This is a genomic window from Microcoleus sp. CAWBG27, assembly GCF_020883145.1.
In the GTDB taxonomy this organism is placed as follows: Bacteria; Cyanobacteriota; Cyanobacteriia; order Cyanobacteriales; family Microcoleaceae; genus Microcoleus.
Map to the genome: position 1 here is coordinate 1 of NZ_JAHREU010000048.1, position 57,671 is coordinate 57,671.

The window sequence follows — 57,671 nt, forward strand, 5'->3', positions numbered from 1 at the left end:
ACAATCGAATTAAGTTGATTAAGCGACAAGCCTATGGCTTTATGAACTTTGATAACTTTCGAGCAAGGCTATTAGCTTGCTTTTCTGATTAGGTTTGCTTATCACCTTGACTCCAGAAGAGCCGTTGTTCGTTAGCATTTGAATCTGCTTCTACAAATAAACATCTTAAGCTAACTCGTTTCTCTTGACTAAATATTTGTGCACACTTAAGAGCTATTAATGGTGATCCATCAGTATTTGCAAATTTATTGGGATATTTTTTGACCCAAAAATTTGAGCTGTTTACAAAATCTTCAATCCCAATACCTTCGTTGTATCTACCAGTTCCGGCAAAACCATCAACATAATTAATATATTTAGATTGGTAGGATTTATTACCACCTAAATTATAACAGTGTGCTTGTATGTATCTTAGTAGTATCCGATGCTTAGATGCTGACCAATCTCTTTTACGATTAAAGAAGTTTCCTGAATAGTCGCTTTTTTCTGGAAATAGAGCTAGAGATAGTTGATCGCCTTCCATTTTTTACACCAGCGGTATTATAGATTGTGTTTAAATTTATTTGGTAAACCAAGTCTAGCATAAAAAAGAGTTCTGTTAACATTAAAAAATGTAATCCTATTTTAATTTTTCCTGCAACCACCATAACCTCCGCCCCCCGGAGTCTCAATGACAAACACATCCCCCGATCGCATTTCCACACTCGCCGTACTCCCCAATTCCTCCACATTTCCATCAAATCTTTCAACATAATTTCGCCCAACTTTTCCGGCTTCACCTCCTTGCAAACCGCAGGGAGAAACCACCCGCCGCCCCGATAAAATTCCCGCCGTCATCGCTTCCAGAAACCGCATCCGTCGCACCACTCCATTTCCGCCGCGATGATTTCCATTTCCCCCGCTATTAGCCCGGATTGCAAAACTTTCTAACAACACCGGAAACCGCCATTCCAACACTTCAGGATCGGTTAAACGCGAATTAGTCATGTGAGTTTGCACCGCATCTGTGCCGTCGAAATTTGCACCAGCACCCGAACCGCCACAAATTGTTTCATAATATTGATAGCGCCGATCGCCAAATGTGAAATTATTCATGGTGCCCTGAGAAGCTGCGATCGCACCTAGCGCACAATACAAAGCATCCGTAATATTCTGCGACGTTTCCACATTTCCCGCCACAACCGCCGCCGGATAACGCGGATTCAGCATACAGCCAGCGGGATTGATGATTTCGAGAGGCTTCAAACAACCCGCATTCAGAGGGATATCGTCATCTACCAACGTGCGGAAAACATACAACACAGCCGCTTTACACACCGCAGCGGGAGCATTAAAATTGTTGAATTGTTGGGAAGAAGTGCCAGTGAAATCGATTTTCGCACTGCGCGCCGACTTATTAATTGTAATAGCTACCTTAATTTCTCCGCCGCTATCCATCGGATAAGTAAATTCGCCATCACTCAAAACCTCAATTACTCGGCGCACAGATTCTTCAGCATTATCTTGCACAAAACCCATATAAGCTTGCACGGTTTCCAAGCCGTAATGTTCTACCATCTTGACAAGTTCTGCTAAACCGCGATTGTTGGCTGCAATTTGGGCTTGCAAATCTGCGATATTTTGTGCAGCATTGCGAACCGGAAAATCCCCGCTTGTCAGAAGTTGTAGTAATTCTTGTTCTCGAAATTTGCCTTCGCACACTAACTGGAAATTGTCAAATAATACGCCTTCTTCAGTTACAATTATACTGTTGGGAGGCATGGAACCGGGAGTGATGCCGCCGATGTCGGCGTGGTGTCCCCGCGACGCCACATAAAATAAAGGAAGCAAGGAAGACTTATCAAATACTGGAGTAATTACGGTGATATCTGGTAAGTGCGTGCCGCCATTGTAGGGATTGTTAGAAACATAAACATCGCCCGGTTTAATTTCATGAGCTTGTGCTAAGATTAAAGCTGAAACACTTTCGCTCATGGAACCGAGATGCACGGGAATGTGCGGCGCGTTGGCAACTAATTGCCCGTTTCCATCGAAGATTGCACAGGAAAAGTCCAGGCGTTCTTTAATATTAACAGAAGAACTTGTATTTTGTAAGGTCACGCCCATTTGTTCGGCGATCGCGCGAAACAAGTTATTAAAAATTTCTAGCAAAACAGGATCTGATTTAACCGCAGATGGATGGGTGTTAACTGCATTTATCGGCGCGGCGGATCTGCGGTTCAAAATTAAGTCATTGTTTGCTGTAATTTCGCCTTCCCAACCCGGTTCTATGATATTAGTTCCAGTTGCTTCGACAATCATCGCCGGGCCCGTAATGCAATCGCCCGATCGCAAATCGTCTCTCTGATAAACAGGCGTTTCCCGCCATTCACCAGCAACATACATTTGCACCGTGGAAATTGGGGGGACAGGCAAGATGCCCGTGTCACAAGATGGGGAAGTTGTATAATTATCCAGTACATTCATTGTCTCTACAACTTCCACCGAAACCGCTTCTACAATTAGCGATTTTTCCGGCATAATAAAACTGTAGCGCTGTCGGTGTGCTGCTTCAAAATCAGCCTGCATCTCCTCAACACTCCCAGCAAAATTCACCATCAAAACCGAATCGCTGCCCTCATATTTAAGATGCAGCTTCCTAATAATTAAAACCTCTTTCTCTTCCTCTGCGCCCTCTGCGCCTCTGCGGTTCAATTCCCTCTTTCCCTCCGCCTCCAATTGCGCTAAAAGAGCGCGCAAGTCCGCAATTAATTCAGCACTTAATAATTGCTCGATCGCCCTTTCGCGCATAGCCCGCACATCAGCCAAACCCATACCGTAGGCGGATAATACCCCCGCGTAGGGATGAATGAACACCCGTTTCATGCCCAAACAATCGGCGATCGCACAAGCGTGTTGGCCGCCCGCACCACCGAAACAGCACAAGGTATACTCGGAAACGTCGTAACCGCGCTGAAGCGAGATTTTTTTGACCGCATTAGCCATCTTTTCCACCGCGATCGCCAAAAAACCCTCGGCCACCTGTTCCGGTGTCCTCTCGCCCCCAATTTCCCCCGCTAACTGGGCAAATTTTTGCTTAACTACCTCAGGCGCGATCGGCAAATCTCCCGTCAATCCAAACACTTTCGGGAAAAAATCAGGTTGAATTTTGCCCAACATCACATTACAATCAGTCACCGTCAAAGGGCCGCCCTTCCGATAGCAAGCAGGGCCTGGGTTTGCGCCCGCAGACTCCGGCCCGACGCGGTAGCGTGCGCCGTCAAAAAATACGATCGAACCGCCACCGGCTGCTACAGTGTGAATTGCCATCACGGGCGATCGCAATCTTACCCCAGCAATTTCCGTCTCAAATTCGCGTTCGTATTCGCCGTTAAAATGGGCAACATCTGTCGAAGTTCCGCCCATATCAAAGGTGATGATTTTGTCGAAACCAGCCTTTTTACTCGTTTGAACTGCACCGACAATTCCCCCAGCCGGGCCGGATAAAATACTGTTTTTTCCTTGAAATTGGGCGGCATCAACTAAGCCGCCGTTTGACTGCATAAACATTAATTGAGGGAATTGGGCATTGGGAATTGGGCATTGGGAATTGGTAGATTTGTCGGGGTTTAATTCTCTAGTAATTTGGTCAACATATCGTCTGAGAATGGGAGATAAATAAGCATCTACAACCGCAGTATCTCCCCGCGAAACTAATTTCATTAAAGGGCTGACTTCGTGAGATACTGATATTTGAGTAAAACCAATTTCTCTGGCTATTTGAGCAACTTGTTTTTCGTGTTCCGAATAGCGGTAGCCGTGCATAAAGACGATCGCACAACTGCGAATTCCGTCATCGTAGGCTTGCTGCAAAGCCGGGATAAACTCAGGATTGACAGCAATTAACTCTTTACCTCGGGCGCTGTAACGTTCTGCAACCTCAATAACGCGATCGTACAACATCTCGGGCAGCACAATGTGGCGGGCGAAAATATTCGGGCGATTTTGATAGCCAATTCTCAGCGCATCGCCGAAACCTTTAGTAATTAACAGAATAGTGCGATCGCCCTTACGTTCCAGTAAAGCATTTGTCGCCACCGTCGTACCCATTTTAATCGCTGCAATCTGGGCCGCCGGTATCGATTCCCCCGCCCCAATCCCCAAAATATCGCGAATTCCTTGCACTGCTGCGTCAGTGTAGCGATCGGAATTTTCCGACAGCAGCTTGTGAATAACTAGCTTACCGTCAGGCTTTTGGGCTACTATATCGGTAAAAGTACCACCGCGATCGATCCAAAATTGCCACGAAGTGCGATCGGGAAAAACAGTATTCATATCTTTTTCCTAAATCTTGTTATTTGAATAAATTAAAATTATTCAACCAAATCATCTAAAAGTCAATTCATAAAAATCATAACTTCAGACTCATAAAAATTCGATATTTTTCTCTCTCTCCTTCTTCTTTCTTCCTTCGCGCCCTTAGCGTCTTCGCGGTTCGTTGAAAACCAGTTTTTGCACCAATGTCAACCGGCGGGGATTTTGGGTGGGTGGGGGCGGGTTTATTTAACCTGTCTGTATCATTTAATGCTGTTGGTGAACCCGCCCCTACAGCTAATTTAAAATGGTACAAAATATGAGTCAACTGTCAACTACTATAAATATCGAATAGCCTCAATCAAGCCCCCACAAACACCCGTCAAAAAATCCAAATCCAAAGTCTCAATCTTATCACTCGGTTGATGATAGTGCGGATTCCGCATATTAGCCGTATCCGTCACCATAATCGCCGGATAACCATTATCCCAAAAAGGAGCATGATCGCTGCGGCGAGTATCCGGCACAATCAAACCTCGATTCGGCACCGGCAACCACTCGCAATCTTGACCGACTTTGCGGATGTTTCTGCTCAAAGTAATCATATCGCGAACAGTCCGCAAGTTCCCAATTAAAGCAATAAAATTGCCAATATTCGGATAAAAATATTTGAGTCCCGCCGGATAGCTTTGAGAGTTCGGAGTGCGATCGCAATAACCCAACATTTCCAAAGAAATCATCAACCGAATTGACTGTTGCCGTTGCTTGTATTTAGCTGCATGATGCCTGCTTCCCCAACAACCAGATTCTTCCATATCGAACGCAACCAACTGTACTGGATATTTTAGCGGTTGAAGTGCGATCGCCCTTGCGAGTTCCAGCAAAACAGCAACACCCGTAGCATTATCATCAGCCCCATCCGTATCAGGTACAGTATCGTAATGAGCACCTATAATAATCGGCAAATTTTCTTGCTTCCCCCCCTTAGCAAGGGGGGGATTGAGGGGGGGTAAATCCAAGATAAAATTGTAATAAATTCGCCCGCGCACCGCAAAATCGTCGGTTTCTACAGTACCCCACTGTCCCAACTGTTCGCGAATGTATTGCTGAACATAGAAGTACCCTGCGGATGCCAAGTAAGGATTGCGATCGCGTACAATTTGAATTAGGTGGCCGTGCAGGCGTTCTTTTAGATCCATTTCCGATCGGAGATACAAAGACTACATTAAGATTATATTCTCTTTTATTTGGAAAATTTGAGGAAGACAAGCAAAATGCCCTACAGCGATTTCACCTTAGAAAGAGTCACGCGAACCTTTGAGTTGACAACTTCAGCAAGAGTCGATTTATTCGGAGACATACCTGAATTAGAATGCAGCGCCATGTTGACCGAAATTCTCCGCTATAATGTACCTTTGGCCGTTGCTAGCAACAGCGAAAAAGCGCGATCGGAAATGATTATCTCCCCAATTTTAATCGACCTCAGAAGATTGTCAAGAGAACGTATCAACTTGTTTTCTGGAATAGAGTTCGACGTGGATAGCGCCAGAGGATTAAATGGAATTTGCGACTTTATTATTAGCGATTCACCCGAAATATTATTTGTGAGTGCTCCTATAATTACCTTAGTCGAAGCAAAAAAAGAAAATATTACTGCGGGCTTGGGACAATGCGTAGCCGAAATGTTTGCAGCCAGGATATTTAACGAACGTGCAGGCAATGAAGTTTCAACAATTTACGGAGTAGTGACGACTGGGAGTATTTGGAAATTCATGAAGTTAGATGGAAGTATAATTAGTATCGATTTGACTGAATATTACCTCAAAGATGTGAATAAAATTTTGGGGATTTTAGCAATGGGACTGGTTTCGCGATCGATTGACGCTTGAGGGCGATCGGCTGTAAAATTAACTCATATTAAACAAACACAAGTATACACATATAAAATCATGCTCAAAGAAGTTAGGATAGAGAATTACAAATCGATTCACAAGCTGAAACTGGAGTTAGGACGAGTCACTGTATTGATTGGTGAAAACGGCTGCGGTAAGAGTAATATCCTAGAGGCGATCGCCCTGGCTTCTGCGGCAGCTAATGATAAACTGGATAACGAGTTTCTTGCTGCACGGGGGATTCGGGTGACAGAACCTCAATTTATGCGATCGGCTTTTGAAAAAGATAATCTTACTAAAGATATCAGCATTGAATTAAGACAGAATGATCGAGAACAATTTAGTTGTATTTTACAAAATGATAATTCTCCCTATTCTCAGTGGGTTAGTAAAAACTTTTTTGGTGATTCTGAAACTTCGGTAAAGAATGCTGTAATGCTGCTTCTTCAAAAACATGGGGGAATAGACAAATTTACATCTGTCTTAGAAGAAAAAATAGAGTTGTCAGAACAAGAATGGTTAAGTTTCAAAAAAGATGCCGAATCATTCATTCCAATACTTGATTTAAATAAATTTATCATTTACTCTCCCGAAAACCAAGCCTTACGAACTTTTGAAAAAGAAGGACAAATTCAACCGTTAGGAATTAATGGAGAAGGCTTGTTTAAACTTATAAATGTCTTGAATGCAGACAACCCAGATAAACTAAATCAAATTAAAGAAAAGCTGCGATTGATAGATTGGTTTAAAGATTTTGAAATTCCTCAAAATCTATCAGCGATGCAAACTTCTCTCCAAATCACAGATAGGTACTTAGATACAGATTTAAATTACTTTGACCAAAGAAGTTCTAATGAAGGCTTTTTGTTTTTACTTTTTTACTTTACCTTGTTCATCAGCGAACTCACACCTAAATTCTTTGCAATTGATAACATTGACGCTTCTCTTAACCCCAGATTATGCCGCCGATTAATCGAAGAATTAGTCGAACTAGCAAAAAAGAACGATAAACAAGTCATCTTGACAACTCACAACCCAGCAGTTTTGGATGGTTTGGATTTAGATGATGACGAACAGCGGCTGTTTGTGATTTCCCGCAACCAATTAGGTTATACTAAAGCTAGACGTATTCTCAACCCCGAACCTTTGGATGGACAAGAACCTGTTGATTTGTCAGAGGCATTTTTGAGAGGCTATATCGGCGGACTTCCTAAGAATTTTTAATATGATTATTTTTGGATTAATTACAGAGGGACTTACTGACAAAATTGTAATTGAGAAGATTTTAGCTGGATTTTTTAATAGTCCAAATATAGAGGTAGAACCTCTTCAGCCAAAAAGAAATAAAGACAATCAGAATAAGTCCCAATCCGGCGGTTGGACTCTAGTGTTTGATTATTGTCATTCAAAAAAGTTTCAAGAATCATTTCGTTTTTTTGACTATATCATTATTCAAATAGATACTGATGTCTTGGTGGATTCAGAAAATTCTAATTATAATATTCCCAGTCGAGATGACAATGGTGATGAGTTGACTCCTCAGCAGTTGATTGAAAAAGTTATTGAGAAATTCAGAGATGCGATTGGTGAGGATTTTTACAACACGAATCAACAGAAAATCCTGTTTGCAATCTCTGTACATTCTATTGAGTGTTGGTTGCTCCCAATGTATTATACAGATAAGAAGAAAGCAAAAATCAAAAACTGTCTCAAGACGTTAAATGATCGGCTTTCCAAGAAACACAGGTTTACAATTGACAAGAATGCTAAAAATCCTGAATATTATCGAGAGATTGTCAAACAATATGCCAATCATAAATTTTTGATGCAGCATTATCAAGACAATCCCAGTCTAAAAAATTTTATAGAAGAGATTGAGAGTAGAAACATTCAAATTGTTGAAGAGGATGACTGGTAACTATCCAGATTTTCATATCGTATAATAGAAAATGATTTAAAAGTTAACTAATTCTCCCCATAGGAATACTCAATCGTATAAAATACAGGATACGACAGTGCCTTTTCCCTACCCAACTCCCTAAACTTCCGACTCCAATTCTGTAGCCCGAACTTGCACGGGAAATTCAACTTTATTTAAGTCCGACGACTCTAATAACTGCACTTCCTCCTCAGAATTTGCTGCACCATTCCGGCCTTTTCCCAATTTCTGGGCCAAAGTATCCCGCTGATTGATTAAATAAATACTCACCAAAGTCAGCCCGACTCCCATCGATTGCAGCGGATTCAATACTTCGCCCAACAACAAATTCCCGAACAGCAAAGCAAAAATCGGAGTCAGAAACGTTAGAGAACTTAAACTCGTCAAACTGCCACTTGAAGCAAAATAAAAGAACAAACCGTAGGCGATCGCACTTCCGAACACAGTAGAATAACCTAAAGCCATCCAACCCGACAAATCGATATTCACAAACTGCCCCGACTCAGTAGCCGCCGAAATCGCCAACAACGGCAAACCACCTAAAATCATGTGCCAGCCCGTCGCCACCACCGGATCGACATAACGGCAAACCCAGCGCACCAAAACCGTACCCACAGCCATCGACAAAGCCGCCAACAGCATCAACCATTCCCCGCCCTGAAATACACTTTCGATACCCGCAGAAACCTGCACGGTTTCAGGATGAAACAGCCCCAAAATAAAGCCATCCGGCAACCCAATCAAACTGATGCCGATAACGCCAATTACCAATCCCAACCAGCCCCAAAAACCTATTTTTTCTTGAAACAGCCACAAACACAAAATCGCCACGGCTAGCGGTTGAGAATCAATCATCACTGAACCCAAACCCGCACCGGTTCTCGCCAAACCTTCGGCTAAAAAGCCTTGAAACAAAGTGCCGTCAACTAATGCAAACAGCGAAATCCACAGCCAAGCTTTCCAACCCTGCGGCTGCTGTTTTCCCATCAATGCTGCCGCCAGCAACACCAACACGCCCGCAGGTACTAAACGCACGAAGGCCACAAACAGCGGTGTCGTGTGCGGCATCACCCCTTTCATCGCTACCATCGCGGTTCCCCACAGGAAAAACGGCGCAATGAGCAACAGCGGGGCAAAGGGCAGTTTAGAATCGGTAAGTTTTAGCTGCATGGCGGAGGCTCCAAATAATTGATGAGAGTGGCGCTCTCGGGAATGATGTAGATTTGTTAAGCAATTTTTACAATTATATATCGAAGGTGGGTTAAGTGCGATCGCGCGCGCGTTGCCAGAAACCGGGTTTTTCACCCAGATATTTGCCTCAAACCCTGAATCTCTGCAAAAAACCCGGTTTCTTGAGTCTCATCGCGCTGCCAGAAACCGGGTTTTTCACCCAGATATTTGCCTCAAACCCTGAATCTCTGCAAAAAACCCGGTTTCTTGAGTCTCATCGCGCGGCCAGAAACCGGGTTTTTCACCTAGATATTTGCCTCAAACCCTGAATCTCTGCAAAAAACCCGGTTTCTTGAGTCTCTTCCTTCTTCCTTCTTTCTTCAGATAAGGCACACTATAAGTTAGCTACACAAGTTCGTAAAACTGCCCATGATTTGGCCATTCAAGCCCCGCTACCGCAAACAAATCGCCCGTATCGAAGTCACCGGAGGTATTGCCGGAGAAACCCGCAAACGAGTTCTAGAAGCGCTCAAAACCGTTGAAGAGCGCAAATTTCCCGCCTTGCTGCTGCGGATAGACAGCCCCGGCGGCACTGTCGGCGATTCCCAAGAAATTTACAGCGCCCTCAAGCGTTTGGGCGAAAAAATCAAAATAGTCGCTAGTTTTGGCAATATTTCAGCTTCCGGTGGAGTTTACATCGGCATGGGAGCTCAACATATTGTTGCCAATCCCGGTACAATTACCGGCAGCATTGGCGTGATTATCCGGGGTAACAATCTAGAAGGGCTGCTAGAAAAAGTCGGCGTTTCTTTTCAAGTGATTAAATCCGGGCCTTATAAAGATATCTTGGCATTCGATCGACAATTGACCGAGCCCGAACAGCAAATTCTGCAAGACTTGATCGACAGCAGCTACCAGCAATTCGTGGAAACCGTCGCCGAAGCCCGGAAACTCCCCGTTGAAAACGTCAAAAGTTTTGCCGACGGTCGGGTTTTTACCGGCCAGCAAGCCTTAGAATTGGGTTTGGTCGATCGACTCGGAACAGAAGAGGACGCTCGCCGCTGGACTGCCGAACTCGCAGGCCTCGATCCCGAAAAAACCGAATGCTGCACTCTAGAAAAACAAAAACCTTTCCTAAATCGCGTCTTGGGGAGTAGTCTGGATACATCCGGGCTTTCGGCTTACAAGAATTTGCTGGAATTCGAGCTGTCTACTAGCGGTTTACCGTTGTGGCTGTATCGCCCGTGATTAAATAGTCAGTTGGCAGTTGGCAGTAGTCACTTGGCAGTGGTAATTAGTAATTGGTAATTGCAACTAACAACTAACAACTGACAACTAGCAACTGACAACTAGCAACTGACAACTGATAAAAAATGGAGAATATTTGCGTGGATTGGCAAGTGCGGGCGATTCGCGGGGCAACAACTGCCAGCGATAATTCGGTAGAAGCAATTCGAGAAGCGGTGAGAGAACTGTTAGATGAATTAGAAACAAGAAATAATTTAGATCCGGAATTAATAATTAGTGTTACGTTTTCTGTTACCCGCGATTTGGATGCTGTCTTTCCGGCTGCGATCGCCCGCGAACGCTCCCGGTGGTGTAATGTACCTTTGTTGGACGTGCAGCAAATGCACGTGAAGGGTGCTTTAGAACGCTGCATCCGCTTTTTAATTCACGTCAATTGGCCCGCACACCGCGAAATTTATCATCCTTATTTGCGTGGAGCTCAAAATTTGCGGCCCGATTGGAATTTAGCCGTTGCGGTTGCTGCGGAAAAATAATAAAATCACTTTTTGATTCATTCAAGAGTAAACCCACCATGGCTGGTGGGTTTATTTTTAACTGAGTTATATCAAATCCGTTAACATCGTCCTGTATATATCTCTCTCTTCCCTTTCTCTGTGTTCTCTGTGTTCTCTGCGGTTAAATCATTCCGATCCAACCGGAAACGATATTAGAAGAGGCAAATCTTTTGTGCCCTCCTTAGTAGAGGAGTAGAGGAGAATGTTTTATGAACAGAACAAATCTATTATCTCGGATTTCGACCGATCCGAATATATGTTTTGGCAAGCCCAGTATACGGGGACATCGCATCAGGGTTTCCCTGATTTTAGATTGCCTAGCTAGCGGAGCAACTATCGAATCAATTATTCAGCAGTATCCAAGTATAGAGCGAGATGATATTCTGGCTTGTATTGCCTACGGTGCTGAGGTAATCGATCAAAATAGCGAACATCAACATTTAGCAAGTCTCAAGCCAGATCGAGTGATTTATGCCGACTTTTCAGAAATGGCAAATGATACAGAATATCAAGCAGAAGCTTTGGCAATTTGTCAAGAATTTGAGGCGGTTGAGAGTAATTTGGGTCATGGCAGTTGCGATCGGCTGATTTGAAATAGGCTTCTCCAGCCGATATAGCGGTTATCAGAAAGATTCGCGGACGTTGTTGGGATGCGAGCCCTCTGAGTTTACTGGTTTTGCAAACTGTCTGTTATACCTCATCTTTTTGAGAAAGGCTATATATTTATTTTAGCTTACCTTTTCTGGTGGGGATTGGCTTAGATAAAAAACATAAAAAAACCGGCTTCTCGAAGAAACCGGATTTTTTGTCAATCAGTGGCTTTCTTGTGATGCAGCCTAATCCCTAAAAAGATGTCATATATAAAACTCCAAAAGTCCTTTTTACCTTCCAATATTCCCAGACTTTGAGGAGAACCCTTTTCATCTAACAGCGGCTTCACAGCTTCGTAGGCTGGCTTGTAATTGTACCAAGGAATTGAAGGCCACAAGTGATGGATCAAATGATAGTTCTGTCCCAAAATTAAAATATTCAGAATTGGACTAGGATATACTCTGGCATTTTTCCAGCGATCGCGCTCGTGAAACGGACGGTGCGGCAAATAATCAAAAAATAACCCCAAGGCTAATCCCACTACCAAAGCAGGAGAAAACCAAAAGTTCAGCACATAACCTAAATGGTCGTATTGAATTGAGAGATAAACCACTCCGATCACAAACAAACGGCTGAAAAACCATTCCCAAAGTTCGTATTTCCGCCACAGTTTGCGCTTAAAGAAGAAAATCTCGTGGTAAAAAAACCTCGCAGCAATTAACCACAGAGGCCCACCAGTAGAAACGTAATGGTCTGGATCGTTATCTGGGTCATTAACGTGGGCGTGATGCTGCATATGTACCCGCGTAAATACCGGGAAAGCAAAGCCCAACATCAGCGCGCTACCGTGTCCCAAAATAGCGTTAATTGTACGATCGCGGTGCGCCGCATAGTGAGACGCATCGTGAATCACGGTTCCAGCCATGTGCAACGCCAGCACGTTCAGGGAAAAACAACACCAATCCGGCCAGTCTCCGTACCAGTAACCCACAAAGGAAATCGCGATCGTCGCTAATGCACTCAAAAACAACAGCAGCGTCGGATTGAAGTCACCCGGAGGACTCAGAAACTCTTTCGGCACTGTCAGCGGCCGTCCTGCCTCCGACATCTTTGTTAACACTCCTTAATATTTCACACTTGCGTAGTATAAGATACAAGTCTGCCAATAGTAAAGTTTCGTGAAAAAACAGAGTCCGATCGCCCGACACTAGCCTCTGCACAACAAGCCAAGTATTGCTGCTGTGAAACGATCCCAATCCTCGATTAGCCGCATAGCAAAGCAGCCCAATTCTAATAAATGGGTATATCTGTATTTATGTCAACCCTGGGAGCGGAAATAATTTCACAAAAGCCGATCGCCAAGAAAAGATTACCGATCGGTAAAAAGTCAGATATTCTATATATTGGTCAATGCCTGCTGTTTTGACGACTATCAAAATTTTTAAGACTTGAGACTAGCGTCATTGCTTGTACTGAAAGATGAAAAGTTAGCCGAAATTTAAAGAAGAAATCCTCCAGCCACCCCATCTCAATTCATGCAACTGCCAAAAGCCCTACGCCGAACCAAAATTGTAGCCACCATTGGCCCAGCAACATCCGACCCAGAAGTGCTCCGCAACCTCATAGAAGCTGGTGCCACAACTTTGCGGCTCAACTTTTCCCACGGAACAGAAGATGACCACCAGCGCAGCATTCGCTTAATCAGACAAACGTCCTTTGAACTCAACCAGCCGGTCGCCATCCTCCAAGACCTTCAAGGCCCAAAAATTCGTTTGGGGCGCTTTGAAACAGGCTCTATAGTTGTCAAAAACGGCGATCCATTCATTTTAACCAGCCGCCCGGTACCTGGAACCGAGCTGATTTCCTCCGTCACCTACGAACCCCTAGCAGACGAAGTTCCAGAGGGCGCAGTGATTCTACTAGACGACGGGAAAGTCGAAATGCGCGTCGAAAAAGTAGACCGCAATTCCCGCGAATTGTACTGTCGCGTCGTTGTCGGCGGCCCGCTTTCCAACAACAAAGGCGTGAATTTTCCGGGCGTATACCTGTCAATTAAAGCGCTCACGGATAAAGACCGCAAAGATTTAATGTTCGGCCTCGACCAAGGTGTCGATTGGGTAGCCCTCAGCTTCGTGCGGAATCCCCAGGATATGCTGGAAATTAAAGAACTGATTGCCAGTGCGGGCAAGCAAGTACCGGTAATTGCTAAGATCGAAAAGCACGAGGCGATCGAACAAATGGAACAAATTCTCGCCCTTTGCAACGGCGTGATGGTCGCCCGGGGCGATTTGGGCGTGGAACTGCCCGCCGAAGACGTGCCGATTTTGCAAAAGCGCTTGATTGCGACTTCCAACCGCATGGGGATTCCGGTGATTACCGCTACCCAGATGCTCGACAGCATGGTCAGCAATCCCCGTCCTACCCGCGCCGAGATTTCCGACGTAGCCAACGCCATTCTCGACGGAACCGATGCGGTAATGCTTTCCAATGAAACCGCTGTCGGCAAATTTGCCGTCGAAGCGGTGGCGACGATGGCGAGAATTGCCGTCCGCATCGAGAGGGAAGGAATTAGGGGCAATATTAGAAATGTAGAAGATGTTGGTCGATCGATCACCAACGGCATCAGCCAAGCAGTCAGCCAAATCTCCGAACAGTTAAACGCAGCGGCCATCATGACGCTGACCAAAACCGGCGCTACAGCCCGCAACGTCTCGAAGTTCCGACCCAAAACACCGATTTTGGCCGTTACTCCCCACGTAGACGTAGCCCGACAACTGCAATTAGTCTGGGGAGTCAAACCATTACTGGTGCTGGATTTACCCTCAACAGGCCAGACATTTCAATCTGCCATTAATGTCGCCCAAGAAAAAGAGTTCCTGTGCGACGGAGATTTAGTAGTGATGACTGCCGGTACTCAGCAAGGGGTTGCCGGCTCGACGGATTTGATCAAAATTGAGGTAGTCACAGCCGTTTTAGGTAAAGGTACCGGTGTCGGTTTGGGATCTGTGAGCGGCATGGCCAGAGTTGCTCGTACTGCTGCGGATGTAGCCAATTTCCACGCAGGAGACATTTTAGTAGTAGAACGCACCAGCGCCGAGTTTGTGGAGATGATTCGCAAAGCAGCCGGTGTGGTAACGGAGGAGGAAAGTTTGACTTCTCACGCGGCGATTATCGGTTTGCGTTTGGGCGTGCCGGTGATGGTGGGTGTGGAGAATGCCATGCGGGTAATTCGGGACGGTACGATGCTGACGCTGGATATGCAGCGGGGATTGGTTTATTCCGGTGCCCGAGGTGGCTCAACAGACGGAGAACTTGCCGTTTAAGAAGTTCTGAGTTTTGGGTTGTGGAGTTTTTCAGGAAATTCTACAGCTCATTGCTTTTTTGTTGAATTTGTGCTATAATTCATAATCGTCTTGCCGATGTAGCTCAGTGGTAGAGTAATCGATTCGTAATCGATCGGTCGCGGGTTCAAATCCCGCCATCGGCTTTGGGTTTCAGAATTTTTGCGAAACTAAAGCAATAAATTTAACCATTAATTAGGTTTGTAGTAAGGACTTTAGTCCTGATTAATTCCTTGTGTAATTGATTGACTAAACCAATTTTGGCGACCAAAGTTATTAAAAACACGGAAATTTGCCCCAATAAAATACGATCGCCCATAATATCAATTGCGGTTGTATGGGAATGATTTACCGCAGAGAACGCAGAGGACACAGAGTCCGAGAAGAGAGAGATGAATAATTCTGATGGTAATGGAATTGATATGACTCAATCAAGTATTAATCGCGATCGCACTTGGCATGACTGTAGTTTTGATAAAACTTTACAGAAACTCGACAAAAATGTCTTTCAACAGTTGACAGTTGACAGTTGACAGTTGAGAGCGACCTCTACCTATAAGTCCGAGGATTAAAACAGTGAATAATTTTGTTTTATTTCCCCCTCGAAGGAGGAGGCTTTAAACCCATTCTTCTTGGTAAAAATACCGTAGAATCAAACTGAAAATGGCAGCCAGTAATGTCTGTAAAAATACCGTTGTTAGTTGTCATCAGGAAGAAGAATCGCTTCGGCTTCGCTGAGGATAAAAATAAGCAAGAAGCAAGAAGCAAAAAAGAAAGGACTAAAGTCCTCACTACAAACCTCATGAACCGTTTGTAGTGAGGACTTTAGTCCTTCTTCAATTTAATTCGGAGGGCGGGGGATGCGAAAACTTAGGGGACTGAGGATTTGATTCAGGGCGCGCAATTGTTCGGCGGTGCCCAAACAAATTAGCATATCTCCTCCTTCGATCGCAGTTTCTCCAGTTGGCCCGACAATCAAAGTCCCAACCGCCCGTCGAATTGCTAACACTAACGCCCCGGATTGCGATCGCAATTTGGCATTTCTCAAAGTTTCTCCGACGTAGACACAACTATTGGGATCTACCAGAAATTCTTCCATATAAAAAGAACTATCAGTGCCCGTCAATACGCCGTCTAAAAAATCCATCACCTGAGGGCGCAAAGCAGCCGCTGCCATCCGTTTGCCGCCAGTAATGTAGGGGGATACGACGGCATCGGCGCCGCCCCGCTGTAACTTCTTTACGGCTTCTTCTGTGGTGGCGCGGGCGATCGCCCGTACCTTCGGATTCAGAGTTTTCGCTGACAGCACAGTGTACAAATTCTCAGCATCCGACGGCAAAGCTGCTACTATGCAAATTGCGCGATCGATCCCCACATTCAACAAAATTTCATCAAGTGTTGCGTCTCCCTGCACCGCTGTGTACCCCAGCCCCAAAGCTGCCTGAACCGACTGTAGCGCCGAATCTACCACCACAAAAGGAATATTTTCTGCCTGAAATTCCAAGGCAATTTGTCGCCCCGTGCGCCCAAAACCGCAGAGAATGTAATGTTCGATCAAAGAATCCACCAAACGCCGCTGTTGCCTAATTCTTGCTCCTTCTTGAAAATATCCTTGAATCAGCGCTTCTGTAAAGCGGTTGACAATAAAACCAATACCAATTACGCCCATCAAAATCAGGCACATGGTAAACATTCGCCCGCGTCTTCCGAGGGGATGAATTTCGCCGTAGCCCACAGTTGCTAACGTAAATACTGTCATGTAAGCGGCATCGAGCAGAGTCCATTTTTCGATCTGCCAATACCAGAGAGTACCCGTGCAGAAAATGCCGCCAAGGGCGATGACACCGCCCGTTAACTGTGTTTGCAAGCGCTGGTACTTTTGCTCTAGACTTGAATACACCGATCGCCCTGACCTATTATTTATTAGCTGCTACTTAATTTAAGCATATCAAGACTTACACAAAAATCCGATTCATAAGAGTAAATCTAAAATCTAAAATCTACTGTCTGAGCGACTTTCAATCCCGTCGCAGAGGTGGCGATTGCTGGAATTGGCGATCGCATTTGTCTGAAAATAATTGCGGGCGACATTGCAGCCCCGCACCAACAAATCATCAATATTCAGATTCCACAGTATCACCGTACCATCAGCACTCGCACTAGCGATCGCCTTACCATCAGGACTAAAAATCGCACTCCAAACAGCAGCCGTATTACCTGTTAAAGTGTGTAGGGGCAGTGCCCCCGTGCCTGCCCTGCCATCAATTTTCCAGAGTCTCAACATTTTATCTTTGCTTGCAGATAGTAACATTTGACCGTCGGGACTAAAAGTGACATTTGTGACTTGACTGGGATGTTTTAAGATACTCAGGAGTTTACCATCTTTGCTCCAGATTGTCGCATTTGAACCAGTACCTGCGATTGCGAGCATTGTGCCATCAAAACTAAAACTTGTACTCATAATTGTATCCTTCTCTACCTTTAAATTTGCCAGTAAATTACCTGCAATGCTAACTTCCTTAGCCTGCTGCGAAGACAAGTTTGCCAAAATATTTGTCAAATCCGCAAGTTTAACTGTTCCATCAGAACAAACTGAAGCAAGTATTTTTCCGTCACGGCTGCAACTAACGTTTGTTACAAAACATTTATCTTGGATCGGCCTCACTATTTTGCGATCGTTCAAGTTTTGCAGGAGCGCATTTCCCTCATTAATTACTAAGGCAATTATTCTGTCGTTTTGGGTAAAGCTAACACCAGTCACTTTGCCGCTATCTACTTTAAAAGTTTGAATCAACTTGCCGTCCACTTGCCAAAGTTTAACTGTATTATCCTCGCCAACTGATGCCAGCCTCTGACTGTCTGGACTAAAAGTCACATTGATAATTCGATCGGTGTGACCATTCAAAACAGCTTTTAACTTCCCGTTTCTGTGCCAAATTTTAAGAGTGCGATCGTCGCTAACTGTTAACAGCATTTGACTGTCTGGGCTAAAAGTAATCGAGATTAATTTAGTAGTTGAACCGGGAAAAATTAGGCGTTTATTAAAACTGTAAACTGCTTGCTCCAGAGCCGTTAAAACCCGGACTTGGATATCTGATGCAACTCCCAGCGAGCGCTGCATTTCTCTGACTGCTTTAATGCTTTCGATTAAAGCTTCCGATTTCTTGCCCGCTGCAAATAGAGTTTCGGAAAACAAACTGAGAGTCAGGATTTTGTTATTTCTTTCCTCAATTGACGGTTTGATCCAAAAAGCAGCAATTAAGATAGAAATCATGAATATTGAACTTACCGTAAAAATTTGTACTTTCAGTCGTTCTTCACGCCAGAGTTTAATTTGAGTAAGTTTTCTAAGTTTTTGCTCGGCGGATAGTTTTTCTAATAACTGATTTTCCCGGCGCAATAGCTCTATTTCTGCTTGAGTTTGCTGTTCGCGATCGCGCAATTGGGCAAATTCCGCCTCTTGGCTAGCAGCTAAAAATTGATAATCTTGGCTACTCAAACTTTTACCAGCAGCCCATTCTCGCGCATCTTGCAATGCTTGACCGCGCAATAATCGAGATTCATCTTGACAATCTGAGGCAATCCATGCTGTTAGTGATTCGGCGTATGGCCGCAAATCTCCTAGTGCTTTTTCTACCCAATTTTGGTTGAATATCGATGCATAAATGCGGTTGTTTACCGTTAATTTTCCGCCTCGTTTGACTACTAATCCGCTGAGTCGCAATTCAGTTTGTTCGGGAGAGTCATCAGCGCTGATTCCCCCTGCAAGGGCGGGCACGGGGGCACCGCCCCTACAGTCGGGGGGTTCTGAGAGTGCCAATATTTTTTGATATAATCCTAATAACCTACTAGCGCGGTGCTGATTGCTGAGAAGGCGATCGCGAATTGTCTTCAAATGCACTGGCTCATCAGCAGCTTCCCAATTATCAATAATCTGAGATTGTACTATTTCCCCAATCAACAATCGGTTCGTAGTGAGGACTTTAGTCCTTCTTGCTAATTCCTGCCCTTGAACTATCAGCTTACACAGTTTTTGAGTCAGAAACGGCTGTCCTCCAGTCCACTCCAAAATCTCTTGTAAAACTTCTTGATAATTGTCAAATTTACCCTCAAACCCCTTGACTAAAGACCCAGATTCGTGTAATTTAAAACCCTGAAGTTCAATAGCTCGACCAATATTAAACGGTGTGCGAGTGGCATCGCTAATTAAATCAGACGGCGTAGCAACTCCCAGCAAAGCAAATGTCAACCGCTGGTATTCTGACTTGTGAGCGCGTTTGTTGTAGCAAGAACGAATCAAGGCAAAAAAATCATCCAGCGATTCTTTGAAACTGAGAACGCTATCAATTTCATCAATAAAAATGACAATATTTTGAGTGATTTTAACCAGCAGCAACTCCTCAATTAACTCTCCTAAACGCTGCACGGGCGGCATCAACTCTCTCTCCCGCCACCAAGCCATAAACTCGGCTGCATCAAACAGGTTGAAACTGCACAAAAGCTTGTAAGCGACGCCCCCGTACCACTTATCGAGGGAGACTTGCTGGCTGCCAATGTCCGAAAGGTCGATCGTAGCACAAGCAATGCGATCGGCCGAGAGCTTTTGTACGGTACGCACCAGCAAACTAGATTTACCCATTTGTCGGGAATTGAGCACGTAACAAAACTCTCCCGCTTTCAGGGCTTGATAAAGTTCCGAGTCAGCTTGTCGCACTACATAAGTAGGCGCATCTTGCGGGAGACTGCCGCCGATTTGGTATTGGTAATCGACTGTCATAAGCTTGCCTTTAGTTAAATTATTTTGTCACTTCTGTTGTGCCTTCACCGCAAGCAATTTTACCATTTTCATAGGTGGGTTCCGCTGGTTTAAATGTACTGCGATTATCAGCTTTGCACAATATGGATATTGTTTTGATTTCATCTTTAGCAGCATTGGGAACAACTTCTTTAGCAGGCACTACAAAGACACCGCCGACAGAACTTTTAAGTTCTGGCTGCTTGGATACTCCATAACTAAATGCTGCTTTCTTAGTGGCGCGAACTGAATATTTGTAATTTGTTGTCTCGGTTTTAATGCCAATTGCTAAAGCATCAACAGAAGGGCTAAAAACACTTTTTTCTGCATAATAAGACTGCTGGTTTTTGTTCATTATGCTGACAATTCTTTTCGCTTCCGATTGCTTGTTTTTAGTAGTAACACCCAGAAAAATTGGCAAAATAATCATGTTAGCCACTCCAACACAGATTATAAGGAATAAGAATCTGCATAAGAATCTGCAACCGCCATAAGCTCCCTTATCAACAATAGATTCTTGATTCTTAGTCATGGTTTTGTCTCCTTAAATGGTAAATACAAGGCGAATTAATACCAATTTTAAACGAAATAACAGTATTCTTGTCCCCCCCCTTGGCAAAGGGGGGCTAGGGGGGGGGCTTCGAGTGTTGCACGATTTTAGAAAAATGGTATAAATTCAGCGAGGCAGAGCCAAAGCATCTGCGTTACCAGGCAGAGCATGGTAACGAGGAAAAGAAGGTAATACTAATCCCTAAGCTCGCAGCTTTTGTGCTTCTTTTCTATCTAGGGATGTTGGCTGAATCACTTTAGTACCGATCGCAAAATCGCGCAATTCCACCCTCGTAAACTTCACACCCCAAGGATCGGTGGTTGTATCCAACTCCTCCACTAAAGCATTATTGAGTAAATTGCGAGCCGTGTAAAGTTCCTCTACAGTTAATTTAGCAATGTGAGTCCGAATCGAAAGAATCAGCATATTGAACATGGCTTCCTTGAGATTCTGCACCTTGTAGGAAGCTTTTTCTAAGTCAATTACTCGCCAGTAGACAATAAATTCAACGGTGACGGAAACGCGATCGCCAGTTGTGCATTGTTGCGGTGGCAGTCTTAAAATTTGCTCGCGCAGAGTTTGTTTGTAGGCGACTGTTTCGACAAACGGAATCAGAAATGTCAAACCCGGTTCGAGTTTTTTGCGATCGTACTTTCCGAAAATCTCAACTAAGGCTTCATCTCCTTGACGCACAATTTTAACGCTGCTGGCTAAGGATACACCTGCGATCGCAAAAAACACGGTCAAAAAATACTGATACATCGTGAATCTCCTAAACAGTTGACAGTTGACAGTTGACAGTTGACAGTTAATAGTGATTTCTTAGTCCGCGAAGGCGGACTTTGTTCGTGTAGAAGCGATTTCAATCGCCGTCTAATAAAAGAAGTAACAACCCAAGATTTAGCTATTGACGTGAATTAATTGGTCAGGTACAACAATCAACGTGTTTCCTTCGCGGCGCAAAACGTAAACTTTTTGTTTGGGCGCGATTCCTTGGGAATCTTCATTGCGCGCTTTCCAAGAAGCACCTTCATAAATCACCATTCCGGTTTCTCCCGGGAAAATTTCGGAGATAGTTGTCGCTTCGGTTGCTTCGGGAATCACAAACTTTTTGCGAACAATGAAAATCGGTCGAATCCATATACTCAAGGCGAGAGAGATTCCCATCCAGTAGAATATCTGCCAGTCAAAATCTTCATACATTACATTCGCCCAACTAAACTGAAATGTTACGGATCCTCTCCACAAAACAAAAGATGAAATTAAAGCAGCAACCCCCATCATCAGCACGTAAAATCTGTATCTTTGGGGCTGAGTTTTTTGGATGAATAAATCGATCGCACTCAGCACAATTCCGACTGTCAACCAAAACATCGGCGGTGTGAATGCAAAAGGCGATCGATTAGTGGCTGATGCCAGCGACCAAATTAGGATAGAATACACAATACTTTTACCTCCTTTTGATGCGATCCAACCTTGTTATTTCTCATCTAATCAGGTGCCTATTTGAGTTCGCGAGTGAGTTATTTGAAAATTCATCGACTTTTCATCGACTTTTTATCGACTTTGGGACGGTTAGCATTTATGATGGTTTCAGTGTCTCGATTGTGATAAACAATGCCGCGATCGCTCAGGCTGCGTCTCCAGTCCATTCCCGCAGTTAAATCCTGCCTCCTCCGCAACGGCTTTCCCAGTCAGAAAATTTTGGCTGAGGATTTAGGGATAGCCCAATCTACTGTCAGTCACTTCCTGAATGGCAAACCTGTGGATTATGCCAATTTCATCGAAATTTGTCGCGGATTGGGGCAGGAATGGCGCGATATAGCCGATTTTGAGCTGGAATCGCCGCCCGATCGCGTTTTGTCAAAATCTGCAAAAATTGCGATCGCCCAATCCACTCCAAACAACACCCTGGTTCAGCAATTGCACCAAGCTTTCACTGCGGCCAGCCACGAAGTATTTTTAGTTAACAAAAACAGCAGCAAAGATAACTCATATTTAAAGCTTTGCGATTATTTACTATTGCTGATTTCCCCCGAATCGGCTGCTAGCGAAATGATATTGGAACAAGTGCAACTAGCCCAAGAATTGCACAATTTAACTCCTCATAAACCAGCGATTTTACCGATTTGCATTGAATTAAATTCACCATTTTCTTTCGATTTACTGCACTATTTAGCAGGGATTCAGCTCTGGCATTGGCGATGTGTCGGCGACTCATCAAATTTAATTTCAGAAATTTTGATGGTAATTAAAGAAGGCCGCACATCCTTAAATCCCGATCGTGAATTAGCGGTAAATTTTAGCCAGATCGCTAACACAAAACAGTCAATAATTCAACCGTTGCCAGCAGCAGCGCCCGAATTGCCGGGAGGACAAGTAGATTTAGCTTCTCGGTTTTATATCGATCGCCCTCCTATCGAATCTCGGTGTTATGAAACCATTGGCCAGCCGGGAGCGCTGATCCGCATTAAAGCTCCCAGACAGATGGGCAAAACTTCTTTAATGGCGAGGATTTTGCATCATGCAGAAGAGCAAGGTTCTCGCACGGTGGCGCTGAGTTTTCAGCTAGCAAATAGGAGAGTTTTCGCTAATTCAGATACATTTTTGCAGTGGTTTTGTGCTAGCGTCGGTCAAGAGTTGGGAATGCTGGAACAGTTGCCGAAGTGCTGGGAATTAGCAGACTTAATTGGTAGCAATCAGTGCTGTAAAGCTTACTTTGAACAGTATTTGCTGTCGGAATCGTCACCGCCTTTGACTTTGGGTTTGGATGAGTGCGATCGCCTGTTTGAATCGCCGGAAATTGCCGATGATTTTTTTGGATTGTTGCGCGCTTTGCACGAAGAAGCGAAACGCCGTGATATCTGGAAAAAGTTTCGCTTGATTGTGGTGCATTCTACGGAAGTATATATCCCGCTAGACGTGAATAAATCGCCGTTTAATGTAGGATTGCCGATCGAAATTCCGGAGTTTAATTTACAGCAAGTGCAAGATTTGGCAAGGCGCCACGGATTGAATTGGAGTGAGGCGGAAGTTGCAAAATTGATGGGGTTAGTGGGCGGAAATCCTTATTTAGTGCGGCTGGGAATGTATCATATTTCCCGTCAAGATGTGACTTTAGATCGGTTAGTGCAAGAATCGGCAACTGAAGCCGGAATTTACAGCGATCATTTGCGGCGGCATTTGTGGAATTTAGAGAAATATGCGGAATTGATGGAGGCGATGAGAGAGGTGGCGAGTGTTTCCCAGCCTGTGCGATTGAAGTCTGAATTAGGGTTTAAGTTAAATAGTATGGGGTTGGTGAAGTTGGAGGGAAATAATTGTACTCCCAGATGCCGCTTGTATGGGGAATATTTTCGCGATCGGCTAAATGGCAAATAATCCCGATCGTTGGTGTCAACTTAACGTCAAACCCAGTCATAGACTGTTGTTTGACTATTAAATCTAGATCCCCCCTAGCCCCCCTTAAGAAGGGGGGGACTGGAAGCGCTCTTTAAGTCCCCCTTCTTAAGGGGGATTTAGGGGGATCTAGACTTAGGTAAAAGCGAGAGATACCAGGAGTTTCAAGCTTAAGTTGACACCTATGAATCCTGATTTATCCCAATACAAAATCAACGCTAACTTGCAATTCTGGAAATGTCAGTGGCGAAACTTCCTCGCCTCGCCAAAATCTTAACGTTAAACTATAACCGTTAGCAGTTGGCTGACGGTAAACTTCTAAACAGTTTTCTGGTAAATTGACAATCCATACTTCTTGAATTCCCGATCGAGCATAAATAGGAATTTTCACATCTTTGTCATAGTCTATTGAACTGTCAGCTACTTCTATTAGTAATAAAACTTCCGATGGTGTGGGATGTGCAGTTGAATAGTAATCAGCACGAGGTGTTAGCAATATCACATCCGGTTGCGGCTCGGTTCGTTCGCTTAACTGCACGGGATTTTGTACGTCAAAAATAGCGAGGTTTTCGGGAATTTGACTGCATAGTCTGGCTAAGCGTCTCACAGAAGAAGCGTGACGAGTTCCAATTGCTGCCATTTGTACAAGTTCTCCTTCTATGAGTTCTATGCGATCGTCCTTTGAAAGAATACCAGCTTTACCCATCAGATGATATTCTTCGACTGTGAACAGTTTTTTGAGCAATTGCACTGCCATAACTCACCGTGCCTCTAATCATCTTTTAAATTATAGTCTGTTTTAGTATTGAATGCCAGTTCGTTTAAGACATAATGAAAACAGGACTGGAACAACGGGCATCGGTAAAATTCAATTGTAGGGTGCGTCAGATGAGTTTCTTAAACGATTGTTCAGCGTTTCGGGAAAGTAGAGCACCTTACCAGTTGTGACAATTGCGTAACTCCCAAAAAAGTCGATGAGAAGTCGATGAGAACTCACTCATGTTCTCAAATAGTCATCTGATTTAATGGAAATACGGTAGAAAGTGCGATCCCCCAGGTTGGCAAATCCTCGATCGAAAGTCAAAGAGGCGCTACTTCAAAGCCGAATATCGCACATCTCCTCAAACGGATCGTTGTCTGAAAACCTCTGGTGTAAAACATTTGGAGAACAAGTATGCCCCTCAAAGAACAGCCTGAACTAAATCAAATCAACCAAAAATCGGAAGAAGCGAAATTTTTGGCAAAAAATTATCAATCCGATCGACCCATAAAAAGTGGAGGAACTTTACGGATTATTGAGTTTTTTATGGTTGTGATAATTATTGGGATACTTTCTGCGATTGCCCTGCCCTCTTTTATCTGTTATCGTGGCAGCTGGTGTACTAACGTGAAGCAGTCAGAAGCTAAGGCATATCTTGGCTCAATGAACCGCGCCCAACAAGCAAAATACGCAGAAAATGGCGCATTTTCTAATTCCATTACTGCCCTGGACCTCGGCATTGAAACTCAGACAATCAACTATAACTATTCAGCCATAGCTACCAAAAATGCTGCTTTTAGTTATGGGGTAGCCCGCAGCAATAATCTTCGTAGCTATGTCGGGGCTGTATTTTTAGTACCTGTTTCCCCAGAAGCTAACAGTACAAAGACTACTGTATCCATGCTGTGTCAAGCAAATTCTCCTGGGAATATCCAACCAGCTAATCCTATCCTTCAGAATGATGTTCCTGTCTGCGCTGCTGGTAGTCAAGTGGTTAGGTAAATTAAGAGGCGTTACCTGACAGTCAAATATCGCACATCTCATCAGAAGAATCATCGTCTAAAAACCGTTCACGTAAAATATTTGGAGAACAAGTATGCAACTCAAAGAAAAGCCTGAACTCAATCAAATCAACGAACAATCGAAATTTTTGGCAAAAACTTATCAACCCGATCGGCCCCTCACAGAACCTAAATCTGTCGCCAAAGTCGATCGCACAAATTTGCAACCCATCCAAGAACCTAAATCTGTCGCCAAAGTCGATCGCACAAATTTGCAACCCATCAAAGAACCTCAATCTGTCGCTAAAGTCGATCGCACAAATTTGCAACCCATCAAAGAACCTCAATCTGTCGCTAAAGTCGATCGCACAAATTTGCAACCTCTCAAAGAACCTAAATCTGTCGCTAAAGTCGATCGACAAGATTTGCAACCTCTCAAAGAACCTAAATCTGTCACAACAGTCGATCGGCAAGATTTGCGGCCGATAAAAAACCTTAAATCTGTGGCAAAAACTTATCAGCCAGATTTGCGTTCCATAAATGAATATAAATCTGGTGAAGGAACTTCACGCATTATTGACTTTTTTGTGGTTGTGATAATTATTGGGATACTTGCTCATATCGCCCTCCCTTCTTTTCTGCATTGTGGCAATAAAGCGATGCAGTCAGAAGCTAAGCAATATGTTGGCTCAATGAACCGTGCCCAACAAGCTTATTTTGCAGATAAAGGTGCATTTTCTAATTCCATTACTGCCTTGGGCATCGGCATTAAAACTCAGACAACCAACTATAACTATTCGATCGGCGCTACGAAAAATGCTGCATTTAGTTATGCGGGATCTCGCAACGAAAAACACAGTCTTCTTAGCCATGTGGGGGCTGTATTCTTAGTACCTAGTTCCGCAGCATATAACTATGAAAGCACTACTGTATCCATTCTGTGTCAAGCAAATTCTCCTGGGAAAACCCAACCACCTAATCCGATCCTTCAGAATGGTGTTCCTGTCTGCGCTGCTGGTAGCAGTGAAGTACCTAAGTAAATATCGACATTAATCAGAATCTCATGTCACCTGAAATTATCAAAGGTTTCGTCATCTTAGCCTGCATCTTCATTCCCCTAGAAAGAATCTTTGCTTTACACAATCAAAAAGTCTTTCGTCGCGGCTGGAAAACCGATGCTACCTATTTTTTTACAGGTCACTTTATTGGTCGATCGGGCGCTATTGTTGTGGCTGTAACCTTGTCGCTGATGACTGATTTATTCAACCCGGAATTGCAAAGTGAAATAGCCTCTCAACCTATCTGGTTGCAGTTTGCAGAAGCAATTGTAATTTCCGATCTGGCATATTACATCGCTCACCGACTGCTGCATGAAGTACCGTGGCTTTGGCAATTTCATGCAGTCCATCACAGCATCGAACGCATGGACTGGTTGGCAGCAGTGCGGGTGCATCCCTGCGAGCAACTCTTTACTCAGATTTGCAAAATGATGCCTCTTTACTGGTTGGGATTTACTAAGGAAACTTTTGCGATTTATGCTCTTTATTCGGCGGCGATCGCATTTTTAATTCATGCTAACATTACCATCAAATTTGGCCCGCTCAAGTGGTTCGTCGCCACCCCGGAATTCCATCACTGGCATCACAGTAAAAGTCCCAAAATTCATAACAAGAATTTTGCCGTTCAGTTGCCACTTTTAGATTTGCTATTTGGTACTATGTATATGCCAGCAAAAAAATGCCCGAACGATATGGCATTTCTGATTCTATACCTGCTGGATATGTCGGACAAATGTTCTATCCATTTTCAAGGATGATGCAAAATGCTAAATCTCAATTTCAAACAAAGTATTAATCTCAATTCTCGCCCGTTGCGGGTAATTATGGTTTTGATATTAATTAGTCTCGGTTCTTTGAGTGCATTTTCCCTATATAATCACATGGATATTCCAACTTTTATCGCCAGTTTAAATACCAAACAAGTAACTGTTGCTGAATTGCAGCAAGGTAAGTTGAAATCGGTGATTTTGATAGATGTACGATCGCCGGAAGAATACGCGGAAGATCGGATCGCTGAAAGTCCGCTGGTTCCCCTAATCGATATTGAGATGGGGCTCGGGGCCAAACAGGTTAAAGCCCTTGTCAAAGCTCAGGTTAAAGACGATCGACCTCAGCCAATAGTTGTACTTTATTGTGCCAGAGGAGGGCGATCGATTAAAGCATACCAACAGTTGGCAAAAGTCGATCAATATTCCCAAGGCACTCCGGGAAAGGAGACTAATAAGATTCAGGATATTAGCCTAAATGTTGTTGTTCTTTCAGGCGGCATTAAAGCGTGGCGGCAAGCAGTACCCGCTCAAAAAGATTCCCAGATATTAGCCCCAATTACTTTATCTCAGAAAGCTGCTATCAAAAGTAATTAGGTTATAACTCACATCTTGCACCATTGTCAGCAACAGGCTGTCCGGCCTGTTCCACAAAGAGTGAATTTCTTGTGGAACAGGCTGTCCGGCCTGTTCATAAAAGCCTTATTGAGAATGGTGCAAGATCTCAGTTATAATAAATTAAGCTCAATTTATTTTGGTTTAGTAGGACGATTTCCGCAGCTACAACAACGAGCGATCGCACTATTTGCATTCTGTTGGCGATCGCATCCAGTCACCTTACCAGCAGTGGAAACTGGCACAATTAATTAATCTTCAGTTTCCACAAAAACACTCACAGCAGCCACGGCGATCAACATTTCATCATTTTTATCATTCAGAGAGGCGATCGCCCTTCCTGGCACAATCATCCCCCCTTGCTCGACAATCAGAGTCTTGCTACCAAAAGGCAGCACCGCCAACACATCATCGGGCCGCACTTGTTCGGGATAAGGAACCGCCACCTTTACCTCCACAATCATTTGATTGGGGTCAGTCAAACCCGCCACTTCCCAGACGCCTAGGAGAGCATTATTGGCGATCGCATTTCGTACAGCCCTAGCCGCCGCGACAGTCGGTTCCTGCCCGTGCTGGTCGATACCCATCCCCATTTCAATGATGAAACATTTACGTGCCACAGTTACTCCTTCCTTGATTTTTGCTCGCAGTCGAGCGCACTCTTTCTCAAAACAATTATCAACCAAACCGACCGCAATTTAGATTATTTTATAAATCGCGATCGCAACACAACAATCATCCCAGTTCAAAAAAAAACAATCCAACAGCAGACCATCTCAAAACTCATAGTTCATCAGTCAATCCCAAATCCCAAATCCCAAATCCCAAATTTAAAATCGCATAACTTATGGTAATATAACCAAAATCACCATTCCTCGCGGACTGCCCAACTCATCGCCAGCTTGAATCATGGATAGTTTTCTCCCCATCGCCTACTTTCAAAACCAATTTCTCCCATTTACCGACGCCAAAATCTCCATCGCCACCCACGCCCTGCACTACGGAACCGGAGTTTTAGGCGGGTTGCGAGGAATTCCCGACCCCCAAAATGGCGATCGCATCTTACTATTTAGATTAGACCGCCACTGTCAAAGATTAAGTCAAAGTGCCAGCTTCCTCCACTGCGATATTCCCGCCGACAAAATCCAACAAATCATCATTGATTTTGTCAAAAAAAATCAGCCCAACAAATCTTTTTACATCCGTCCATTTATCTACACATCCAGTTTAGGAATAGCCCCCCGACTGCACAACGTCGAAACAGACTTCTTTGTCTACGGATTAGAACTCTCCGACTACTTGCCCAAAGAAGGAGTCAACTGTAGAATTAGCTCTTGGTACCGCCAAGAAGACCGCAGTTTGCCACTAAGAGGTAAAATTAGCGGCGCCTACATCACCTCAGCCTTAGCCAAAACCGAAGCAGTAGAATCCGGCTTCGATGAAGCTATCATGATGAATACTCAGGGAAAAGTCAGCGAAGCTTCAGGAATGAACATATTTGTCGCCAGAAACGGCAAATTAGTTACTCCCGGTTTCGATCAAGATATTCTCGAAGGAATCACCAGAGATAGCGTGATAACAATCGCCAGAGACTTAGGAATAGAAGTCACAGAAAGACCCGTTGACAAATCAGAACTGTTGATTGCAGACGAGATTTTTCTGTGCGGAACCGCCGCCAAAATTACGCCAATTAACCGAATAGAAAACTATCAATTGCCGAAAAACCGACCCATCACTGAAAAGATTTTGGAGAAACTGACGGGAATTATCGAAAATCGTGATAGCAAGTACAAAGAGTGGGTATTTGCGATCGATCTAAATTAATATTGTAGGGTGCGTCAGTTTAGCAATTATCAATCATCACTAAAAATCCCATTCTGACGCACCATTCGAGGAGTGCGTCAGTTGCGAAATTGTTAATTTGTTGCTGCAAAAATCTCTCTGACGCACTCTACTTCTACGAACCTTTAGGACTCAAGTCCTTACTACTCTTAGTCTGCGGAGGCAGACTTAGTGTGTGTAGTCGCGGTTTCAACCGCCGAGTCACTACAAACCTATTTTACTTGCACAAAGCAGCCGCATGATGGCGAATGTGATCCTCCATAAAACTAGCCACAAAATAATAGCTGTGATCGTAACCTTCCTGCATCCTTAAAGTCAGTGGCTGTCCCACTTTTGCACAAGCTGCTGCGAACACATCCGGCAACAATTGTCCGTCAGCTAGATACGAATCATCAGTACCGCAGTCAATCAAAATCGGACGCTTGTATTGCTGTTCCAGGACTAATTCGCTAGCATCCCAAGCCTTCCAACTCTCCTTATCGCCACCGAGGTAGTGTCCAAATATTTTTTGTCCCCAAGGGCTGCGGACGGGCGCGCAAATAGGCGCAAAAGCCGAAACTGAAAGATAGCGATTCCCTTCGGGATAGCTTCGCTTCACGCCATTTTTTAACGCGCAAATTAAAGCCCCGTGTCCGCCCATCGAATGACCGAAAATTCCCTGTTTTTCGCGTATCCCTGGAAAGTTTGCGGCGATTAAATTCGGCAACTCATCAACCACATAACTGTACATTCGATAGTGAGAATTCCAAGGTGTGGCTGTCGCATCCACATAAAAACCCGCGCCGCTTCCCAAATCCCAATTGTCGTCTTCCCCAGGAATCCCAGTATTGCGGGGGCTAGTGTCGGGCGCCACCAGCATTAACCCGTATTTTGCTGCCCATTGTTGCGCCCCCGCTTTTGCCATAAAGTTCTCTTCCGTGCAGGTTAATCCTGACAAGTAATAGAGGATTGGTACGGGTTGTGATTCGGCTTGTGGTGGCTGGTAGACAGTGAATTTCATCTCGCTGTTGCAGGTGGATGATTGATGGCTGTAAAAGCCGAGTTTGCCATCGAAACTTTTGTGTTCTTTGTGCAGTTTTAGGGATTCGGAGAGCATATTAATTCTTTTTCATTTGTGAATTAGAGTTTTTTGAACCGCAGAGAGCGCAGAGGACACAGAGGAAGAGAGAAGAGGGAAGTTATGTCTGGTGCGCGGAAGAGTAGCTTCTTCCTTCTTCCTTCTTCCTTCTTCCTTCTTCCTTCTTCCTTCTTTCTTCAAAATGTTAAAACTGTGCGAATTACTTTGCCTTTGTGCATTAAGTCGAAAGCTTCATTGATTCGATCGATCGGCATTACCTGAGTTACCAAACTATCAATGTCAATTTTACCGTCCATGTACCAATCAACAATTTTCGGGACATCAGTTCGCCCCTTTGCGCCGCCAAATGCCGTGCCTTTCCACACCCTACCAGTTACTAATTGAAACGGGCGGGTGCTAATTTCTTGCCCTGCTCCCGCTACCCCAACAATCACGCTCACGCCCCAACCTTTGTGACAGCATTCTAAAGCTTGGCGCATCACATTGACATTGCCGATACATTCAAAACTGTAATCAGCTCCGCCTTTGGTTAAATCTACTAAATAAGGAACTAAATCGCCCTCAACTTCGCGGGGATTCACGAAGTGAGTCATGCCGAATTTTTCCGCCATTGCTCGTTTGTGGGGATTCATATCTACGCCGACAATCATGTTGGCTCCCACCAGGCGCGCTGCTTGAATTACATTCAAACCCACGCCGCCCAAACCAAAAACTACTACATTAGAACCTGGTTCTACTTTGGCAGTATTGATGACAGCGCCGATGCCAGTTGTAACGCCGCAGCCAATCAAACAAACTTTGTCAAAGGGAGCGTCATCGCGAATTTTTGCTACGGCAATTTCTGGCAATACTGTATAATTAGCAAAGGTAGAAGTTCCCATGTAATGGAAAATTTTCTCGCCATTAATTGAAAATCTGCTCGTGCCATCGGGCATTACGCCTTGTCCTTGAGTGAGGCGAATTGCTTGACAGAGATTCGTTTTGCCGCTCAAACAATACGAGCAGTTGCGACATTCGGGAGTGTAAAGTGGAATTACCCGATCGCCCTTTTTGACACTTGTGACTCCCGCCCCAACTTCCGCAACAATCCCAGCTCCCTCGTGGCCGAGAATTGCCGGAAACAAACCCTCGGGATCGGCGCCGGAAAGAGTATAAGCATCGGTGTGACAAACACCCGTCGCTTTGATTTCTACCAGCACCTCCCCATCTCGCGGCCCATCTAGATCGACCGTTTCAACGGTCAAAGGTTGGCCGGCACTGCGAGCAACTGCTGCTTTTACTTTCATGCTTTCCCCCTGGGATGATTTGTTAAATGCTCCGTCAATATGTATTCTATTACTTAATCTAAAAATTGCACCAATTCTATGACAAAATTAATTGTAATTACCGGAGTCAGTCGCGGTCTCGGTCTCGCCATGACCGAAAAGTTTATTGAATTGGGACACACAGTTTTAGGATGTGCGCGTTCTGCCGAAGCAGTGGAAAAACTCAAACAAAAATATCGCGCGCCCCATCATTTTACTTGTTTGGATGTCGCCAGCGACGAGCAAGTCAAAGCTTGGGCTAGAGAAATTCTGGCAAAGCAGCAACCGCCAGATTTGCTGGTTAACAATGCAGCTATCACTAATTATTCCGCGCCGTTGTGGAATGTCAGCAGCGAAGAGTTTTCTCAAGTAATTGATGTTAATATTAAAGGAACCGCGAATGTAATTCGCCACTTTGTCCCGGCAATGATTGCGCGAAAAAGTGGTATAATTGTCAACTTTAGTTCGGGTTGGGGAAGGTCAACTTCGCCGGAAGTCGCACCCTATTGCGCTTCTAAGTGGGCGATCGAAGGATTGACGCGATCGCTCGCCCAAGAACTCCCGCGAGGCATGGCAGCGATTCCTTTGAATCCCGGCATAATTCACACCGATATGCTGGAAATCTCTTTCGGAGAACACGCGGCAAGTTACACGCCAGTCAAAGCATGGGTGCAAAAAGCAGTGCCTTTTTTGCTGAAATTGAAACCTTCGGATAATGGAATGCCGATGACCGTTCCGGGATAATATAGCAACAGAAAGCAGAATTTGCGAACATCTCTCTTTTCTACTCCTCTGCGCCCTCTGCGCTCTCTGCGGTTAATAAAAAATCTCAGAAATGAAATAAAATTGCTATATTCCTAACTCAAAACTCTCTCCCCAAATAGCCACTGTGAACTTGCCATTAACCTCGCCCTCGCAAACCGAAACCCGCAAAGCAGACCACCTCAGGATCTGTCTCGAAGAAGACGTACAATTTCGCGAAACTACCAGCGGACTGGAACACTACCGTTTTACTCACTGCTGTTTGCCAGAACTCGATCGCACCCAAATCGATCTCACCTCCACATTTCTCGGCAAAAAACTAGGCGCTCCCCTGCTAATTTCCTCAATGACAGGTGGCACAGAACTAGCGCAGACCATTAATTATCGCCTCGCCGATGTCGCTCAGGAATACAAACTGGCCATGGGAGTCGGTTCCCAGCGCATCATCGTAGAAAACCCTCAACTTGCTGCTACATTTGCCGTGCGCCGCCGCGCTCCCGATATTCTGCTATTTGCTAATATCGGAGCGGTTCAATTAAACTACAATTACGGTTTGGAAGAGTGTCAAAAAATTATCGATATTCTGGAAGCAGATGCCCTAATTTTACACCTCAATCCGCTGCAAGAGTGCGTTCAAACCGAAGGCGATACTAACTTTAAAGGACTGCTCGAAAAAATTGCTAAATTGTGCGATAAATTACCAGTACCGGTGATTGCGAAAGAAGTAGGCAACGGTATTTCTGGAAAAATGGCACAGAAATTGCGATCGGCTGGGGTAAGCGCGATCGACATTGCCGGAGCCGGAGGCACTTCTTGGGCCAAAATAGAAGGAGAGCGAGCCAAAGACAGCAAGCAGCGCAGGTTGGGTGCCACCTTTGCCGACTGGGGAATTCCGACAGCCGAGTGCGTTGTCAGCACCCGCGCCGTAGCGCCGGATGTTCCCCTGATTGCCTCTGGAGGCTTGCAAAACGGCTTGGATGCAGCCAAGGCGATCGCCCTCGGCGCGGATGTGGCGGGGCTGGCGCGGCCGTTTCTGCAAGCAGCCGCAGCATCGGAATCAGCAGCAGGTGTTCTAGCTGAGGTTTTAATTGCAGAAATCGCTACGGTGATGTTTTGTACTGGCTGCGCTAACCTCGACGAGTTAAAACATCCTGGGGTTTTGGAAAGGTTAAGATAAAAGTAAGTCAGTTGGCAGTAGTCAGTTGGCAGTTGGCAGTTGGCAGTTGGCAGTAGTCATTAGTCAGTAGTTACTGATTATTGGAAGAGATTAAAAAATAAGAAATAAGAAATAACAACTGCCAATTACTAACTGCCAATTACCAAATGTTAATAATTACCAACTGTCAACTGTCAACTGTCAACTGTCAACTAAGAGGGCAGGCACGGGGCACTGCCCCTACCACACGTCAACTGTCAACTGTCAACTGTCAACTAAGAGGGCAGGCCCGCACCATCCACTGCCCCTACCACACGTCAACTGTCAACTGTCAACTGTCAACTGACTAATTATCTAAATGAAAGATTTCCTAAAATATACTTGTGCAAGTTTGCTGGGAACCTTCCTGGGATTGTTGCTGCTGGGCGGCATCGGATTGGGAGGACTGGTACTGCTAATTGCTCTGGCGGCATCGTCGTCTAAAGATTCAGGCCCGCAAGTTAAAGATAAGTCTGTACTGGTATTAGATCTGTCTCTAAATATCACCGATAGCAAACCGAGCCGCAGCACGAGCGCGGCGATTCAAGAAGCTCTTTCGGATGAATCCGGCGATGCTGTGACGCTGCGTACTGTTTTAGATGCGATCGAATCTGCGAAAAAAGACCCGAAAATCGTGGGGATGTATCTTGAAGGCAGTTCGGATTCTAGCAGCAGCGGGTTTGCTAATCTCAAAGAAGTTCGATCGGCATTACAGCGTTTCCGAGATGCCAAAAAACCCATTTTTGCTTACGAAATGGACTGGAGCGAGCGAGATTATTACCTCGGTTCCGTTGCAAATACAATTGCTATCAATCCTTACGGCTCCCTAGAAATCAACGGTTTTAGCAGTCAAGCCATGTTTTTGACCGGTGCTTTCGAGAAATACGGCTTGGGAGTCCAAGTCACTCGCGTCGGGAAATATAAGTCAGCCGTCGAACCGTTTTTGCTCAAAAAAATGAGCCCGGAAAATCGCCAGCAAACCCAAAAACTGCTCGGAGATATTTGGGGCGAATACCTGAAAACTGTCGGCCCGAGCCGCAAATTGACCGTTCCCCAACTGCAAGCAGTTGCAGATAATGGCGGAACTTTGATGGCTAACGAAGCTCTCAAAGGCAAGTTAGTTGATAAAGTTGTCTACTTTGATGAAATTGCAATAGAACTGAAAAAACTAACAGGAACCGATGCAGAAGATAAATCTTTCAAGCAAATAAGTTTGAAAAACTACGCAAGAGTTGCTGAGAGTAAAAACTCTACTCGCGCTCACAAGAAAAACCAGATTGCTGTCCTTTACGCTGAAGGTGAGATTGTAGACGGCGAAGGCGGCCCGACTCAAGTAGGGGGCGATCGCATCGCTGAAGAAATGCGTAAAATCCGAGAAGATGACGACATAAAAGCAGTAGTTTTGCGCGTCAACAGCCCTGGAGGCAGCGCGACGGCTGCGGAAGTCATCGGGCGCGAAGTCGCGCTGACGGGCAAAAAAAAGCCAGTTATCGTGTCGATGGGCAATTTAGCAGCTTCCGGCGGCTATTGGATTTCGATGGGTTCTAGCAAAATCTTTGCCGAAGCCAGTACGATTACTGGTTCCATCGGCGTTTTTGGGATGCTATTCAATGCCGAAAAGTTGGCTGCTAACAACGGCATAACTTGGGACGTGGTAAAAACCGCCCGTTTTGCGGATACTAACACGGTTTCCCGCCCCAAAAATCCTCAAGAATTGGCGAATATTCAGAGAATAGTCGATCGCATTTACGATCTATTTATCACCAAAGTCGCCGACTCCCGCAAACTGTCAAAAAACAAGGTGCAAGAAATTGCTCAAGGCAGAGTTTGGTCTGGTATCGCAGCGAAACAGTTGGGTTTAGTGGATGAAATTGGCGGCCTAGAAGATGCTGTTAGAGAAGCGGCTAAGCAAGCTAAACTAGGCGACGATTGGCAGTTAGAAGAATATCCAAAACGCCGCAGTTTGGAAGAGCGAATTTTGGAAAGAATATCCGGCGTTCATGTGTTAAAACCAGCCACCAAACTCGACCCGCTAACGGCCGAAGTTAAGAAAATGCAGGATGAATTGGCTGTTATCAAGTCGATGAATGACCCGCAAGGGATTTACGTTCGCTTACCTTTCGACTTGCGGATTAATTAACTTTGTCGTAGCGGTTTCAACAGGTTCGTAGTGAGGACTTTAGTCCGCATCAATAGAAGAAGGACTAAAGTCCTCACTACGAACCAATCTTATTATGGTTCGTAGTGAGGACTTTAGTCCGCATCCGTCAGAGGACTAAAGTCCTCACTACGAACCAATCTTATTATGGCGGCAGCGAGGGTTATTGACTGAAAAACCCGGTTTCCTCAAGAAACCGGGTTTATGAATACCCCATAAGTCGATCGACTGGGAATTGGCAATATTTATTATGCAGCACGCTGAGTCAGCAATCCCCAGATGAAAAGTACCACGATCGCGCCGATGACTGCAAAAGCTATGCTGGGTAGAGTTAATGCTCCGAAGGATGCTCCCGCGCTAGTCCCCACAAAGACTTGGCCTAAATAACCTCCCACCAGCGCGCCGATAATTCCTAAAACTGTTGTTGCGAGAAAACCGCCACCTTGAGTTCCCGGATAAATGGCTTTGGCGATCGCACCAGCAATCAGTCCTAAAACGATCCAAGCAATAATTCCCATTTGTTTTTCTCCTGAGTGTTTAACTTTCGTCTGCCTTGTCTTATGTTCTAAGAATAACAACTGATATCCCATCCTTTCCTCTACCGTAGGGATGAACCGATAGAGGTAGAATTTATCATGAATCGTCCTAATTTAAGGCTTTTTAATATGTCAAAAGAGTTATTGAAGAACGCACAACTAAGAATGCAGAATGCAGAACGCACAACTAAGAACGAAGCCTTTAATTATCTAGGATAGAAGGCTTTATTTATTGAGGACAGAAGCAATCGACTACTCATGGAAAGTGCAATTTCAGAACGTCCTAACCGTTGGGTGCGGTTGGTATAAGCCAATTTTTCTACTGAAGAAAGGTGCTTGCGATCAAAGCCGAAGGGCAATAGGAAAAATTTTTCTGGGACTTTTTGTGTTTTACTGGTAAAAAAAATTACAATAATTCTGTCAAATTAGGAAAGTTGGCCCCCGATGAATCTGACACTGTGCACGATCGTCAAGAATGAAGAAGCAACACTGTCGCGGACTTTGGACAGCGTGAAGGGTGTTGTTGACGAAATTGTCGTGGTAGATACCGGTTCTGGCGATCGCACCCGTGAAATAGCCCGAGCATCCGGGGCGAGGGTTTATGACTTTGAATGGTGCGACGACTTCGCAGCGGCGCGCAACGAGTCTCTGAAGCACGCCCAGGGCGACTGGATTTTGGTGTTGGATGCCGATGAGGTGCTAGTACCGGAGATTGTACCTCAAATCAAGCAGGCAATTAAGAGCGATCGACTGTTGCTAATCAATCTCATCCGCCAAGAAATCGGCGCATCTCAATCACCCTATTCCCTCGTGTCGCGCTTGTTTCGCAATCGCCACGACATCCGCTTTTCTCGCCCATACCACGCCATGGTAGACGACAGCGCGGCTGAGATTTTGCAGCGGGAACCGCAATGGAAAATCGCTTCTCTCCCCGATGTGGCGATTTACCACTCTGGTTATCACAAAGATGCGATCGCCACAAAAAGCAAATTCCAAAAAGCTCAAGCAGCAATGGAACGCTATATAACTTATTATCCAAACGATGCTTATGCGTGCAGCAAATTAGGCGCGCTGTACGTAGAAAGCGGGCAAATCGGGCGGGGAATTAATTTATTAACTAGGGGATTGACTGCGGCGACAATTGATGAATCTATTGTTTACGAACTTCACTATCATTTAGGCATTGCTTACCGCCAGCAACAGCAATTTGCCAAAGCCAAAGAACACTATCAACTCGCAATTAATACAGATGTTTTCCCGGCGCTCAAATTAGGTGCTTACAATAATTTGGGCAATTTGCTCAAAGATGAAGGAGATTTGCCAGCAGCAGAAAAAGCTTACAAAGCAGCTTTAAAAATCGATCCCAATTTTGCACCAGGTCACTACAATTTAGGACTGACGCTAAAAGCAACCGGAAATTTAGTAGATGCGATCGCCTATTACCGACAAGCCATTAAAATCGATCCCCAACACGCGGAAGCTCATCAAAACTTGGCAGTAGCGCTGCTGAAAATTGGCAAAATGCCCGAAAGTTTAGCAGAATTCAAAAGAGCGATCGCCCTTCACGAACAGCGCCGTCCCTTTGAAGCAGAACGCCTGCGCCGCGGACTGCAAGAAATGGGCTTGATGTAACTGAGATTGTGGATTTTATGGGCGAGCATGATGCCCAACCCCCTACTCCCCACAATCAAATTTCTTGTTTGTGGAACAGGCATCTTGCCTGTTCATAAAAATACTCAAGTTCCCTCTGTGTGGAACAGGCAAGATGCCTATTCATAAAAATAGTAAAAAATGTAAGATGCCACCACCAAAATCAAGCAATTATCTCTACTTTGCCGCTGTCCAAATCGTAGCGCCCCCCAACAACTTTCAGCTTGCCAGCTTTGACTGCTTCAGCTAAAAGAGGTGACAAGGATGTTAACTTATTGACGTTCATTTTTACATTGGCTCTGACTGCATTATCCCAGGCATCGCCCAATTGATCTTTTGTAGCATCAACGGCTGGTTTAATCGCCTCCACCAAAGTGCTAATGTGACCCGGAACCGGTTTGCCATCTAAAGCCGCTTTCACAGCACCGCAGCGTTCGTGACCCAGAATTACTAATAGCGGCACCCCTAATTCTAGTGTGGCATATTCAATATTGCCGAGAACCACATCGTCGAGAAAATTTCCCGCTACTCGGATATCAAATAAATCCCCCAATCCTCGATCGAAAATAATTTCGGGTGTTACCCGCGAATCAGAACAAGCAAGGATGGTTGCAAACGGATGTTGACCCTTTGCTACTGCCGCAATTCGCGATCGGCTTTGGTCGGGAAATGTCCGTTTTTGGTCAATATACCGCTGATTCCCGTTCATCAATTTCTTGAGTGCGGCGTCAGGAGTGATGTTTGAGACTACTCCTTCTGCATAGGCCGGTTCAGTTTTGAACAGCCCTGGGGCCATGGTTGCCACCAGCGCCCCTGCACTTGACATCCAGATCGCACTCCGCCTCGACATCTTACCTATTTCTTTTGAGTCGGTCATTGCTTGCAACTCGGTTAATTGTTTTATATTTATTAGTATAATATTTGCCATCAGCCCAGCAAAATTTCTTTACTTTTTCTTTACAAGTACCTGCTAAATATAAACTAATAAAAAAATCGCCCCTTGTAATTTCATGGAATTAACTGCGGTCATCATTCTGCCTGCGGAGGATGCTATAGTGTATCTAAAACAACAATTATTTATCAATGAATCACAATGTCTTACGTCGCCAGCATTCATATTTATCCGGTCAAGTCCCTTGATGGCATAGCTGTCAGTCAAGCCCCTATTCTTGCTAGCGGAGCTCTAGCAGGCGATCGCTCTTTTGCCATCTGCGATCGAGCAGGAGAATTTGTTAACGCTAAGCGCAACAGCGGAGTACATTTTCTGCGCCTATCATTTGACATAAAAAAGAGAATCGCCGGTCTGAAAATTCAAGACACCGAACAAGAAATATTTTTTCATGTAGATAGAGAACGCCCCGCAATAGAATCTTGGTTGAGCAACTACTTCGGTTTCCCCGTCAAGTTAATTGAAAACTTGCTCACAGGCTTTCCCGATGATACCGCAGCACCCGGGCCAAGCATTATCAGTACCGCAACAATAGCCGAAGTAGCATCTTGGTTTCCGAGAGTTTGCGTTAACGAAATGCGACATCGCTTGCGAGCTAATATTGAAATAGGAGATGTCCCGGCTTTTTGGGAAGATCGACTTTTCGGAGCAGCCGATGAAGTTGTCAGGTTTAAAATAGGCCCAGCAATATTTGAAGGTATTAATCCCCGTCAGCCCTGTCTGCAATCTAACCGAAATTCTGCTACTAAAGAAGCTTATCCAAACTTGAAAACTATGCTAACAGCCAAGCAGAATCAAATCATGCCTGAATTGCAAAAAAAAGGTCATTTCAATCACTTTAGTCGGCTGCTAGTTAACACGCGAGTGCCACTTCAATCAGCCGGAAAAATAGTACACATAGGAGACGAAGTTCAAATCCTCAGCGTCAAAAACTCCCTATTTAATACCATTCCCGATCAGTTATAAAAGTTTTATGATGACTTCATATCAAATCCGGTAACACCGGAATTAATATTATCCAGAGTCAGGACGCGGCAGTGCCGTTTCCCTACAATTAAGTGGGCGGTAGTTACATCTCTTGCAAGCATGACGATTATTTTGGGGTAGGGAAACGGCTTTTGGAGTGTCCTCCGTTAGTCCAAATCAATATGACCCATGCCCCATGCCCCATGCCCCATGCCCCATGCCCCATTACCTTAGATTTCGGTTGGTACTATAAACCACGATCGGTCTGTCAATTCCTTTAAACCGGAAATCTCCCATCGGCTCAAAACTTTGGGGCAATCGCAGCAACGTGTAAGTAGCTTCGCTCACCACGCATTCCCCAGGCTGACAAATTCCCTCCATCCGAGCAGCCAGATTAATAGTCGAACCCAACACAGTATAATCAACTCTTTTAGAACTGCCGACATCACCAATTATTGCCTTGCCGCTGTTAATAGAAATCCGCAATTGCAGCGGTTCGCCCAAACTCTTATTTGCATTGAGTTCGTCAAGACGGTTGAGCATTCCCAAAGCTGCCGCCACAGCGCGATCGGCATGATCCGGTTGAGGTTCCGGCGCTCCAAAAAATGCCATAATACAATCTCCAATAAACTTATCTAAAGTTCCTCCTTCCCCAAAAACTTCTTGCAACATTTCCTCAAAAAAATTGTTGAGCAACCGCGCAATTTGAGGGGGACTCAAGCGTTCTGACATCGCAGTAAAGCCTACAATATCTGCAAATAAAATACTGATTTCGCGTTCCACAGGGGGCAGGCGGTGGTCAATTAAAGTCCCCGTATTCATTAAATGCTGCACCACAGCCGGAGAGTGATAGCGTTCCAATCTTTGCCGCATAGTTTCTTGGGTGCGGAGTTTTTGTGTCAGCAGCCAGCGCTGCACGCTAGAAGCGACAATATTTCCTAAAGCCGAAAAAAAGCTCAAGTCTTCATCTCCGCCCAGATACCACTCTCTAGAAGTCAGTTGAGCGTCGCCGTAAAGCACTCCAAAAACTGTATTTTCATCCCAGAGAGGAACAGCTATCGCCGTGCGAATTCCTTTATCGATCATGCTCATATTGTCGTCAAACTGTTCGTCAAACTGAGCGTCGGCAGTTTTGAGAGCAACTTGTTCGTCCAATACTTTGCGGCAAATAGTGCGGCCGATCCAACTGCCGTCAGCGGGGATATATTTATTTTTTGCAGTGGGTCTGGCGGCAGTTTTAACTACTTCCAGTTCGCCGTTATTTTGAAAGTCTATTAATAGTGCCAAACGTTCGATGTTTTTGATATCGCGGAACACGATTTGCTGGACTTGATCGAAAATTGCTTCGATGGATTCAGCGGTGTTCAAATACTTCGCAATATCGACTAAGTATTTTAAACGCGAGATAGCTTGTTCGTAGTTTTTTTCGAGTTTTGTGTCGGGTTCTATCCACTGTTTTTGTAGTTCTTTAGCTTTGCCGAGGATAGTCACTCCTTCGGGCATGGTGCCGATTTCGGGAAGTTGGGGGTCAGAGCGATCGGGCAAAACGACAATCAAATTAATCCGGTGTCCCAGATAAATCACATCGCCCTGATTGACTAAGTGAGGTTGGTTGAGGGGACTGTTGTTTAGTAGCGTCCCGTTGGTACTGCCCATATCCTCAACTAGCCACTCCCCTGAAGCTATTTTAAACAAGCGGGTGTGGTGCCGGGAAATGTCAGAAAAAGGCAGTTGCAAATCGCATTCTAGCAACCTACCGATAATAAATTGCTCGCCTTCGACAGGGACGGTTTTTTCGATGATTCCATTAATTTGAAGTTCCAGATTCAGTTCATTCATAGACAGCACCGCTGTTGAATTTTCAAGGCTTTGATAAGACTTGAATTCATCAGATAAAATCTCCTACAAGTCTTATAAAGCTGGCGGCAACTCCAAAGTAAGCTGACCCAACACACCAGTTCTAAAATCGTTTAACATCTGCCGCGCTGTTCGTTCCACATCTCCTTTATACCTGTCTTTTGCTACTTCGTGCAAATAATCTTCACCATTGCTAGATCCTATATCTAATTTATACCGAGATTTGAAACCAGATACTGATATCAATGTGTCATCAGCCGCCTCCAGCCCGAGGAGCAAATCTACCATAGCTGCGGCTACTACCTGATTGTCGTAAGCTGCTTCGCCAATATCTTCGCAAATAGCTAATTTTATGGCATTTTCTTGATTGTTAATCCGGGTGGGGATGACTCCGGGGGCGTCTAGTAACTCAATTTCGTCAGAAATGCGAATCCATCGGAGCGATTTAGTTACTCCAGCTCTGCGGGCACTGTCTACCACTCTGCGCCCTAACAGGCGATTAATTAAAGCAGATTTGCCGACATTGGGAAAGCCCATCACTACGGCGCGGACTGGACGGGGTAGCATTCCTCGATCGAATCTACGCTTATTTAGCTGCACCCCAGCCTCCTGGACAGCATCGGAAACATCGTGTACTCCTTGACCGTGCTCGGCGTTAGTAAAATAGGCAGTTTCCCCCTGAGATTCAAACCAGGTTTCCCACGCATCGAGGGTTCTAGGCGTAATCATGTCCATGCGGTTGATGACCAACACTCGCGCCTTACCGCCCACCCAGGTAGGCATTTGGGGGTGGTAAGTCGCTAGCGGAATGCGGGCATCTCGGACTTCGAGCACCACATCTACCCGCTTTAGCTGTTCTTTTAATGCCCGTTCAGCTTTGGCAATGTGACCGGGATACCAGTGAATTTTCATTAGTTATTAGTTATTAGTTATTAGTCAGTTGTCAGTTGTTCGTTGTCAGTTGTTCGGGGAGCATCTCAATTTTTGCAAAAAGCATTTTTTTGTTGTAGTGCGAGCGTCCCCGCTCGCTTGGTTTTAACAGCAAGCGAGGGGGGACGCTCGCACTACAAAATCAAAACTGAGATGCTCTCGTTGTTCGTTGTCAGTTGTTAGTTGTCAACTGCTTTCGGAGTCAACTAAGAAGGCGGGCACGGCGGGGCACCGCGCCAACTGTCAACTGCTTTCGGAGTCAACTGTCAACTGTCAACTGTCAACTGACAACTGACTAAGGCACAATCAAAACTGCACAAGGAGACAGATTGATCACCCGACTGGTAACGCTGTCAGACGCCCCATCATCAGTTAAACCCATCCCCCGACAGCCCATCACAATCAAATCAGCCCCAACTTCGTCAGCCACATCACAAATAGTGAAAGCAGGTTTGCCTTCTCGTTCGATGATTTCAGCTTCAATTCCCTGCTGGGAAAACATCGATTGGGCCTCAGACAGCAGTTTGGCGACTGCTTCGGGAGAGCTCATCACCTCTGACGGTGGGGCGGCACCCTCCTCGGCGGGGGGTTCGACTACCGACAGAATAATTAAACGAGAAGCATAGGTTTTCACAATATTGACAACCTTTTCCGCGGCTTCGCGGGCTTCTCGGCTTTGATCTACAGGAAATAAGACAGTCTTGAACATAGTTCGCATTTCCCGGACACGGACTCCGATAAAATGTTTACGTTGAGCCAAATCAGTGCCGTTTGTTTCATCTTCCGTTTTTTGTACGGGCGCGGTTGAATGCGCCCGAGGCCCCAAGTGCAAGTGACGAGTGCCGCCATTTCAACGGAATTAGACAAAAACACAAATATTAGGAGGTTAATCCTGTGACAAAAAAAACTGTAGCAAATTTATCGGCATCGGACTTATCGGGCAAACGGGTATTGGTGCGTGCGGACTTTAACGTGCCGCTCGACAACGGCAATATCACCGATGATACTCGCATCCGGGCTGCTCTGCCGACTATTCAGGATTTAGCGTCGAAGGGCGCTAAGGTCATTTTGTGCAGTCACTTCGGGCGTCCCAAGGGTGTGACGGAGAAGTTGCGCTTGACTCCGGTTGCTAAACGGTTGTCGGAATTGTTGGGGAAGGAAGTCAAAAAGACTAATGACTGCATTGGGGATGAAGTAGCTGCTACTGTGGCGGCGATGGCTGATGGCGATGTGGTGTTGCTGGAAAATGTCCGCTTCTACCCTGAAGAAGAAGCAAATGACCCAGAATTTGCCAAGAAGTTAGCTTCTGTTGCTGATTTGTATGTGAATGATGCTTTTGGTACGGCTCACCGGGCTCACGCTTCGACTGAGGGTGTGACTAAGTATCTGAGTCCTTCGGTGGCTGGGTTTTTGATGGAGAAGGAATTGCAATATCTCGGTAGTGCGATCGACAATCCGCAACGTCCCTTAGCTGCTATCATCGGTGGTTCTAAGGTTTCCAGCAAGATTGGAGTCATCGAAAAACTGCTCGAAAAGTGCGACAAATTGCTGCTGGGTGGCGGCATGGTGTTCACGTTCTACAAAGCTCGCGGTTTGAACGTTGGCAAGTCTTTGGTGGAAGATGACAAGCTCGAACTAGCTAAGTCTTTGGAAGCTAAGGCAAAGGAACGGGGAGTTACTTTCCTGTTGCCTACTGATGTGGTAGTTGCTGACAAATTTGCTGCTGACGCGAACACTCAAACTGTCTCCGTTGAGAGCATTCCCGACGGTTGGATGGGTTTGGACATCGGCCCGGATTCTGTGAAAACTTTCCAAGATGCTTTGGCCGATTGCAAAACGGTAATCTGGAACGGGCCGATGGGCGTGTTTGAGATGGAAAAGTTTGCTGCGGGAACTGAAGGAATTGCTCATTCTTTGGCTGGAATTACTAAGACTGGTACTACCACGATTATCGGTGGCGGTGACTCGGTGGCGGCTGTAGAACAGTTGAATCTTGGGCCAGAAATGAGCCACATTTCTACTGGTGGTGGTGCTAGCTTGGAACTGCTAGAAGGTAAGGAATTGCCTGGTGTTGCAGCTTTAGACGAAGCTTAAATCTTCCGATAGAAGGTAGAAGACCGAAGGCAGAATTCAAGATAATTGTCAATTTAAAAAAGTTAATTTTTTAGTTTGCTATGCTATTGAAATTTCTGCCTTCTGCCGGCTTATATGGTCTCCACTAGAACCAGCCTAATACAATTGGTTCGTAGTGAGGACTTTAGTCCGCATCCAAGAAAGGACTAAAGTCCTCACAGCCTAATAAAATTGGTTCGTAGTGAGGACTTTAGTCCGCATCCAAGAAAGGACTAAAGTCCTCACTACAAACCTTTTATATTGGAGTTATTGAAGGTCAATAATATTACTTTTTCCACAAATAATTGGTTTAAAGCCCCAAGCCCGGGAGAAATTAAAATCAGACTATTCATTACTGCAATCCTCTTCTTTCCAGGTAGAGGTCGCCCTCATCTGTCAACTGTCAACTGTCAACTGTCAACTGTCAACTGTCAACTGAACAGTACAAGCCTAGCGATCGCAAATTTTGCGAGTATAATTGGTCTGAAGTGGCAGTGAGGTTTGTTTGTGAAATTTAAAATCTTGGCAAGTGTAACGGCAACTGTAGCAGTTTTAGCGCCGTTTTTGCTGGCACCCCCCGTCAAAGCTCAAAATCCCAATCACGTCCAACAGTTGCTAGAAACTAAGGAGTGCGAAGGCTGCGATTTGAGAAATGCTGATTTGTTTAAGGCGAGTTTGTACAGAGCTAATTTAAGAGGAGCTGATTTAAGCGGAGCTAATCTCTACGAAGCTAATTTGCTAGAAGCAGATTTAAGTGGTGCTAATTTGGCAAATACTAACTTGGTTAATGCTGAAATGTATGGTGCCGACTTGGACAGCGCTAATCTGCGAAATGCGGATTTGTCTAATGCTTTTTTGGGGCGGGCCAATCTGACGAGAGCTGATTTGCGCGGTGCTAAGCTTTTTAATACTAATTTGGGCGAAGCTTATTTGCTGCAAGCTAATTTGTCGAATGCAGATTTGCGACGTTCGCTGCTGTTTAGAGTGAATTTGAATCGCGCTAATTTAAGCGGGGCTGATTTGTCTTTTGCTGACGTGCGCGATACTAATTTGCAGAATGCTATTCTGTCAAATACCAGGCTTCCGAGAGCTCAATTGACTGGGACAAATATCGATGCGGCGAGGGACGTGCGGCAGGCTGATTTGGAACGTGCAAATTTGCGGGGTACAAATTTGGGGCCGATGGTTTGCGTGACGACGAGTTTTCCTTATTGTGTTTTGAATTTGGAATAATATCAGGTCCTCTCGAACGACGACAATCAGATGGGTTTGTAGTGAGGACTAAAGTCCTCATAATCTGAGGACTAAAGTCCTCACTACAAACCGTTTTTATTGCGGGTAATTAAGGGCTGGTACACCGTAAGTTGAGACAAAAGCTAAGTTTGAGGTGGTTTGTATCCCCTTTCTAGGGCAAATCTCACAAGCTGGGCGCGATTTTCTAACTGTAGTTTGCTGAATATGCTGCCTAAATGAGCTTGGACGGTGCGGGGGCTAATAAACAGTCGATCGCTAATTTGTTTGTTAGTATAACCCTGGATCACCTCCCAAAAAACTCTTTCCTCGGCTGGTGTTAGAGGCAAAGGTGCTGGTGGTGGCAATACTGCGATAACTTTGGGTTCCACCGCCAGGGCGGTAGAAGTTTGCAGCAGTCGGACAATCTCGGCATGAATGCGGTGAGAGCGCTCTAACTGCGCTTTCACCTTAGCCAAGATTTCTTCAGACTGAAAAGGTTTTACCAGATAATCGTCAGCGCCGATCGCATGACCTTCAACTTTTGCCTCTATTTCGCCTTGACCAGACAAAAATATAAACGGCACCAACTGTCCTAAACGTGTAGTACGCAAGCGCCGGCAAAACTCAAACCCGTCCATTTCCGGCATCATTACATCTGAAATCACCAAATCTGGGGGGGCCTTCTCAAAAATCGAGAGCGCCTCAACACCAGAATTAGCGCATTCAACCCGGTATCCTTGGCTTTCAAGGTACATTGATAAGACTGTTTGACAGTCTGTTTCGTCGTCAACTATTAATATTCTTTCCATGACAGCCTTGCACCAATTCCAGTTGACAGTTCTTGAAACTGCGGCTCCCAAATTGACACTCCTGAGCTCAGATGAGCGTGAGGATTCTTAGTTCAACGATCGGACTTAAATTAAGAGCGTTACCGCACCTAACCCAGGGGTCTAATCTCCCTAAGCGTTTACGATCTTGCTAGATCGAAGTTCCGACGTGCCCCGTCGTACCTATCCCGCGATTCAGGATATTAATTGCGGCATTACGATCTCAATCCATCTCGCATCCACATTCACAAACAATGGGTTCGGGTGGATAGAGATTTTTTAACGACTTCCCCACAATTACTGCATTCTTGACTGGTATAAGCAGGGTTCACCGCAATGGTAATCCGACCAAACACTTTTCCAAAATATTCTAAGAACACTCTGAACAGGTACCAAGAAGCATGGCTAATTGATTTGGCTAAGCAGTGATTTTTAACCATGTTGGACACTCTCAAATCTTCATAGACCACTACGTCGTTTGACGTGATTACGCACCTTGCCAATTTGATAGCATGGTCTTTACGCTGTCTACTTATTTTGAGATGTCGCTTACCTAAAATCACTCTAGCTTTCCGGCGATTTGACCCACCTTTTGCCTTCCGGCTTACAAGACGTTGAGCACGTTTTAACCGTATCTCACCTCTATGCAGAAACTTAGGGTTGGAAACCGTGTCGCCATTTGAATCAGTGTAAAACTCTTTCAATCCTACATCTAATGCAACAGTTTTACCTGTCATTGCAACTATTTCTACTCTATCTACTTGAATACAAAATTGAACATAGTAGCCATCTGCACGTTTTACTAGCCTTACCCGTTTAATTTGGTCTGGCTGATATACATTCATGTCTCTTGTACCTTTTAACTTCAGCCTACCTATTCCGCACTTGTCGGTAAAGGTGACTGCTTTTCTATCTTCTGAAAGCTTCCAAGAGTTGGTTTTATACTCAACAGAACGACAGTCTTTTTGGAACTTGGGAAACCCGACTTTTTTACCTTTTACACCATTCTTTATGTTTTCATAGAATCGAGAAATACTAGCCCATGCTCTTTCTGCACTAGCCTGCCTGGCCATCGCGCCTAGCTTGTTGGCAAAGTCAAACTCAGACGCCCAAATCGCACAATACCTAGAAAGATCGAACCAAGACTTGGCTCCACCATCCATCCAAAGCCGAATCGATTTGTTGCGAATGAATTGACAAATTCTAATCGCTTCATCGATTGCCTTGAACTGTCCAGGCTTGCCGTAAGTCTTGAATTCCAGAACGAGCATTATGATTTACTCCTATATTCCTATGATAACAAAGCTGTCATAGGAATGGTTGGTTGTCTCGAAAAATATTGGGAAAGTCCCCCTAGAAGCGGGAGGCTCTAACCCCATTTTTTCGGTAGAGGAATATTTGGAAAAATTTCCTTTTTTATTCGCCCCTCCCAAAAAAGCTACAACTTTTTAGGAGAGAGAGCGTCAACTTTTCCGCTGAAAATAGAAGCTCTGAAAAACAATTTTATTGTATTATACAGAAATCCTGGTAACACTTAGACTATTCCTAGACCTGACATGGTAAGGTTTTTAGATTTTTCGGCTTCGGAGACAGGTACAAAAGGTATAACACGAGCAGGTGCTACTGCTGGGGGCTGAGCGAACAAACGCTGGTTGGCAACTAACATACTTTCAACGATCGCTGCCGGTTCCGGACGGCTGAACAGATACCCCTGCATGATATCGCATTGGTGCTGTTTCAAGAAAGCTAGTTCTGCTTCTGTTTCTACTCCTTCTGCAATTACTGTCATATTTAAGCTGTGACCCAGCAAAATTACTGCTGTGGTAATAGCAGCATTTTGAGCGTCTTCGCTGGCATTTCGCACGAAAATGCGATCGATCTTTAAGCTGTCAAAAGCAAATTGCTTGAGATATCCTAAAGTAGCATAACCGGTGCCGAAGTCGTCAATGGCAATCCGAATTCCGAGAGCTTTAAGTTCGTTTAAAGTTGCGCCTGCGACTGTCGCATTTTCTACCAGGGCGCTTTCGGTCATTTCTAATTCTAAATTAGCAGGCTCCAAGCCTGTAGTTTCTAATATTTGCACGATTCGGGCCTTGAGTTCCGGGTCGGATAACTGCCGGGCCGACAAATTTACTGATATCGTAAAAGGCGAGAACCCCGCCGCCAGCCAACTCGCCGCTTGAGCGCAAGCTGAAAGCAGTACCCACTCGCCAATCTGAATAATTAAACCTGTTTCTTCGGCTAAGGGAATAAATTCGGCGGGAGAAATTATACCTCGATCGGGATTTTGCCAGCGCACCAAAGCTTCAGCGCCGATAACTTGTCCGGTAGCAATATTCACCTGGGGCTGATAGTATACTTGAAACTCACCTTGTGCTAAAGCGTGGCGCAGCAGAGCTTCTAGAGCCAACTTTTCAGGGGAGAGGACACAAACCTTTGTAGAGTCGTTAGCTAAATCTTTGAGTCTGGCTTCTGCTTGGTGAAGCGCAACTGTCAGGGGTTGGGTAATAGTTTGCCGTTTCGAGACGCGAGAAGCGATCGCCCCTAACAATTCAGCCTTAGTAAATGGCTTTGTTAGGTAATCGTCAGCCCCTAATTCCATCCCCCGACGAAAATCGGTTTTGGCACTTTGAGCCGTGAGAAAAATAAATGGAATTGTAGCAGCCAGGGAGTTTTGTCGCAGAGTCCGCAACACGTCATAACCGTCGAGTTCCGGCATCTGTACGTCGCACAAAATTAAGTCGGGGATCTCCGAAAGTGCCATCTGCACCCCAAATCGACCGTTTTCTGCCACGATAACTCGGTAGCTGTGAGATTCCAGGAGTTGCACAAGAGTCTCCCGGATTAATTCGTCGTCTTCAATGACTAAAATTTTGAGCATGATACTTAGATAACAGATGGCACTATATATCAGAACCTGACTAACTCTAGCATACTCAAACTTGACAGTTACTGATTAGGCCAATTAGCTAATAAATTTTTAGCCAAATGGCTCAAGATTTTCCCTCGGTTCTTAAGTGACAATCAAAGAATTGGCAAAATTCGCAATAGTTTCGATCGCTTTCAAGGGCAGAAAACTGTGGCGCCAAACTATTTTAATAAATTTTAATAAAAAATATTGTTGTTTCTCATAAAAAATGCCGCCAACACTTTCACTACTGCGCGGATAGCGGCAAGTTTTATATAATATCGGGTCAATTCGCTTTAAAAAGTGTTCGATGCTTCTGGCTTCATTCCTGGGATAGATGCGGACTAAAGTCCGAACGATCAAACCTGCTTCATTCCTGGGATAGATGCGGACTAAAGTCCGAACGATCAAACCTGGGATAGATGCGGACTAAAGTCCGAACGATCAAACCTATTTTATTGTGTCGTTCGATGAGACATCATAGGATGCACTGCCTTAATTGACCGGTTTAGTGGAATTCGCGCAAAACTTGTCATCTACAATTACAGAATTGATACTGACAGCTTGCATTGATGATGACGGAATTATGAGGTCTCGCGGAACTACAAGTGTCTTTTTGCAAACTAACTCGCTGCTGCCTACAGAGGCAAAGTTCCAAGCATAAAATTCGGGATTGCTGACTGTCGCACTGGCAGAAGATAAACCTAATGCAGTCATTAATACTAATCCCAAAGTTACTAAAGCTACGATCGCAAATCTCAGCATATTCTTTGTTTGAACCGGAAAATTTACCCGCTCGGGATTACTTCATTATTGCTCGATCGCCCTCAAGGCGTCAATAGCCATGGGTCGATTGCAGATTTACTCGTCCAGATGAGTCAGCGAGCTTGAACGGGAGTCTTAAATTTTTGACTGCGACAGGAGTCGGGGGCTGAGATCCGTTTTGGGATGGGGGTTATTTTGTCTCCAGATTTAACTCGTAGGCGATCGGCTCTGATGACTGAGAAACTACCACGAATTCATAAAAACCAGCATCATCGAGAGTTCCAGACCAACTCACCTCCTCTGCATCTTCCAGTAAAGCTTTGGCTTTGTTGGTGCGCCCAGGAGAATAAATTGATAGCAGAGTCGATTTGCGCGGAGTTTGCAAATTTACGCTCAAAATCTGATTTTGGGCGAACCTGGCAATGTAAGCTTTGCCTTCTCCGGGCTTGAGATTTCCTTTAAGGGTTTTGTTGTTCGCGCGACGGTCAAATTCGACGCTTTCAAGAGTTGCTCCTGCTTGCAAAGAGGCGAGGGCGTCGGCGGTAATTGCTTGCCAAATTTGTCCGATCGGCAAACCGATGATATTTTTATTCCGCGGCTGCTGTGGAAACCAATAAAAGAACTTGGCATCAGCCACATCGTACAGCGCTCGACTGCTCAAATTCAGCTTGTTAACCTCGGTTTTGGAGCGATCGAGATCTGTAGTCTCGTAACTGCCCAACCGCGCTCTAGCATCGCTGCTGAGGTTTTCGAGCTTGTCAAGCAAATCGTCGCCGATTTTCTGCCACCTTTCGCGCCATTGGCGATCCTCGTCGCCTTCTTTTAACAGCCGCCCGTTTAATTCTGGGTATTTGGCATAGAAATTCTCATCTACAAGGTTGACGTAACCGTTGTAGAATCGATCGTCAATTTTAAGCCGAGAGTAGCGATCGCGCAAAGCATCCTCTTGCTGCTGCTTCGGGCCTGGAGTCACGGGAATCTTCTGCACTTTTGATTGCAGGTTTAACACGTAATTGCCCGCAAACCAGCCAACTGCCCCCATACTCGAAAGCACTGCCACTACGAACAAAAACATTTTCCAAGCAGGCATCTTTTGCTGATTGCCAATCGTAGCCAGTCGCACCGGAGTTCCCGGCAGTTTGGGGACGGGTGCTGGCACAGGTATGGGTGCGGTGAGAGGTGTTGTGTAATCCGGTGGTGGCTGCGTGAGTCCCAAATCTGGCTGTGGCTGCGGCTGTGGCTGTAGGATCCCATTGCCGGAAAGAGCGAGCAAAACCTCGCGAGCCGAGGAGTAACGCTGGTTCGGCTGCTGAGCGAGCATTTTATCCAGCACCAGGGACAAATTCGGAGATAGAGAACAGTGCGATCGCCAGTTCCAATTCAGCGTCTGACTGTCGAGCAATTCATGCGGTTCCTTCCCTGTCAGCAACACCAAAACCGTCGCCGCCAGAGCGTACAAATCGCTGTGGGGAGACACAATGCCCATTTGCATCTGTTCGACGGGAGCATAGCCGAGTTTGCCGATGCGAGTTGCGGGGGTGGGAGTGGGAGTGGCGTTAGCTTCTGTTTCAGCAAATAGAGATTCTACGGTGGCGGCGATTTGTTTGACTCCGCCGAAGTCAATGAGCACGGGCATTCCGTCAGACAAGCGCAGAATTAGGTTGTCGGGGGAGATGTCGCGGTGAATCACTCCCAAGGAGTGAATGTATTCAAGGACTGGCAAAATCTGAACCAGCAGTTGATTGATTTCTGCTTCGATGAACCGCAAACCCTGACGCTTCCTGGCATCCAGCAGGAAGCGGTAATTTTGACCGGGTACGTAGTCTTGGACGAGAAATAGGTAGCCTCGATCGACTATACTGACGCGAAACATTTCGCGGAAGCGCGGAATTTGATTGTGTTGCAGCTTGTAGAGCACTCCGGCTTCGCGCTCGAAGAGTTCCTCGGATTTTTGTAAGGCGTAACTTCCTTGTACTTGGGGCGCAAATTCTTTTAAAACGCAGGGTTCGTTAAATCGGTGGGCATCTTCAGCGAGGTAGGTGCGCCCGAAGCCTCCGTGTCCCAATTCGCGGACGATGCGGTAGTGGTTGTGGAGAGTTATGCCGGGGTAGATGGGATTGTTCATTGGAACTTGCGTCGGATTGTTACGCTTGACTGAGATTGGGAGTTTGGGTCGATCGCGCTAATTAATCGCGAGATTAATCTTGACACAAGTTTGTCTGTGTTGATTGGTCGATCGCCCACTTGGTTATCTTCTGTCGTTATTGTCAGACAAGCAATTTCCTGGTAGACACTTTTTTGAACTATTTGTGCGATCGCACTCAAATACACGAGACAATCAACCGTGTTTTTGGAAAAAGGCGATCGCTAAATTGTATCGGGATCGATATTTAATTCTCGCAGTTTTGCGGCCAGGCGATCGGCTCTTTGAGCCTCTTCTCCGGCTCGTTGGGCCTCTGCATCTGCTCTTTGGGCCTCTGCATCTGCCCGTCGAATCTCCATTTCTGCAACCTCTTCAGGAGTGGGAACCAATTCACCGGCTGCTGTAAAGAAACGCAATTGTCCGCTACAAATGCCCAAACTCAAATCAAGCTGTTGACTCCGCAGATAGCCGAATTCATTCGGTACAATTAGTTGATATTCTCCATCTACCAAATGAAACCCAGCTAATTCTAAAGTTTCTGGATCGAACCAAAAGTAATCATGGGTTCGGAAAGTATCTTGATAGAGTTGTTTTTTAAAGTTTTTATCTACGTTCGCGGTTTTCGGTGACAGGATTTCAAGAATGACATTCGGGTACTTTCCATCTTCATCCCAAACTACCCAACTTTTACGAGTTTTGCGCTCAGTGCCGAGTACCACAAAAAAGTCTGGGCCTCGGAAGTCTTTTGATTTAAGTTGCTTGGGGCTATAGTAAATACTGAGGTTGCCAGCAGCATAGAAGTCATTTCTATCTCGCCACAACCATTCTAGACATTTAAACAGCAGCATTATTTGTCGGAGATGCAATTCTGTTTCCACTTGAGGTTCATCACTATATAAATCGACTGGAGGAACGATAACATTTTTTGCTATCTCTTGTTCTAATAGTTCTTCTTCAGAGAGCTCTTGTTCTGGTATTTCTTGGGGAGTAACTAATTCTGCGGTTGCGGACATGGCTGCTTGGGGAGGAGTAAGAGGTGATGTGTGTATTTTAGCAAGATTTTCAGATCGATACTCTCATATTAAATAAAAAAAGGTACGTAGTTGCGCTTCAGCGCTCTTTAAAATATCAATAATGGCGATCGAACCCCAAACCCTTAGAGAACTGACGAAACTGTCGTATTAAATAAAAAAAGGTACGTAGTTGCGCTTCAGCGCTCTTTAAAATATCAATGAAAAAGCGAAGATAGCACAACTACAGCCTGAGAGAACTGACGCAACTGTCAGATTAAATAAAAAAAGGTACGTAGTTGCGCTTCAGCGCTCTTTAAAATATCAATAAAAAGCGAAGATATTACAATTACAGCCTGAGAGAACTTACGCAAATGTCAGATTAAATAAAAAAGGTACGTAGTTGCGCTTCAGCGCTCTTTCACAATATTCAGAAAGAGCGCTGAAGCGCAACTACGTACCAAGAAGTCACCCCCAATAATAGTACAAGTTACGTAAGTCTTGTATTAGTCTTTAAATATTAGAAATCACCGTATTATTTGCCATCAGCTTCTCTGAGGGCTGCCAGAATTTCCGGTCGTTTCATGCGCGCGTAGCCCCGCACTTTTCGGTCTTTGCCGATCGCCTTCAAGCGTCTCAGCGAAAGAGTATCGTAGTCTTCCTCGTCTTCCTGCTGCTGCTGGGGCGGAAACGGCAACTCCAACTGCAACTGCGGTAGCTGAGGTTTCTGCTGAGCCTTCGACTGCTTCTTAGCCTCCGTTTTTGGCTGCGCCTTCGACTGCTTTTTCGGCGGTGTCTCGGACTGTATTTCTGAGTGCGTCGCAGCGGCTCCCAGTTGGCTGCGGAGCGTGGCAATTTGATTTTTTAGGTCATTTTCTACATCTGCGATCGTGTCAGCCACAAACTGATTAATTATTTGGACGGTGCGATCTAATTTGATTGACAGCAATTTTTCCAGTTCATCCAACTGTCTCAATGCACCTTCAAGATTCATCTCCGAAATAACCGCCGATTGCGGAGAAATATTGCTGCCAGATTGTTCAATTTTTTTAGCCAATTTATCTACCTTTTCATGAAATGTTTTTTCAACTTGTTCTAGCAGATGCTTAATCTGTGTTATTTGATCGCGATCGAAGTTCTGCTCGGCTAGAGCTTTTACTTGTTTTTTTAGCAGGTCTTCATTCTTTTTAACAGATTGTTCTATTTGTTTTGTTAGACTCTCTACCTTTTTTTGAAATGATAGCTCAAATTGTTGCAGTAGAGTCTCAAGTTGTGCAGTTTTTTGAGTCGGCTGCGGAGCTAAATGTTCCATTTCTGCTTGAGCGGCAACTACCTCCTCGTCGGTCATTTCAAAAACCCAAGCCCACATTTGCTCAAGGCCGAGTTCTTTCGCAACAATACACCAATCTGAACCGCAGACAACTTCGTATTCTTCTTCGTTGCTGTAAGCTTCAGTAGGACGTACAATTAAAGGAATTAAGTTGCTGCCTTGCTCGATGAGACTTCTCCTGAGAGCTTCGCGACGTTCGCGAGGGATTTCCCCACCCTGAGTCTCTGGTACCGCAATTTGGGAAGTGTAAATTTGACTGTGACTAATTGGCTTAATCCGCAAATATTCTACTATTCGGTTTTGATCTTGCGATCGATCCATCTTCTTACAAGTCCCCTTTTGTCATTAAAATCAGGTGTTTGGGTAATTATATATATTTGCACTTTACAGCCTGGGTTTTAAGTGCAACAGAACTAACCCAAGGACTCTAATGATAGGGTGCGAGACAAACACCTTACTCAGACTTTGGTTAGTTAAAGGATTTGTTGGCCTGAGTCTCTCAATCTGGGAGAGATATCAGTGGCGTGCTGTACCTGTACGGCTGGCTGTGGGGTGACAGCCCGGGCGATCCTGCAACGAGTGCTTCGCTAATACCAATTTAATGTGAAGTTGCATATATCTCGATCCCCCTAAATCCCCCTGATTGTTGGGGGACTTTAAGAAGAATCTTGTCCCCCCCTTATTAAGGGGGGTTAGGGGGGATCAGATTCTACGGGGCCTCATAAAAAATTGGTATAACGGCAAAACTGACTGCAATTCCTACAAAAAATCGACTGTGATGAGTTTAACTGGCTGGGGGACACAAATTATACACTGCTTCACTCATCTTTACTTTTTTTGGCGATCGGGCGATCGCAATTGTGAATGATAAGTATTTTTACCCTAGTCAATTACCTTTCATAAAACCAGTTTCAACTCTTGTGGGGCGTTGCTCGGAGCATCACCCCCAAAAATGCTATTGAGACGACTGACAGCCGCTCAGTATTTTTGCCAGCAATCAATAAGTTTAATCATTGTTTTGTCGGTTAACCCTTTAATACGTTCCACCACATTGGCAAATGAGACAAACGGCCGCACATCTCGCTCCTTGAGTATGAGTTGTATAACAGGAGCCTTCAGCAGCTTAGTATCTTCTAAATTCGCTTTCAGTTGAGCTGGATTTTGAGTATTCAGTGCGGCCAACAGCGACATTGGTTGAGAAGTTACCTGTTCAACTTTTGGTACCGCATCTACCAAACTGGGCTTTGACGATGCAGGCTCTGATTTCAACTCATTAATTCTGCTAGCCAACTGCGCTTCAATTAACAGAGGTAATTGTTGTGAAATTAGATTTTCAACTTCTTGTATCCTCTCCGCTAACAACTCTTTTTCGCGGGCGTGTTCAGCTTTCAATTCATGAATTTGATTTTCTAACCTGGCTTCAATATTTGTCAGCCGCTGTTCTAAACTAAATGAGGGTTCTAAAGTTTCAATTTCAAGTGAAGCCTCAGTTATCAATGACTCTTTGGGAGTTTCAATTTCACCTAGATTCTCAGTGATTGCGGTTTTTCTGAGGATTTCCAGTTGTTCCAGGAGAAGTGCTTCATTTTCCGGTTCCAGGATGAATGCTCCGATTGTCTCGCCCTTGAGAGGTTCAAGTTCCCTGGCTCTCGCCGCAGCGTAGTATTCAAAGTCTCCGTCTACTATTTCGTAGGCATCCATGCTGGTACGGCGGACAATTATCGGATTAATCAAGCCTCCTGAATCTAAAATGAGTCTAGCTAATTTATCCAAATCGCGATCGGCAAAATTGGAACGGGGAACTGCGGAAGTAATTCTTTTGACTGCAACCAGTGACGGAGATAATTTTTTCATAAGTTTTTACTTACCTATTTTTACCAAAACTTCTTCGGCTAGCATTTCAAATTCCTGGGATGAAGTGCAATCCGGTTTAAAATCTAGCACCGAAATCGGATCGGCGATTTCCATATTGCCCACGATTTTAAATATTTCTGCACACTTTGCTAAATCTTCTCTCTCATAAATTACGCTGTCCATGATTTCCAGTCCGTAGCGTTTGGGAATTGCCTCCCTCCGCTTGGGCAAACTGTACTGTACAAATTTAAGATTAGGTGAGATTTTGCAAGGGAGGATTCCTAAAATT

51 protein-coding genes, 1 tRNA gene and 1 pseudogene (1 of these 53 running past the window's edge) are annotated in these 57,671 nt (G+C 45.0%); 24 read left to right on the forward strand and 29 right to left on the reverse strand.

The window, feature by feature from the left end:
• The first annotated feature begins 8 nt into the window (after positions 1-8).
• Positions 9-92: a transposase gene (locus QZ938_RS22705; RefSeq protein WP_293158237.1), complete on the forward strand. Its 84-nt coding sequence runs from the start codon at positions 9-11 to the stop codon at positions 90-92.
• Here QZ938_RS22705 and tcmP read toward each other — a convergent pair.
• The 3 genes from tcmP to QZ938_RS22720 form a co-directional block, all read right to left on the reverse strand.
• Positions 89-523: a three-Cys-motif partner protein TcmP gene (tcmP, locus tag QZ938_RS22710; RefSeq protein ID WP_293353534.1), complete on the reverse strand. Its 435-nt coding sequence runs from the start codon at positions 521-523 to the stop codon at positions 89-91. The two genes, QZ938_RS22705 and tcmP, sit on opposite strands and share 4 nt — an antisense overlap.
• A 101-nt stretch (positions 524-624) precedes the next feature.
• The gene (locus QZ938_RS22715; protein ID WP_293353532.1) at positions 625-4,314 is read right to left on the reverse strand and encodes a hydantoinase B/oxoprolinase family protein; all 3,690 of its coding nucleotides are present in this window, start codon (positions 4,312-4,314) and stop codon (positions 625-627) included.
• Between the two features lie 317 nt (positions 4,315-4,631).
• The gene (locus QZ938_RS22720; protein ID WP_293353530.1) at positions 4,632-5,492 is read right to left on the reverse strand and encodes a M20/M25/M40 family metallo-hydrolase; all 861 of its coding nucleotides are present in this window, start codon (positions 5,490-5,492) and stop codon (positions 4,632-4,634) included.
• A 75-nt stretch (positions 5,493-5,567) separates the two neighbouring features.
• Between QZ938_RS22720 and QZ938_RS22725 the strand changes: the two genes are divergently transcribed.
• From QZ938_RS22725 to QZ938_RS22735, 3 genes are read left to right on the forward strand one after another with little or no spacing between them, the layout of a single operon-like run.
• Entirely contained in the window at positions 5,568-6,182 is a 615-nt protein-coding gene (locus QZ938_RS22725) for a hypothetical protein (protein WP_293353528.1), read from the forward strand.
• Between the two features lie 60 nt (positions 6,183-6,242).
• Positions 6,243-7,409, forward strand: coding sequence for an AAA family ATPase (locus tag QZ938_RS22730; protein ID WP_293353526.1), 1,167 nt, complete (start codon positions 6,243-6,245; stop codon positions 7,407-7,409).
• 1 nt (position 7,410) lies between these two features.
• Positions 7,411-8,103, forward strand: coding sequence for a phage tail protein (locus QZ938_RS22735; protein ID WP_293353524.1), 693 nt, complete (start codon positions 7,411-7,413; stop codon positions 8,101-8,103).
• 120 nt (positions 8,104-8,223) lie between these two features.
• Here QZ938_RS22735 and QZ938_RS22740 read toward each other — a convergent pair whose 3' ends face one another.
• Positions 8,224-9,294 (reverse strand): DMT family transporter, encoded by a 1,071-nt coding sequence (locus QZ938_RS22740; protein ID WP_293353522.1) that lies wholly within the window; start codon positions 9,292-9,294, stop codon positions 8,224-8,226.
• Between the two features lie 429 nt (positions 9,295-9,723).
• Here QZ938_RS22740 and sppA (QZ938_RS22745) point away from each other — a divergent pair, with 429 nt between their 5' ends.
• The 3 genes from sppA (QZ938_RS22745) to QZ938_RS22755 all read left to right on the forward strand — a co-directional run bounded on the left by sppA (QZ938_RS22745) (position 9,724) and on the right by QZ938_RS22755 (position 11,689).
• Complete coding sequence (gene sppA, locus QZ938_RS22745) at positions 9,724-10,542, forward strand: signal peptide peptidase SppA (protein WP_293353520.1); 819 nt, start codon at positions 9,724-9,726, stop codon at positions 10,540-10,542.
• Between the two features lie 125 nt (positions 10,543-10,667).
• Positions 10,668-11,075, forward strand: coding sequence for a chorismate mutase (gene aroH, locus QZ938_RS22750; protein ID WP_293353518.1), 408 nt, complete (start codon positions 10,668-10,670; stop codon positions 11,073-11,075).
• A 230-nt stretch (positions 11,076-11,305) separates the two neighbouring features.
• A complete protein-coding gene (locus QZ938_RS22755) occupies positions 11,306-11,689 on the forward strand; it encodes a DUF433 domain-containing protein (RefSeq protein ID WP_293353516.1) in 384 nt (127 codons plus the stop codon).
• 215 nt (positions 11,690-11,904) lie between these two features.
• Here the strand turns inward: QZ938_RS22755 and crtR are convergent, their stop codons facing one another.
• A complete protein-coding gene (gene crtR, locus QZ938_RS22760) occupies positions 11,905-12,795 on the reverse strand; it encodes a beta-carotene hydroxylase (protein WP_293330928.1) in 891 nt (296 codons plus the stop codon).
• A 427-nt stretch (positions 12,796-13,222) separates the two neighbouring features.
• Between crtR and pyk the strand changes: the two genes are divergently transcribed.
• The 3 genes from pyk (at position 13,223) to QZ938_RS22775 (ending at position 15,561) form a co-directional block, all read left to right on the forward strand.
• On the forward strand, positions 13,223-15,010 hold the full coding sequence (gene pyk, locus QZ938_RS22765) for a pyruvate kinase (protein WP_293156987.1): 1,788 nt from the start codon (positions 13,223-13,225) through the stop codon (positions 15,008-15,010).
• 92 nt (positions 15,011-15,102) lie between these two features.
• Positions 15,103-15,174 (forward strand) — tRNA-Thr (locus QZ938_RS22770).
• A gap of 246 nt (positions 15,175-15,420) precedes the next feature.
• Positions 15,421-15,561 (forward strand): hypothetical protein, encoded by a 141-nt coding sequence (locus QZ938_RS22775; RefSeq protein WP_293353514.1) that lies wholly within the window; start codon positions 15,421-15,423, stop codon positions 15,559-15,561.
• Between the two features lie 308 nt (positions 15,562-15,869).
• Here QZ938_RS22775 and QZ938_RS22780 read toward each other — a convergent pair whose 3' ends face one another.
• The 5 genes from QZ938_RS22780 to QZ938_RS22800 all read right to left on the reverse strand — a co-directional run bounded on the left by QZ938_RS22780 (position 15,870) and on the right by QZ938_RS22800 (position 21,816).
• On the reverse strand, positions 15,870-16,928 hold the full coding sequence (locus QZ938_RS22780) for a TrkA family potassium uptake protein (protein ID WP_293330946.1): 1,059 nt from the start codon (positions 16,926-16,928) through the stop codon (positions 15,870-15,872).
• A gap of 93 nt (positions 16,929-17,021) precedes the next feature.
• Positions 17,022-19,805: an AAA-like domain-containing protein gene (locus tag QZ938_RS22785; RefSeq protein WP_293330949.1), complete on the reverse strand. Its 2,784-nt coding sequence runs from the start codon at positions 19,803-19,805 to the stop codon at positions 17,022-17,024.
• A 19-nt stretch (positions 19,806-19,824) separates the two neighbouring features.
• Positions 19,825-20,355, reverse strand: a complete 531-nt coding sequence (locus tag QZ938_RS22790) for a type IV pilin-like G/H family protein (RefSeq protein ID WP_293149345.1) — start codon at positions 20,353-20,355, stop codon at positions 19,825-19,827.
• Between the two features lie 219 nt (positions 20,356-20,574).
• A complete protein-coding gene (locus tag QZ938_RS22795; protein WP_293149343.1) occupies positions 20,575-21,135 on the reverse strand; it encodes a paraslipin in 561 nt (186 codons plus the stop codon).
• Between the two features lie 138 nt (positions 21,136-21,273).
• Complete coding sequence (locus QZ938_RS22800; RefSeq protein WP_293353512.1) at positions 21,274-21,816, reverse strand: NfeD family protein; 543 nt, start codon at positions 21,814-21,816, stop codon at positions 21,274-21,276.
• Between the two features lie 174 nt (positions 21,817-21,990).
• Between QZ938_RS22800 and QZ938_RS22805 the strand changes: the two genes are divergently transcribed.
• Positions 21,991-23,754: an AAA-like domain-containing protein gene (locus QZ938_RS22805; protein ID WP_293353510.1), complete on the forward strand. Its 1,764-nt coding sequence runs from the start codon at positions 21,991-21,993 to the stop codon at positions 23,752-23,754.
• Positions 23,755-23,968: 214 nt separating this feature from the next.
• Here QZ938_RS22805 and QZ938_RS22810 read toward each other — a convergent pair whose 3' ends face one another.
• Positions 23,969-24,529, reverse strand: coding sequence for a Uma2 family endonuclease (locus tag QZ938_RS22810; protein ID WP_293149337.1), 561 nt, complete (start codon positions 24,527-24,529; stop codon positions 23,969-23,971).
• A gap of 417 nt (positions 24,530-24,946) precedes the next feature.
• On the opposite strand from QZ938_RS22810, the gene QZ938_RS22815 reads away from it, so the two are divergent.
• From QZ938_RS22815 to QZ938_RS22835, 5 genes are all read left to right on the forward strand, one after another.
• Entirely contained in the window at positions 24,947-25,534 is a 588-nt protein-coding gene (locus QZ938_RS22815) for a type IV pilin-like G/H family protein (RefSeq protein WP_293149335.1), read from the forward strand.
• Positions 25,535-25,628: 94 nt separating this feature from the next.
• The gene (locus QZ938_RS22820) at positions 25,629-26,573 is read left to right on the forward strand and encodes a type IV pilin-like G/H family protein (RefSeq protein ID WP_293353508.1); all 945 of its coding nucleotides are present in this window, start codon (positions 25,629-25,631) and stop codon (positions 26,571-26,573) included.
• A 23-nt stretch (positions 26,574-26,596) separates the two neighbouring features.
• On the forward strand, positions 26,597-27,349 hold the full coding sequence (locus QZ938_RS22825; RefSeq protein ID WP_293353506.1) for a sterol desaturase family protein: 753 nt from the start codon (positions 26,597-26,599) through the stop codon (positions 27,347-27,349).
• Between the two features lie 6 nt (positions 27,350-27,355).
• Complete coding sequence (locus QZ938_RS22830) at positions 27,356-27,955, forward strand: rhodanese-like domain-containing protein (RefSeq protein ID WP_293149329.1); 600 nt, start codon at positions 27,356-27,358, stop codon at positions 27,953-27,955.
• Positions 27,956-28,069: 114 nt separating this feature from the next.
• Positions 28,070-28,228, forward strand: a complete 159-nt coding sequence (locus QZ938_RS22835; protein WP_293149327.1) for a hypothetical protein — start codon at positions 28,070-28,072, stop codon at positions 28,226-28,228.
• Here the strand turns inward: QZ938_RS22835 and QZ938_RS22840 are convergent.
• Positions 28,225-28,593 carry a Lin0512 family protein gene (locus QZ938_RS22840; RefSeq protein WP_293149325.1) on the reverse strand — a complete coding sequence of 123 codons (369 nt, stop codon included), beginning with the start codon at positions 28,591-28,593 and terminating at the stop codon, positions 28,225-28,227. The two genes, QZ938_RS22835 and QZ938_RS22840, sit on opposite strands and share 4 nt — an antisense overlap.
• Before the next feature lie 289 nt (positions 28,594-28,882).
• On the opposite strand from QZ938_RS22840, the gene QZ938_RS22845 reads away from it, so the two are divergent.
• On the forward strand, positions 28,883-29,797 hold the full coding sequence (locus QZ938_RS22845) for a branched-chain amino acid transaminase (RefSeq protein ID WP_293330976.1): 915 nt from the start codon (positions 28,883-28,885) through the stop codon (positions 29,795-29,797).
• A gap of 235 nt (positions 29,798-30,032) precedes the next feature.
• Here QZ938_RS22845 and fghA read toward each other — a convergent pair whose 3' ends face one another.
• Positions 30,033-30,911, reverse strand: coding sequence for an S-formylglutathione hydrolase (gene fghA / locus QZ938_RS22850; RefSeq protein ID WP_293353504.1), 879 nt, complete (start codon positions 30,909-30,911; stop codon positions 30,033-30,035).
• Between the two features lie 158 nt (positions 30,912-31,069).
• The gene (locus QZ938_RS22855; protein WP_293353502.1) at positions 31,070-32,179 is read right to left on the reverse strand and encodes an S-(hydroxymethyl)glutathione dehydrogenase/class III alcohol dehydrogenase; all 1,110 of its coding nucleotides are present in this window, start codon (positions 32,177-32,179) and stop codon (positions 31,070-31,072) included.
• A 78-nt stretch (positions 32,180-32,257) separates the two neighbouring features.
• Here QZ938_RS22855 and QZ938_RS22860 point away from each other — a divergent pair, with 78 nt between their 5' ends.
• From QZ938_RS22860 to sppA (QZ938_RS22870), 3 genes are all read left to right on the forward strand, one after another.
• On the forward strand, positions 32,258-32,941 hold the full coding sequence (locus QZ938_RS22860) for an SDR family oxidoreductase (protein WP_293353500.1): 684 nt from the start codon (positions 32,258-32,260) through the stop codon (positions 32,939-32,941).
• A 145-nt stretch (positions 32,942-33,086) separates the two neighbouring features.
• On the forward strand, positions 33,087-34,136 hold the full coding sequence (fni, locus tag QZ938_RS22865; RefSeq protein WP_293149315.1) for a type 2 isopentenyl-diphosphate Delta-isomerase: 1,050 nt from the start codon (positions 33,087-33,089) through the stop codon (positions 34,134-34,136).
• A gap of 337 nt (positions 34,137-34,473) precedes the next feature.
• Positions 34,474-36,294 (forward strand): signal peptide peptidase SppA, encoded by a 1,821-nt coding sequence (sppA, locus tag QZ938_RS22870; protein WP_293353498.1) that lies wholly within the window; start codon positions 34,474-34,476, stop codon positions 36,292-36,294.
• 266 nt (positions 36,295-36,560) lie between these two features.
• On the opposite strand, the gene QZ938_RS22875 is transcribed toward sppA (QZ938_RS22870), so the two are convergent.
• Positions 36,561-36,830 (reverse strand): GlsB/YeaQ/YmgE family stress response membrane protein, encoded by a 270-nt coding sequence (locus QZ938_RS22875; RefSeq protein WP_293149310.1) that lies wholly within the window; start codon positions 36,828-36,830, stop codon positions 36,561-36,563.
• A gap of 462 nt (positions 36,831-37,292) precedes the next feature.
• On the opposite strand from QZ938_RS22875, the gene QZ938_RS22880 reads away from it, so the two are divergent.
• A complete protein-coding gene (locus tag QZ938_RS22880; protein WP_293353496.1) occupies positions 37,293-38,480 on the forward strand; it encodes a TPR domain-containing glycosyltransferase in 1,188 nt (395 codons plus the stop codon).
• Positions 38,481-38,661: 181 nt separating this feature from the next.
• Here QZ938_RS22880 and QZ938_RS22885 read toward each other — a convergent pair whose 3' ends face one another.
• Entirely contained in the window at positions 38,662-39,375 is a 714-nt protein-coding gene (locus QZ938_RS22885; RefSeq protein WP_293353494.1) for a carbonic anhydrase, read from the reverse strand.
• A gap of 216 nt (positions 39,376-39,591) precedes the next feature.
• On the opposite strand from QZ938_RS22885, the gene QZ938_RS22890 reads away from it, so the two are divergent.
• Complete coding sequence (locus tag QZ938_RS22890) at positions 39,592-40,413, forward strand: MOSC N-terminal beta barrel domain-containing protein (protein WP_293353493.1); 822 nt, start codon at positions 39,592-39,594, stop codon at positions 40,411-40,413.
• Positions 40,414-40,638: 225 nt separating this feature from the next.
• Here the strand turns inward: QZ938_RS22890 and QZ938_RS22895 are convergent, their stop codons facing one another.
• From QZ938_RS22895 to QZ938_RS22905, 3 genes are all read right to left on the reverse strand, one after another.
• Complete coding sequence (locus tag QZ938_RS22895; RefSeq protein WP_293149306.1) at positions 40,639-42,252, reverse strand: adenylate/guanylate cyclase domain-containing protein; 1,614 nt, start codon at positions 42,250-42,252, stop codon at positions 40,639-40,641.
• A 72-nt stretch (positions 42,253-42,324) separates the two neighbouring features.
• Positions 42,325-43,182, reverse strand: coding sequence for a ribosome biogenesis GTPase YlqF (ylqF, locus tag QZ938_RS22900; RefSeq protein WP_293149305.1), 858 nt, complete (start codon positions 43,180-43,182; stop codon positions 42,325-42,327).
• 313 nt (positions 43,183-43,495) lie between these two features.
• Positions 43,496-43,909, reverse strand: a complete 414-nt coding sequence (locus tag QZ938_RS22905; protein ID WP_293149304.1) for a universal stress protein — start codon at positions 43,907-43,909, stop codon at positions 43,496-43,498.
• Positions 43,910-44,094: 185 nt separating this feature from the next.
• On the opposite strand from QZ938_RS22905, the gene pgk reads away from it, so the two are divergent.
• Entirely contained in the window at positions 44,095-45,294 is a 1,200-nt protein-coding gene (gene pgk, locus QZ938_RS22910; RefSeq protein WP_293149303.1) for a phosphoglycerate kinase, read from the forward strand.
• Positions 45,295-45,819: 525 nt separating this feature from the next.
• Positions 45,820-46,545 carry a pentapeptide repeat-containing protein gene (locus QZ938_RS22915; protein WP_293149302.1) on the forward strand — a complete coding sequence of 242 codons (726 nt, stop codon included), beginning with the start codon at positions 45,820-45,822 and terminating at the stop codon, positions 46,543-46,545.
• Positions 46,546-46,688: 143 nt separating this feature from the next.
• Here the strand turns inward: QZ938_RS22915 and QZ938_RS22920 are convergent, their stop codons facing one another.
• The 10 genes and pseudogenes from QZ938_RS22920 to QZ938_RS22965 all read right to left on the reverse strand — a co-directional run.
• Complete coding sequence (locus QZ938_RS22920) at positions 46,689-47,354, reverse strand: response regulator (RefSeq protein WP_293149301.1); 666 nt, start codon at positions 47,352-47,354, stop codon at positions 46,689-46,691.
• Between the two features lie 169 nt (positions 47,355-47,523).
• Positions 47,524-48,643, reverse strand: a pseudogene (locus QZ938_RS22925) (RNA-guided endonuclease InsQ/TnpB family protein).
• 263 nt (positions 48,644-48,906) lie between these two features.
• Positions 48,907-50,253 (reverse strand): EAL domain-containing response regulator, encoded by a 1,347-nt coding sequence (locus tag QZ938_RS22930; protein WP_293149300.1) that lies wholly within the window; start codon positions 50,251-50,253, stop codon positions 48,907-48,909.
• A 132-nt stretch (positions 50,254-50,385) separates the two neighbouring features.
• On the reverse strand, positions 50,386-50,691 hold the full coding sequence (locus QZ938_RS22935; RefSeq protein ID WP_293353492.1) for a hypothetical protein: 306 nt from the start codon (positions 50,689-50,691) through the stop codon (positions 50,386-50,388).
• Positions 50,692-50,775: 84 nt separating this feature from the next.
• Positions 50,776-51,045 (reverse strand): hypothetical protein, encoded by a 270-nt coding sequence (locus QZ938_RS22940; protein ID WP_293149298.1) that lies wholly within the window; start codon positions 51,043-51,045, stop codon positions 50,776-50,778.
• Positions 51,046-51,235: 190 nt separating this feature from the next.
• Positions 51,236-53,170 (reverse strand): serine/threonine-protein kinase, encoded by a 1,935-nt coding sequence (locus QZ938_RS22945; protein WP_293353491.1) that lies wholly within the window; start codon positions 53,168-53,170, stop codon positions 51,236-51,238.
• 242 nt (positions 53,171-53,412) lie between these two features.
• Positions 53,413-54,201 carry a Uma2 family endonuclease gene (locus QZ938_RS22950; protein ID WP_293149296.1) on the reverse strand — a complete coding sequence of 263 codons (789 nt, stop codon included), beginning with the start codon at positions 54,199-54,201 and terminating at the stop codon, positions 53,413-53,415.
• 532 nt (positions 54,202-54,733) lie between these two features.
• Complete coding sequence (locus QZ938_RS22955) at positions 54,734-55,849, reverse strand: Rho termination factor (modular protein) (RefSeq protein ID WP_293353490.1); 1,116 nt, start codon at positions 55,847-55,849, stop codon at positions 54,734-54,736.
• A gap of 657 nt (positions 55,850-56,506) precedes the next feature.
• A complete protein-coding gene (locus tag QZ938_RS22960) occupies positions 56,507-57,382 on the reverse strand; it encodes a ParB N-terminal domain-containing protein (protein ID WP_293353489.1) in 876 nt (291 codons plus the stop codon).
• A 6-nt stretch (positions 57,383-57,388) separates the two neighbouring features.
• Positions 57,389-57,671, reverse strand: partial view of an AAA family ATPase gene (locus QZ938_RS22965; protein WP_293353488.1) — the 3' portion only. 1,364 nt of this gene lie beyond the right edge of the window; 283 of the gene's 1,647 nt are visible here — the last part of the coding sequence; the start codon falls outside the window, past its right edge; its stop codon occupies positions 57,389-57,391.

Bases quoted from the DNA above. Each gene is read 5' to 3' on its own strand.
- tcmP (WP_293353534.1), bottom strand. From the start codon at position 523: ATGGAAGGCGATCAACTATCTCTAGCTCTATTTCCAGAAAAAAGCGAC.
- QZ938_RS22715 (WP_293353532.1), bottom strand. From the start codon at position 4,314: ATGAATACTGTTTTTCCCGATCGCACTTCGTGGCAATTTTGGATCGAT.
- QZ938_RS22720 (WP_293353530.1), bottom strand. From the start codon at position 5,492: ATGGATCTAAAAGAACGCCTGCACGGCCACCTAATTCAAATTGTACGC.
- QZ938_RS22725 (WP_293353528.1), top strand. From the start codon at position 5,568: ATGCCCTACAGCGATTTCACCTTAGAAAGAGTCACGCGAACCTTTGAG.
- QZ938_RS22730 (WP_293353526.1), top strand. From the start codon at position 6,243: ATGCTCAAAGAAGTTAGGATAGAGAATTACAAATCGATTCACAAGCTG.
- QZ938_RS22735 (WP_293353524.1), top strand. From the start codon at position 7,411: ATGATTATTTTTGGATTAATTACAGAGGGACTTACTGACAAAATTGTA.
- QZ938_RS22740 (WP_293353522.1), bottom strand. From the start codon at position 9,294: ATGCAGCTAAAACTTACCGATTCTAAACTGCCCTTTGCCCCGCTGTTG.
- sppA (WP_293353520.1), top strand. From the start codon at position 9,724: ATGATTTGGCCATTCAAGCCCCGCTACCGCAAACAAATCGCCCGTATC.
- aroH (WP_293353518.1), top strand. From the start codon at position 10,668: ATGGAGAATATTTGCGTGGATTGGCAAGTGCGGGCGATTCGCGGGGCA.
- QZ938_RS22755 (WP_293353516.1), top strand. From the start codon at position 11,306: ATGAACAGAACAAATCTATTATCTCGGATTTCGACCGATCCGAATATA.
- crtR (WP_293330928.1), bottom strand. From the start codon at position 12,795: ATGTCGGAGGCAGGACGGCCGCTGACAGTGCCGAAAGAGTTTCTGAGT.
- pyk (WP_293156987.1), top strand. From the start codon at position 13,223: ATGCAACTGCCAAAAGCCCTACGCCGAACCAAAATTGTAGCCACCATT.
- QZ938_RS22775 (WP_293353514.1), top strand. From the start codon at position 15,421: ATGAATAATTCTGATGGTAATGGAATTGATATGACTCAATCAAGTATT.
- QZ938_RS22785 (WP_293330949.1), bottom strand. From the start codon at position 19,805: ATGACAGTCGATTACCAATACCAAATCGGCGGCAGTCTCCCGCAAGAT.
- QZ938_RS22790 (WP_293149345.1), bottom strand. From the start codon at position 20,355: ATGACTAAGAATCAAGAATCTATTGTTGATAAGGGAGCTTATGGCGGT.
- QZ938_RS22795 (WP_293149343.1), bottom strand. From the start codon at position 21,135: ATGTATCAGTATTTTTTGACCGTGTTTTTTGCGATCGCAGGTGTATCC.
- QZ938_RS22805 (WP_293353510.1), top strand. From the start codon at position 21,991: ATGCCGCGATCGCTCAGGCTGCGTCTCCAGTCCATTCCCGCAGTTAAA.
- QZ938_RS22810 (WP_293149337.1), bottom strand. From the start codon at position 24,529: ATGGCAGTGCAATTGCTCAAAAAACTGTTCACAGTCGAAGAATATCAT.
- QZ938_RS22815 (WP_293149335.1), top strand. From the start codon at position 24,947: ATGCCCCTCAAAGAACAGCCTGAACTAAATCAAATCAACCAAAAATCG.
- QZ938_RS22820 (WP_293353508.1), top strand. From the start codon at position 25,629: ATGCAACTCAAAGAAAAGCCTGAACTCAATCAAATCAACGAACAATCG.
- QZ938_RS22825 (WP_293353506.1), top strand. From the start codon at position 26,597: ATGTCACCTGAAATTATCAAAGGTTTCGTCATCTTAGCCTGCATCTTC.
- QZ938_RS22830 (WP_293149329.1), top strand. From the start codon at position 27,356: ATGCTAAATCTCAATTTCAAACAAAGTATTAATCTCAATTCTCGCCCG.
- QZ938_RS22835 (WP_293149327.1), top strand. From the start codon at position 28,070: ATGGTGCAAGATCTCAGTTATAATAAATTAAGCTCAATTTATTTTGGT.
- QZ938_RS22845 (WP_293330976.1), top strand. From the start codon at position 28,883: ATGGATAGTTTTCTCCCCATCGCCTACTTTCAAAACCAATTTCTCCCA.
- fghA (WP_293353504.1), bottom strand. From the start codon at position 30,911: ATGCTCTCCGAATCCCTAAAACTGCACAAAGAACACAAAAGTTTCGAT.
- QZ938_RS22855 (WP_293353502.1), bottom strand. From the start codon at position 32,179: ATGAAAGTAAAAGCAGCAGTTGCTCGCAGTGCCGGCCAACCTTTGACC.
- QZ938_RS22860 (WP_293353500.1), top strand. From the start codon at position 32,258: ATGACAAAATTAATTGTAATTACCGGAGTCAGTCGCGGTCTCGGTCTC.
- sppA (WP_293353498.1), top strand. From the start codon at position 34,474: ATGAAAGATTTCCTAAAATATACTTGTGCAAGTTTGCTGGGAACCTTC.
- QZ938_RS22875 (WP_293149310.1), bottom strand. From the start codon at position 36,830: ATGGGAATTATTGCTTGGATCGTTTTAGGACTGATTGCTGGTGCGATC.
- QZ938_RS22880 (WP_293353496.1), top strand. From the start codon at position 37,293: ATGAATCTGACACTGTGCACGATCGTCAAGAATGAAGAAGCAACACTG.
- QZ938_RS22885 (WP_293353494.1), bottom strand. From the start codon at position 39,375: ATGACCGACTCAAAAGAAATAGGTAAGATGTCGAGGCGGAGTGCGATC.
- QZ938_RS22890 (WP_293353493.1), top strand. From the start codon at position 39,592: ATGTCTTACGTCGCCAGCATTCATATTTATCCGGTCAAGTCCCTTGAT.
- QZ938_RS22895 (WP_293149306.1), bottom strand. From the start codon at position 42,252: ATGAATGAACTGAATCTGGAACTTCAAATTAATGGAATCATCGAAAAA.
- ylqF (WP_293149305.1), bottom strand. From the start codon at position 43,182: ATGAAAATTCACTGGTATCCCGGTCACATTGCCAAAGCTGAACGGGCA.
- QZ938_RS22905 (WP_293149304.1), bottom strand. From the start codon at position 43,909: ATGTTCAAGACTGTCTTATTTCCTGTAGATCAAAGCCGAGAAGCCCGC.
- QZ938_RS22920 (WP_293149301.1), bottom strand. From the start codon at position 47,354: ATGGAAAGAATATTAATAGTTGACGACGAAACAGACTGTCAAACAGTC.
- QZ938_RS22930 (WP_293149300.1), bottom strand. From the start codon at position 50,253: ATGCTCAAAATTTTAGTCATTGAAGACGACGAATTAATCCGGGAGACT.
- QZ938_RS22940 (WP_293149298.1), bottom strand. From the start codon at position 51,045: ATGCTGAGATTTGCGATCGTAGCTTTAGTAACTTTGGGATTAGTATTA.
- QZ938_RS22945 (WP_293353491.1), bottom strand. From the start codon at position 53,170: ATGAACAATCCCATCTACCCCGGCATAACTCTCCACAACCACTACCGC.
- QZ938_RS22950 (WP_293149296.1), bottom strand. From the start codon at position 54,201: ATGTCCGCAACCGCAGAATTAGTTACTCCCCAAGAAATACCAGAACAA.
- QZ938_RS22955 (WP_293353490.1), bottom strand. From the start codon at position 55,849: ATGGATCGATCGCAAGATCAAAACCGAATAGTAGAATATTTGCGGATT.
- QZ938_RS22960 (WP_293353489.1), bottom strand. From the start codon at position 57,382: ATGAAAAAATTATCTCCGTCACTGGTTGCAGTCAAAAGAATTACTTCC.